The following is a 48,846-nucleotide window of genomic DNA, read 5'->3' as shown; positions in this document are numbered from 1 at the left end:
TGCTGTAAGTTTCTGAATTAGAAGTTTTCAGTGAATTCGAAGGCATACTGAGTTGGTATGTCGAGGATTTAATGGACATCTTCTAATGAGAAAGATGCAGTATAGTATTTAATTTTCTATGAATAATCTGGGTTTAATATAATTAGATGAAATAACTATATAATTGATTAAATTTAGATGGGAGAGAATACTTATGGAGGTAAGAAGGCTTAATATAGGTGATGCTGAAAAAGTTATTGATATGCTAGAAAATTTTAGGTCAGAAAAAATAACAGGTGACAATGCTATTAAATTCTTAAATGATAAAAAGAACTATTTAGTTGCATGTTTAAATGATGACAAAATCGTAGGATTTATTTTAGGATATGAATTACAGAGATATGATAATCAAAATAATATGATGTATGTACATGAAGTGGATGTATTATCTGAATATAGAAGACAGGGTATTGGGAAAAAAATAATGTATGAATTAAAACAAATATGCAAGAGAAAAAATTTGTGCAAGATGTTTCTTATTACAAGAAAATCAAATATACCAGCTATAAATCTTTATAAGACAACTAAAGGAAAATCAAGTAATGATGATGATATAGTTTTTTGGTATGAGAGTGAATCATTCTAGTAAATATATAAAATTAAAGCTATTAAATTACTCATTTGATAATCAATGTTATATAAATGCATAAATGTGATAAAAATATAATAGAAAGCATAAATTTTTTACTGCTAAAAATTGAAATAGACGTTATTATATGATACCATTAAATAATGAGTATTAACTAGGAAGGAAGGATAATTATATGGAAAATAATAATGATAAATCTAAAATTCCATCTAACTTTATTAAAAATATTATAAATAAAGATTTAGAAGGATACTTATTAGACAAAAAAATTCATACAAGATTTCCGCCTGAACCAAATGGATATTTACATATAGGACATGCTAAGTCAATATGCTTAAATTTTGGTTTAGCTAAGGAATATGATGCTCCTTGTAATTTGAGATTTGATGATACTAATCCAGTAAAGGAAGATACGGAGTATGTAGATTCTATACAAGAGGATATAAAATGGTTAGGTTTTGATTGGGAAGATAGAAAGTATTATGCTTCTGATTACTTTGAAAAGCTATATGAGTATGCGGTCAAGCTTATAAAAAAGGGGAAAGCATTTGTTTGTGATTTAAGTGCAGATGAAATTAGAGAATTCAGAGGAAATTATGAAAAGCCAGGCAAGGAAAGTCCATATAGGAAAAGAACTATAGAAGAAAATTTAAAATTGTTTGAAGAGATGAAGAATGGTGTTTATGGTGATGGTGAGAAAGTTTTAAGAGCTAAAATAGATATGGCTGCTCCAAACATAAACATGAGAGACCCTGTAATATATCGTATAGCTAAAGTAGAACATCATCGTACAGGTGAAGAATGGTGTATATATCCAATGTATGATTTTGCACATCCATTGTCAGATGCACTTGAAAATATAACACATTCTATTTGTACTTTAGAATTTGAAGATCATAGACCATTATATGATTGGTTTTTAAAAGAGCTTGAAATAGAAAATCCTCCAAAACAAATAGAATTTGCTAGACTAAATTTAACAAATACAATAATGAGTAAAAGACATTTAAGAAATTTGGTTGAGCAGGAAGTGGTAGAAGGATGGGATGATCCTAGAATGCCTACTATTTCTGGATTAAGAAGAAGAGGATATACTCCTGAAGCTATAAAAAATTTCTGTGAAAAAATTGGAGTTGCTAAAAGCAATAGCCTTGTAGATATATCAATATTAGAACATTGTATTAGAGAAGATTTAAAAGATACTACAAGGACTACAATGGCAGTTTTAAACCCCCTAAAGATAATAATAACAAATTATCCTGAAGGAGAGGTTGAATACTTAGATGCAGATAATAGTAGAACTAATTCTGAACTAGGAAAGAGAAAAATACCTTTTGCTAGAGAAATATATATTGATAGAGAAGATTTTATGGAGAAGCCGCCAAAGAAATTTTTTAGGCTTTATCCAGGAAATGAAGTTAGACTGAAACATGCATATTTTATAAAATGTGAAGAAGTGATCAAAGATGAAAATGGAAATGTCATAGAGCTACGATGTACTTATGACCCAGAAACTAAAAGTGGTACTGGATTTACTGGTAGAAAAGTTAAAGGGACACTCCATTGGGTATCAGCAAAGCATAGTCTTAAATCTGAAGTTAGGTTATATGATCATCTTATGTTAGAAGATGAAGCAGGAGAAAATATAATAAATGAAAATTCGCTTAAAATATTAAAAAATTGCTATATAGAAGAATCAATGAAAGATGTAAAAGCTGGTGAAAGGTATCAGTTTATGAGACATGGTTTCTTCATTTGTGATAAAGCTGGAGAAAAAGCAGTTTATAACAGGATAGTATCATTAAAAGATAAATGGAAAAAAATAAAGAATAAGAAATAAATATATTAGGGGTATATTAAAACACAACGTTTTTATATACCCCTTTTTAGAATTTTTAGTTCTAATAATAACAATTACAAAAAATAATAACTAATAATAAGAAGAAAAATAATAATGAACTACCATTACAACAATCCGACAATCCACTAAAAAGACCTTTTATATCAGACATTCTTTAACCTCCTCAGATATTCAAAATATATAATATATTATATGCTAATATACTATTAATGTGAATTTATTGGAGAATAGAACATAAGGTACATGAAAAAAATAAATTAGTCAGATTATGACTAGTTCATTTTTTTATGTACCTTAATTCTAAATAGTATACTTTGATAATGGTAGAGATATACATTCAAATAAAAGTGTATAAATAGCAGTACTAGAAAGTATACTTGGCAAAAATAATGCTATTACAAATAGTGTTGGAAACACAACTAATGATAAATACTTCATATTTCTCCTTCTTTTATTGCTGATAATTGGTTTATTTGGGTGATCAGCAGGAGAATATATATATAATAAAACTATGCATAGTATAAAAATTATTATTTTATAAATATTGTTAGGAACAATATTTATTGCCAAAACTATGGCAGTAGAATATATAGCTAGAGTTAAAAAGAAACATCGCCAATATGTACTTGCGTGTAAACCACCTGCAAAAATTCTTAAACTACCAAAGAATAACATTACAACTATTAAATTTTGTGTCAAATGAAAAAAATAGAAGATAAATAAATACATAATGGTTTTAGAAAGTTCATTAAATAGACATTCAAAACCAAACTGTATTTTTAAGACTTCTATCTCACTTAAATTTGGATTTTGTTTTTTAATATGCCTTGTCAAGTATTGAGCGAATCTGTCCAAGTTTTTCCTCCTTTAGTTCAAATTTAATCATAAACTCAGTTTCAAATTCATTACTTAGTACATCAATAGTACCTCGGTACTTTTCGACAAGTTGTTTAACTATATATAAACCATAACCGTGGTCACTTTGTTTGTGAGTCTTAGTACTAAAACCTCTTTGAAAAATATTCTTTTTAGTTTCATCATCTATAACTGGACCATTGTTTGCAATAGATAGGTGATAGATGTCATCTTCTATATAGGTAGCTATAGATATTACCTTATTATCTTCCATATCAGTAGATAATAACGCTTCAAGTCCATTATCTACTATATTACTTACAATACTTATTAAATCAGTATCATCAATATCTAATACGTCAATAGAAACTTCAATAGAAACTTCAAAGTTAATGTCTTTTTCAAAAGCTACATTACTTTTAACAGCAAGTAAGCCATCTAAATAATCATTACCTGTATCATTTATCTGATAACCGACCTTTAAGTCTGAACCAATTTTACTTAAATAAGCTTGAATTCTGTCAACGCTATTAGGTTTATTTAGCAAGCATATAGCATAAACAGTATTTATGTGATTTGCAAAATCATGCTTTTCTTTTCTAACAATGCTTATTAATGATTCTAAATTATGTACATGCTCTTGTTGAAGAACATATTTTGATTTAACTTTTTCTAGATTCACTATCTTCTTAAAATTTATACAGATAATTATAACAAAGCCTAAAAACAATGTTAGTAAAAGAATTTCATATATAATAATATAATTTTCCTGCTTATTCATAATGCTGTTTATTGTAACAAGTAAAACCTCTAATATAAATAAACAAGATAAAAGATAGGTATCTACTAAAGACAAATTCTTTATGAAATCTGCAAGTTTAAATTTTTGATTATAAACATGTGTAAAAATAAGAATTAAAAATTTCGCTAATATGGAAACAAAATAGTAAAATTCGCTTAATGAAGCATCTAGGAAAGGTTTAATAGTAATAATTAAAAATATCTCAAAGCATATGTAAGAAGTAAAAATAAGCAAAACCGTTCTAAATATTGGTAAAAAAAAGTGTTTTCTATCTAATATAGATATAAGAAATACAATAAAAAGCGTAACTGCAAATGTATGATATCCAAAAGGTATATTATAAGTAGACCAAAAAGTGAAAATTGAACTCAAAATAGAAAAAAGAAAAATTTTAATAATAATTTCTATATTTACTTTTTTATTATACAGAGTAGCATAATAAGTACTTATTAATAATACATTTTCAGTTAAACAACTAATATATTCAAAATATGAATCCATAAATATCACCTACCATTAATATTAAACCTTACCCTAAATTATTTAAGTAATTCTTTTGGGCATTCTTTTTGCTCAGAATGAATCAAAGATATAGAGTTTACTGTAAATGTACCAACAAGTAAGCCTACCTTAGCTAATAAACTTTTTTTCATAATTTCTCCTCCTTTTTAAGAAATATTTTATAATTGCAATTGCTATGGATGTTAAAAACAAAAATAAATCCATAATTAATTATAGCATATAATAGTAATATGTAAAATAAATATAATATATTATATATTTTAACAAAATTCTTCATAAAATGATATAGTATTAAAAAAATATATATGTAAGTTTACTACTTTAAGATAAAAGACAACATGCCAAGACATAGTTCAATTCATTATCCATTATGTGTAAATTACATATCAATATATTAAATTATATCATGTTTTCCTTAAAAAGAAAATAGTACGAACAAAAGAATGGTTTTTTGCATCAAGTTACTTTATATATATTTTATCTTAGATGTTTAATCACAAGTACGTAAATAGATATCTAAAACTAGCTACATTAAAACTAAATAAGTTTTAATCTTTTTGTATTGATTTTTTAAAACGTATGATATATACTGCTACTAGCATATTTATTGAATTAAATATTTTGCTTTTTTATATCGTTATTTTTTATTAAATTGTGAGGTAAATATTTATGCAATGACACTATTCTGCTATTTCCAACAAAATTATTTGTTAATGATTTGACATTCTTTAATAATTATTACTTTCTCTAATTTATAAATTAGAGCAGGATTGTTATGTTGTTTATAGAATAAAAATAAATAACGAGAAATATTTAAGATTAGTAGGTGATTAGTATTATAAGAAAAAAATTAGGTGACTTGTTAGTTGATGTTGGTAAAATTTCTAAAGAACAGTTAATAGAGGCTTTAGATGAACAAAAGAAGTCAGAAAATAAATTAGGAGAAATACTAGTTAGGGATGGCTATGTTTCTGAAAAAGATATAATACAGGTTTTAGAATATCAGTATGGTATACCGTATGTAGATTTAGACAAATATTTTATTGATCCTAACACAACTTCATTAATAAGTGAAAAATTAGCAAAAAAACATACTTTAATACCCATAAAAAAAACTGGAAATACTATATTGGTATCTATGCTAGATCCTTTAAATTTGTTTGCTATAGATGATGTTGAAATTGCTACTGGTTTAAAGGTACAACCAGCTATATCTACTAAATCTGACATTCTTAGACTAATTGATAATTATTATGGAAAGCAAAGTGCAGAGAAGGCTGTTGAAGATTTTAAGAAACAATATAATGTAAAAGATTTTGATAACATAGATGAACAAGTTTTGAATGATATAAACAATGCACCAGTAGTAAGATTAGTGAACTCAATAATAAGACAAGCAATAAAGGCTAGAGCTAGTGATATACATATAGAACCATTTGAATCAAGAGTAAGAATAAGATTTAGAATTGATGGTAACTTGCAAGAAATAATGACACCTTCAAAATCTACACATTCAGCGATTATAACAAGAATTAAAATAATGGCTAATATGGATATAGCTGAAAAAAGATTGCCTCAAGATGGAAGAGTAGAGATAAAACAAGGTGATACAGATGTGGATTTGCGAATTTCAATACTTCCTACAGTCTTTGGAGAAAAAATTGTTATAAGATTATTAGATAGAAATAATTTTATAAAAAGCAAATATGATTTAGGCCTATCTCATAATAATATTATCAAATTTAGTGATATGCTAAAAAATCCACATGGAATAATATTGATTTCAGGCCCTACAGGTAGTGGTAAAACAACCACTTTATACACAATATTAAAAGAGTTAAATACTATTAATAAAAATCTTATAACTGTAGAAGATCCTGTAGAATACAGCTTGGATGGTATAAACCAAGTTCAAGTAAACAGCAAGATTGGTTTAAATTTTGCTGATGGATTAAGGTCAATATTAAGACAAGATCCTGATATTATTATGATTGGTGAAATAAGAGATACAGAGACTGCTCAGATAGCTGTAAGGGCAGCAATTACAGGACATTTAGTTATTAGTACTATTCATACTAATGATGCGCCGTCAACTATTACTAGATTAATAGATATGGGTATAAAACCATATTTGATATCTGGTTCAGTCGTTAGTATTGTAGCACAGAGATTAGTTCGAAAGATATGTCCTGTGTGCAAAGTAAAATATAAGCCTGATGAATATGAAATGAAAACATTAGATATAGATAAAAATACCTTTCTTTATAAAGGGAAAGGATGTAGTAAGTGTTATAATACTGGCTATATAGGTAGAACTGGAATTCATGAAATTATGTACATTGATAATGAAATACGTAATTTAATAGATAATAAATCTTCGATAACTACAGTAAGGTTAAAGGCAAAAGAAAAGGGAATGATATCATTAATTGAAAATTGCAAGGAACTTGTGTTAAAAGGCATTACAACTATAGATGAATTAAGTAGAATTACATATATGATGGAGTAGGTGAATAGATGGAACTAATAAGTTTACTTAAAACAGCAATTGATAAAGGAGCTTCAGATATACATATAACTGTAGGTAGTGCTCCAGTGATGAGAATAAACGGACAGATGTATTTTATTAATGACAATAAACTAACACCTGATGATACTTTAAATTTTGTAAAAGAAGCTTTAGATGCTGATTGTTTAGAGAAGTTGATAAATATAGGTGAAATTGACACATCTTTATCTATTGCTAAGCTTGGGAGATTTAGAATTAATGCATATAAACAAAGAGGTACATATTCATTAGCTATGAGATCTGTTGGAGCAGATGTTCCTACTATAGAAGACTTGGGACTGCCAAATATTATTAGCGAATTATCCAGAAAAAAACGTGGTTTGATTCTTGTAACTGGTCCAACAGGTAGTGGAAAATCTACAACTTTAGCTACAATGATAAATCAGATAAATGAAGAAGAAAGATGTCATATACTAACACTTGAAGATCCTATTGAATATTTACATAAACATAAAAAAAGCATTGTTAATCAAAGAGAGATAGGAAGTGATTCGAGAAATTTTGCTAATGCTTTAAGGTCATCACTAAGACAGGATCCGGATGTAATACTAGTTGGTGAGATGAGAGATTTGGAAACTATATCAATAGCTTTAACAGCAGCTGAAACAGGTCATTTGGTATTATCTACACTTCATACTATAGGTGCTGCTAAAACAATTGATAGAATTATAGATGTATTTCCAGTCCATCAGCAACAGCAAATCAAAGTGCAGTTATCTGCTGTATTGGAAGGTGTAATTTCTCAACAACTTGTTCCTAGAGTTGATGATAATGGTAGAGTAGCAGCTTTTGAAATAATGACTATAAATAGTGCTATTAGAAATTTGATTAGAGAAGGAAAAACACATCAAATACAAACTGTGATACAGACAGGACATAAATTTGGAATGATTACTATGGACAATTCACTACTCAACCTGTATAGACATGGGAATATTTCAAGACAAGATGTTTTAAACTTTGCAATGGATAAGGATATGGTTAGCAGGTACATTTAAGTATAAAGAGGTGTGTTAATGCCGGAATATAAATATATTGCTATAAACAGAAATGGTGAGAGAATAAATGCAACTTGTAATAAAAAAGATGAAAATGAAGTACTTTCTTTAATTAGAGAAAATGGATACAAGCCTATAAAAATTGATAGAATTGTTCAAAGCAAAAACATTGAGTTTAGTCTTTTTCAAAAAATAAAAACAAGGGATATAGCTTTGTTTTGCAGACAATTTCACGCTATGCTCGATGCAGGACTAACTATTATGGATTGCTTACATATACTAAGATATCAAACACAAAATAAAAAACTCTGTTCGGTTATTAATGATATGTGTGATGATGTACAAAAAGGTACTACTTTTTCTGAAACTATTAATAAACATCCAGATGTTTTTCCAGAGCTTTTATCTAGCATGGTACAAGCTGGTGAAGTCAGCGGAAAGTTGGATCTTATAATGAAAAGAATGGCAGTCCATTACGAAAAAGAAAATAAAATTAACAACAAGATAAAAAGTGCTATGATATATCCAATTGTTTTAAGTGTTATTGCTGTTTGTATAGTTATATTTTTATTAGTATTTGTAATGCCTACTTTTGTGGGCATGTTTGAGGATAGTGGTGTTGAACTACCTGCCGTTACTAGAGCATTGTTAGGCTTTAGTAATATAATAAAAGATTATTGGTACATAATATTTTCTTTGTTGATAATATCTATTATATTTATTAGGAGATATTTTAATAGTGATTCAGGAAAGATGATTTTAGACAGTGTAAAATTAAGGGTTCCTATAGTGAAAAATATGTTGAAGAAGATAATAACGAGTAGATTTACTAGAACTTTAGCAACTTTACTATCTAGTGGTGTACCACTCATAGAAGCTATAGACATTGTTTCTAGAGTAGTAGGTAATAAAGTAGTTGCTAAGGGATTACAAAAAACTAAAGAAGATATAAGCAAAGGTTCTGACTTAGCAAATCCTATAAAAGCAATTGGGGTGTTTCCTCCAATGGTTTTTTCAATGATAAGTATTGGAGAAGAATCTGGTTTATTAGATGATATGCTAGACAAAACCGCTGACTTTTTTGATGATGAAGTAGAAAACACAATGCAAAAGGCAGTAACTTTATTAGAACCCATAATGATTGTAATAATGGCTTTAATCATAGGTTTCATTGTACTAGCAATGGTTATGCCTATGTTTGATATGATTAATACTATTAAGATGTAATACGTTGTTTTGGAAGGAGGTGAAAACATGAAAAAATTAAAGCGTAGGAAAGGTTTTACTTTAATAGAACTTATAGTTGTTATTGCTGTTTTAGGTATATTAACTGCTATTGCTGTACCTAAATATTCTACTATGAAAGATAAGGCAAGAGAAGCAGTTGATATGGAAAATATTATGAATATGCAAAAAGCCGTTGATTTATATTATGCAGAATATGACAAATATCCAAAAGATTCCACAGATTTAAAAGCTGCTATTCTAGATGTATTAGATACAGTTCCTGAACCAAAAGCTTGCACTGTTTTTTATATGGATAAATCGACTGGTAAAGTTAAATCTGGGGCGTCACTTCCAGATTCTGGGGCAGTTGAAATAAAAGAATAATTTATTTTTCTATAGTTATAATAATAAATTAATATTATGATGTTTACATTTTTTGTACTTTAACATAGTTGTATTTGAGAATAACATTGTAAATTTAATCAGGAGGTACACTATGAATTCATTAATAATTATAATATCATTAGTATTTGGTTCTTTTTTAAACGTGTGTATATACCGCATTCCTAGGAATGAATCAATAGTGTACCCCCCATCACACTGCACAAAATGTGGTTCAAGGTTAAAAGTACTTGATTTAATACCAATATTTAGCTACTTGTTTTGTAGAGGAAGGTGCAGGTACTGTGGGGAAAAAATATCTATGCAGTATCCTATAGTTGAACTTCTTAATTGTGCATTGGTATTCTTTGTTTATTTGAAGTACAACCTTTCAATAAGCTTTATAATATATACAGCATTGACTAGTGTATTGATTGTTATAAGCTTCATTGATTACTATCATCAAATTATACCTGATGAACTAGTGATATTTTGTTTGATTTTAGGAATTATTTTTAATTATATTTTTCATAATTTCCTGGGCGGTTTTTTAGGCTTAATAATTGGTGGTGGGTTGTTTTTATTAATTTCATTAGTAAGTAAAGGTAATATGGGCGGTGGTGATATATTACTTATTGGAGCATTAGGTTTTATATTTGGATGGAAAGAAATTTTACTAATTAGTTTATTTTCTTTTGTTATAGGTGCTGTAATATCTGTCGTATTAATATTAGTGGGTATTAAAACAAGAAAGGACTATATACCATTTGGACCTTTTATAGCAATTTCTACATATATTGTCTTATTGTTTGGAAACGAAATGTTAGTATGGTATATACAAAACTACATAAATTTTTAAGAGGTGAATTTTCATATGTTTGGTAAAAAAGTTCTTTCGATAGATTTTGGAAGTAAAAATTTAAAGCTTGTTCAAGCTAAAATTGCAAACAAAAATATTACTATAGAAAAGACAGAAAAGATAGAGTTACCTGATGGGTATATCACAAATGGAGCAATTATAAATCATGCTGAGGTATGTGAACTTATAAAACAAACTATCTTAGATAAGAATTTGAAGGCGGAATATTGTAATGTTACTTTAAACAGCTCTGATATTTTAACTAGAGAAATTATAGTACCTTCTGTAAACAGTGAAGAGTTAAATTCTATGCTGAGATATGAACTAGAAGAATATTTGCCTGTAAATTTAGACAATTACTTTATCGAATGTAAGCAAATTGAAAATATAGATGATAATGATTTAAAAAAACAAAGAGTATTTGTTGCAGTAGCTCCGAAGGTTTTAGTAAATAAGTATATTGAATTGGTTAAAGACATAAAGCTAAAGCCTCTAGTAATGGATATTAACACCAATGCTGTATCTAAGTTATTCATAAAAGAAAATAAGTGTAATAAAACAAAAAAAGCAAATATAGATGAAACATGTGCAATTATAGATATAGGTTATAGTAATATGTGTGTTACAGTAATTACTAATGAAGCAATACAACTAAGCAGATTATTTGAATACGGGGGCAATGATTTAGATGTAAACATAGCTAATGCTTTTAATTTTACGATAAAACAAGCAGAAGAATTAAAACATGAGGGATTAATTAATCTCTTAAATGAAGCAGATAGAAAGATTGTAGATGATATTAATAATAATTTTATTAACAAAATTATAGAAGATATAAACAGAATTTTCAGATACTATACAAACAAAAATCGTGGAAATCAAATAGACAAGCTTTATATTTGTGGGGGGATATCTAATTTAAAAGGATTAGCTGCGTATATATCAAATAGTTTAGAATTACCTGTTTTGAAGTTTGATAAATTAAACAGTATAAGGTTTAATAAAAAAGAGAGTTTTAGCTCGTTAGAATGTTTTGTAAATGCGATTGGTACCTTATATAGAATGGAGTAAAATATGAAGGATATAAATTTTTTTTCATACCATATAAATTCAAAGAAAAAAAATACAAAAAAGAACATGAATGTTTTTGTTTTTATAATTGTATCGATAATAGTTTTTGGGGGTTTTACTGGTTGGGCTAAATGGAAAATTAAAAGTCTTGAACAAGCTATAGATGATACAAATAAAACATTAGAATCTAAGGATTTAATAGATAAAATTACTGAATTGAATGACGATAAACAAAAGAAACGTATAATGATTAAATACTATGATGCTGTAAATGATATCAATGATAAATTTACAAGTATACAAAATATAGAAAGTAATGTAATTTGTAAAATAGCTGAATGTATGCCTAAAAAAATGTCGTTACAGATATTAAGTATTGATGAAAAAGGAATTGTCATGCAAGGTTCATGTAATAACAGAACCTCTATAGCTGAATTTGAGCATAATCTGAAGTTAGTGAATGAATTTAAGCAAGTACATGTAAAAAGTATTGACAATTTGAATGACGAAGAAGATACATATATTTTTACTGTGAATAGTATAATAAACCCAGATTAATCATAGAAAAACAAATAATATGAATAATCAGGGCTGCAAAGGATGGTCAAAATGAATATTAGCAAAAGAGAGAAGATATTACTAGCAATACTAGTAATACTTTTAGGATCTTATTCTTTCTATAATTTCATAGCTTCTCCATATTTAGATGAAATAAATCTACTAAAGCAAGATTTAAATAATAAAACTACGGAATTAAAGAATGTAAATATTAGCAAATCAGAGATAGAAGATATACAAAAAGAGATTAAAGCTTTACATGCCAAGATTTGGACTGTAACAGAAAGATTTTTCCCTTCTTATGAACAAGAAAAAATAATAACTCTACTTGACAAAATGCTTAAGGATTCAAACCTAGACGGTTATTCAATGAGTTTTATACCTGTAGAGATTATAGATATATATGAAGAAAAAGATAATAACAGTAATAATGAAGGTGAAACACTTTTAAATGAAATAGCCGACATTTATTTTTCTCCTGATGACAAAAAACAAAATAAAGAAAATAAAGAAAATAACGAGAAAAATAATGGTGAGCAAAAGCCTATAAAGTTGAAAAAAGCTTCAGTTTCAATTTATTTTAGAGGTAGTTATAATGGTATTATTAATTTTTTAAAAAAGATTGAGCATTATAATAAAAAAATCATAGTGAGTTCATTGAACATTAATGTTTCAAATGACGAAAAAGATTATCTAAATGGAAGTATTATTTTAGATTTATATTCTATTAAAAAGCTTCATAAGCAAGACACTGAGTATTTAGCTTGGGATTATGATAATGATTATGGCAAAAACAATCCATTTTACTACCAAGATAATAGTGTTAGATTTGACGAATTGTATATTGAGGATTTTGTTATGACAGTCAAGCCTGAAAGTTCTGTAATGCCTACTGTAACTATTAAACAAAATAGTGATTATAAAAATGAGACATTTATTTATGCAGATAATAAAGGAATAGAAAATATTGAAATAGAAGTAATATCTAAAGATGATAAGTATTATTATAAATATAAAACAGAAGATATGTCTTATCCAAATGATTATAACAATAGTATTGAATTCATGCCAAATAATGACTTTATTTATATGACTATTTACACTCATGAACGTAATTCTAGAGAAGATATTTCAGGATGCAATATCAAGGCTTCGAATTTAACTGATAAGAGCATGATTATCAGAGTTATAAATGATGATAAAAATAGACCAAGAGTTACAGTGATTAAAAAAGGTAATATAATAATAAAAGATTAATAAGATTATTTTATTATAAAGAATAAAAATAGAATCAAAAAAAGGATTAATAGGTGAAAAGCATGTTTAAGGATAATAGAGGTATTACCTTAATAGAAATTGTAGTTACCATTGCAATATTAGGAATTGTTATAGTTCCAATATATACTATGTTTTTAGCAGGTTTAAAAACGAATGCAAAATCAACTAAATTGATGACAGCAACGGATTTAGCACAAGAATATATGGAAGATATAAAATGTTCAAATTCTGTTATTGTTGGAAAACAAACTATACAAAAAGATGGATACACGATTGATATTAATATACAACCAACTGAATATAGTTTTGGTAGTAATGAAAACACATCAGTAAGTTATGATATGAAAATTATAGTTGATAAAAACGACAAAAACAATGTTTCTGTAAATAATGAGGATGTCTATATTTCATCTGAAGAAGCTGTTTTTGATATTAGTTGTGATGAAACTAGCTTACAACTTAATTTATATGATAATGATATGAAAAAGAAAACAGAAGTAGTTTCAAAAGAACCTAATAAAGCAGGTCATATTTCGGTTGAAGCATATGAAAATATGAATTTTGTTATTAGTGCAAAAAACAACTCAAATAAAGATTTCAAAATAGATTTGTACCAGTCAAAAGATGCTGTAAGTGAATATGAATTAAAATACACAAGCAACAATATTATATTTAAACCAAAGGTTAGTATAGATGATTATAATTATGATAAAGATTTTAGGCTTTATTTAGTAACTATAGATATAAAAAGATTAGATCCGAAAACTAATACTTATACAGTTTTAGATAGTATTAAAAGTTATAAATCCTTTTTTGAATAGGGTGTGGTATTTATGTCTTTATCAGGTAAATTTAAGAAAAGAAGAGGTTCTACATTAATATTACTTTTAAGTATAGTTTCTGTATTGTCTATACTTGGAATAACTATTATGACTATAACTATTTCAGAGTATAAAATGAAGAAATTAGATAGTAAAGCCAAACTTAACTTTTATATGTCAGAAGCAGGTTTGGATGAAGCATATGGTATTATAGGAGAAGTTGTAGAAGAAGCAGTTAATTACGGAAAAGAAAAAGTTAATAATTATATGAATTCATTGGATTTAGAAGCTGAAATGGAAAAAGAAGACAGTCCATACATATTAGAAGACGGCAGTATTAATCATGAACTAATTAAACAAGAACAAAGATTAGTGTTTGAAAACGGATATAAGAAATATATTACTGAGCCTGTTGGTGGAAAATCAAGGGTAATCGATAGTATAGAGAGAGCTTCATATAATATTAATCACAATGGTATAAGACCAGTAGTGGATGTTGAACAAAATATTATTAATTTTGATGATGATAGTTTAATAACTTTAAACGTAAAGTCAACATTTAATAATGACAACATAAAGAAGGTCCTATCAGTACAATATGATATTAATTTAGCAAAGTATAATAAGGATTATAGTATACCTACTGAGATTAGTAAGGTGTTTTATAATACAGGATGGTCCAAGGCTATTACTATAGGTGGCGATTTTGTTTTCAAAAAACAAGGTAATATAAACGGTGGTGAAAATATAGTCAACGGCGATATATATGTTAATGGTAGTTCTTCGAATGCTGGAGGAATTGTTGTTTTGGCTGATGATTCTGACATAAATTTCTATGGGAAATTAATAACAAAAAAAGATACTTTAATTAATTCTTCTGATACTAAGTTTAATATCAATGGAAATCTATACACAAGGAATCTTAAAATAAGCAAGAATACAAATAATGTTGATGTAAACATTGAAAAGCTTGTTGATTTAAAAGGCAGTGTTTATGCTATGGATGATTTAGAGATAAATGGCAGCAAAGCAAATGTTAAGATAAGTGGAGGTTATTATGGACTAGCTGATAATACTGAGTCTAGTATGCATGATAAATCGAGTTGTATTAATATAAATTCAAGTGATTTAGGTAAAGAAGACGGGACTTCTTTAGAAATTGATGGAGAGACATATATTCTAGGAACAGCTTTTATTGATGTTGGTCCTGGTTATGAAACTGGAGAATCTATAGCTGTTAGAGGAAATTATAAAGCATATACATATCCACTAAACGATTTAGGAGACAGAGAAGGAAAGCAAAGTTTAAACAAGGAAAATGTATATTTTGATAGAGAAAACTATATTATACCATTAGTGACAAAATTCAAGAATGGTAAAGATTTAGTTTTATTTGATAAGGATGATTATTTAAAGTTTTATCATCAAGAATATCAAGATTCAAGTAAATTAAATTTAGGTGAAGGTATTAAATTAAGCGACAGTTCTAAAGCATACCATATGGGAGCTATTGTTCATAATGGTACAAGCTTAATAGGTTCAAATTTAAGTAAACAAAGCGGGGATATTTGGAGTTATATTAATGATTTAAAAGAAATATATCATCTGTATGTTGAAAAAATGGGCGACAAGGAAACAAGCAAAGAACAAATGACTTTAAAAGATTATGTAGATTTTGATTCTATGAATCAGGAATATTTGAATATTAAAGATGGGATAAGTAGTGAAATTGTTTTACTTGAAAATACTAATGATGATTATGTTATAATAGGTAAAAATGGAAATCTGACTGATATTCCAGATAGTGCAAAGCATGTTAAATTAGATGATAACAAAAAGGTTAAGGGTATCATTATAACTAATGGGAATTTATATATTACAGGAGAGGTAGATTTTAGAGGAACAATTATATGTAATAAAAATTTATATATGATGGGGAATTCCAAAAAGAAGATTACTTATGACGAGTCCTATATAACCAACGTAATATCTAAGAAAAGTAAAATATTTGATGGCTTATTTAATAATAATTCTAAAGACAATTATATAACTTATAAAGAATATCACAGTAGCACTGAAGGTAGTTTTACTCAAAATAAATTAATTAGCTTCAAGAATTGGAAAATAGATTATTAAAAAAAGGATGATGATTATGTATTGTATTAGAAAAAAAAGAATTATAAGCATGATTCTATCCGTTATATTCACCTTAGGTATATTAACTATCAATAACCCTGCTTTAGCAGTTAACAATGTAAAATTATCTCAAAAAAATGCAGGTGATGAAATTGAATTTGCTGGTATGAAGTGGATATTGCTAGAACCTGATTCTGGTTTTATGATAAGTAAAGATGTTGTAGGTCAAAGCAGGAAATTTGCACAAGATTTTAAAAGTGATATAAGATTTGATACATCAGATATTGAAAATATCGGCTATTGGTTAAATAATGATTTTTTTGAGAATTATTTTACTAATTTGCAAAGAGATTTCATTTTAAATACTAATTGGACAAATGATACAAAAAACAATTCTAATAGTTTTTCGCAAGGAAAGGTAGGGTTAATATCCTATGATGAATACAATAAATATAAGAATATAATCCCAAATTGTAAAAAGCATTTTTGGACTAGAAATAGTAAATCAGATAAAAGGGTTTGGTGTGTTAAAGCAAATGAAAGTATGTATTTAAAAAATGCAACTAGTGATAGCTATGTTAGACCAGTTATATATGTAAACCCAGATTGTTTTGTCAAAGATAATAAAATTATTATAGATATGGATGATCAAGACAAGAAAAAAGCACCTATTAAACTTATAAAAATGACTGATAAGGCGCAGGTAAAGGTAGAAGAGGAAGTAAATATAAAATATACTATACAACCTGAAAGCATACCAGTTTCAGATGTTATACCTGAAATATATTTAAAAGACAAACAAGTTGTTTTGGTAATGGATGTGTCAGGTAGTATGGAAGAATTAATAGAATTTAGTGATAATGAAGATGATGCTAGTAATGAAGATGATTATACAAGTATATTTGATAGTAATCTATGTCCTCAAAATGTAAAATTACACAAAACAGGTAGATATAAATGGTTGAATAATTATTTTGTAACATTTGATAAGCCAAGTGGGTGTGGAAATAATAGAATCTATTATCAAATTTTTTATTCTACTAGAGAGCAAAAAGAAATTGAAAATATGATAAAAAATTATTCATATACAGATTTTTTTAATTTATCAGAAATATATGGTAGAGCTAATTGGGCATCTGCAAATAGAAAAAACCATTTTTATCATTGGCAAAAGAATTTAGAAGGTACTTATTATAATACATCTACTAGATATAATGCATATGTTTTAGCATTTGATTATTTTAATAATAAGGTTGTTGGTTTGAAAAAGGCTGATAAATTAATAAATGAAGTATATAAAAATAAAAGAATAGATGTAATGAAAAATGTTGCTAAAGATTTTGTTTCAAAATTTAAAGGTGAAGCTTCAATAAACTTTGCTTTAGTGCCATATGATAGCATTTCACATGATTATACTTATAATGGAGAGTCTTTTGTTAATATGAAAGATTTATCAAAGTTTGATAAATTATTAGATGATATTGATAAGCTATCTATAAATAATAACAAAAATATGAGGGGCACAAATATAGGAGATGGTCTTCGAAACGCTTATTATAAACTAAGCAAATTTGATAATAACTCAAGCAAAAAATATATAATTTTGATGACTGATGGAGAGCCCACAATCTATAGTTATTACATTAAAAAAGGTAAAAGATATTATTTTGATAGTGAAGGCAAAGCTTATAATGTAGGACCTAAAAAAAATAATGACTATGAACATGGATATGAATATGCATACAAAATCACAAATGAACTTATTGCTAATGGTAGTCAAGATATTGCTCCATTTTTTATAGGGTTTAGTAACGGTGCTAATAAAGAAAAGTTAAAATCATTAAAAGATGCTTGTGGTGGCTATTATAAGGAAGCTTATGACGGCAATGTATTGGAAGATGTTTATAATGAAATAGAAAATCAAATAAAGAGTGATCTACCGATACATGGAGTGTTTTTCAAAGAAACATTTTCTGAAGGCTTTGATATAGTGAATTGTTCAGATAATTTAGTCATTGATGATAATACTGTTACAGGTAACATAGGTAGTATTCTATACAAATTAAATGATGATAAAACTGAATTTGAAGCTGAGCCTATAAATTTTTGGATTAAATTAAAAGCTTTAGAAGCAAATAAAGATTCATTTGGAAAAACAATACCATACTCTGTAAGTTTGGATTCTGCTGGTAATAATATGTCATATATTACTTATCAAGATATTGATGGAGTGCAAAATAAAAAAGAATTTAATCAACTTAATATTACTGTTTATGATACTGAGCTACCACAGTTGAAAGCAGAGTTAATTCAAATAGATGATGATAATTTTAAATTAACTACTACAATAAACAAACCTTGTGATATCTATGTCGGCAAAAAGCTTTCAGAGCAAACTGCTTCTATTGCATACATAGATGCTAAGGATGAATTCAATTTAGGACAAGAAAGTGTTTCTATAGACACATATATCAAAAAAAATGATTTACCAAATGATAGTTTTAATATAACTATTGTTGACGTACCTGAATTTGGTGAAGAAGCCAATTCAGTATCGGAAGTTGTATCAAACTTTGATTTAGATGATGTAAAGTTAAATGAATATGAACATCAAGATGATACTAGACCGGTGATATTAAGTTTTAAAGCACAGTCTAATACTAGTATTTATGAGATTAAAAGAGTGTTTAATATAGATGTTATAGATGAATTTTGGGCTACAAAAACTGATGAATTTTATACAATGAATTTCAAGCTAAACCATCCTCAGGTAATTAACGTAATAAATGAAAATGAAGTAGTTTTCACCAAAGAATTATCTGATGGAAATGTTTCTTTTGATATTAATGAATATTTATTAGAAAGTGGAAACTGTAGAATTGATTTATACGATGAGAATGAAGATATACTAAATACACAACTACTTTTATTAAACTCACTTACTAACCAAGATAATAGTTTAAATAACCTTAATATCATAGCTAGAGATGGCAATAATAATTTTGTGGTTTCGTTAATGAATGAATATGGAAATATAACAAGAAAAATATTTAATATTGATATAGATGCTATTTCACCAAATATTGATGTTCAAGAAATTGAGGGTAATAGGTTTTTAAAACTAACATTTGATGAAATAGTCGATAAAGTAAAGCTATATGTTGACGTGGATGAAAATGAGAATTATACAGAAAACGAATTATATACAAATGATGATGAAGAAATTATTATACAAGAAGATGGACTATCTGCTATTGTAAAACTTGAGAATGATTGGTATAAAAAGAAAGCAATTATAAAAGCTAGAGATGTAGCTAAAAATGTTCGATCTAAAGAATATAGTTTGCCTAATAGAAGAATTTTAGTAGAGAATGGCGTTTATGAGGAAATGACGAATCTTATACAGAATGATGACTTTAGTTTGAATGTAATTAATACCTATAATAACAAGATAGGTATGATTTTATATACTGAAAATAGTAATGTTACATTTGACTTGATATTTAACTATAAAGATGATGTTGGAAGCAATGAAGAAGATATTTTAAATATAAAGCTTATCCAGAGCAATCCAATAGAGATTTATTCATTAGATGAAGATGATAATATTAACATTTTAGATATTAATCAAATAAACATAATTAATAATAACAACACCAACAAGAATAATGAATATTCTATAAGTTTTACTAATAGTGAAAATTTGTCTCATAAAGGTTATTTGATATTTTATAACTTCTTTGTCCAAATAAAAGATAATAGTAAAACACCATTTGATAAAGTAATAAGGGCTAATTTTGATGGAGACTATGATGATGCTGTTATAAGGATACACCAACTTCCTTATACTGAGTAGAAAGGGAGCATGGAATGAATAAGCAGAGAACAGGATTTACATTAATCGAGCTATTGGTAACTCTTGGAATACTTGGACTAATGATAACCGCTTTATTTTCATTTTTTATTGGAAATGTAGATTTTTTCAAAATTACGAGTGATAACATAGATATTCAACAACATGGACAATTTTGTATGAACTATATTGTTGATGAAATAATTGTTACAAGAGATATTAAAAGCAATATACCTCTTAATGAGAGTAATTATTCTGTAGATAAAAAAAATATAAAAAGCATATTATTTAAAATAACTTCAGATGAACAATTATTAGAGTTAGAAGAAGGGGTATTCTATAATTATACTGGATTTAAATATGATAATGATTGCGTATATCAAATTTTCTACTTGGATAATAAAAAAATAGATAAAGAATTTTCTATTGCTAATTACGTTAATAATATTAATTATGAGTTTATATTTATAGAAAGTAAAATAACTGGTGTTAGAATTAATTTAACTTTAATCAAAGGTGATAAGCAAAAAAATATAGAAAATCAAGTTAAGTTTAGAAATATTAATTGTAAGGATTGATATTGTATGAGATTTAATAATAAAGGATTAACCTTAATTGAACTATTGTTAGTCATAGCATTAATTGGTATAATTAGTATTATAGCTATTCCCCAAATTAAGAGCTATGATTATGATTTAGATAGTGATAGTAAAAAGTTATATATGGATATATGTTATATTAGAACTATGGCAATGACTGAGGGTGAAGATTATAAGATTAAGTTATCTGATGGTTTTTATGAGGTTTTAAATGGCAATAAATTGATAAGGAAAGAATTATTTTCAAAGATTTGCGATATAGAAAGTGATATAGGTAATAAAACTATTAAATTCAGACATACGGGATTATTAGATACAAAATTGAACACTAAAAATATAGTAATTAAGTTAGTAAATAAAAAGAATAATAAATACAAGAAAATAGTTATAGTTTCGTATACTGGGAAAATATTATTAGAAAATGAAGTTTAATATTAGCAGAGTACCTATATTTGATATAGTCAGTTAAAAGTATTCTAAGAATTGTTTAGGATACTAATTTTAATAAAGGATTGGGTGATTTATGGAGCAAAATATTATTCTTATAGGATTTATGGGAAGTGGGAAAACGACAAATGGTAGAAGATTAGCAAGAAAACTAAATATGGATTTTATTGATACTGATAGTTTAATAGAAGAAAAAAATAAAATTAGTATTGAAGAAATTTTTAAGAGATATGGAGAAAAATATTTTAGAAAGCTTGAAAATGAGACAATATTAAGTTTATCAAATTGCAAAAATAAAGTAATATCTACAGGTGGTGGAATTATATTAAATAATAGAAATATAGATATTTTAAAAGAAAATGGTATTGTTATATTGTTAGAAAGCTCTGTAGATAATATATGTAATAACTTAAAAAATTCATACAAAAAGAGACCACTAATACAAAAGAAAAACTGGAAGGAAGATGTAAGAATCCTTATGAAAGAAAGAAAAGAAATATATGAAAATAGTGCAGATATTATTGTGAATGTAGATGGAAAAAAACATAATCAAATAGTTAATGAGATATGTTGTATTATTAAGGAGAGAGCATAAATTATTATTTATGGTTAATGTTTGATTAATTGAAGAATAAATTTAATCAATAAAGCATTCATCTTATATGCATAATCTGCAAATATATATGATAAACTTTAGATTTTCTTTGATTATATCTATTCAAGGAAATAAAAATATGTTAGTATAGAATAGTACGTAAAAGGGGAATATATGTTGAATAAAAAGAGAATACTTATAATAAATGGTCCAAATATTAATATGTTGAAAAGCAGAGATTCAATACATTATGGTATTAAGAGCTTAGAAGACATACAAGATATATGTTTAAATAAAGCTAAAGAATTAAGTGTAGATGTAGATTTTTTTCAATCAAATTCAGAAGGTGATATTGTTTCAAAGATTCAAAGTGCTATCAATAAGTACAATGGAGTCATCATAAATCCAGCTGCATATACTCATTATAGTATAGCAATAAGAGATGCACTAGAAATTTTAGATATACCTATAATAGAAGTTCATTTATCTAATATACATAAAAGAGAAGAGTTTAGGCATAAATCTGTTACAGTACCTGTATGTAATGGACAAATCTGCGGTTTGGGTTATATAGGATATGTTTTGGCTATTGAAGCCTTATGTAATGGAATAATGGAATAATAGAAATATCTAAACATTACAAGTTACATTAATGAAATTTAATTAGGATTATATTTTGCTATTAAAGCATTTATATATTTAATATTAGTAGGAGGTTGAATAATGATTTCAGCAGGTAGTTTTAAAAAAGGACTTACTTTAGAAATGAATGGAGATATTTATCAAATAATTGATTTCCAGCATGTTAAACCAGGAAAAGGAGCAGCTTTTGTAAGAGCTAAAATAAAAAACCTTAAAACTGGTGCTATAAAAGAGGATACTTTTAATCCAAATGATAAATATCCGAAAGCTCATATAGAAACAAAAGAAATGCAATATTTATATAATGATGGTGAATTATATTATTTCATGGATAACGAAACATATGAACAAATTGCATTAAATTTTGATCAAGTTGAAGAAGCAATTAAATTCTTAAAAGAAAATGACAATGCTATGATGAAGTTCTATGAAGGAAAGCCTTTCCAAATAGATGCACCTAATTTTGTGGAATTAGAAATAACTCATACTGAACCTGGGGTTAAAGGAGATACTGCTACAGGTGCTAATAAGCCTGCAACAGTTGAAACAGGAGCAGTTGTGAATGTGCCTTTATTTGTTAATATAGGTGATGTAATAAAAATTGATACTCGAACAAGTGAGTATCTATCAAGAGTTTAGGTTATAATAATAAGAAGACTTGAGAGGAGGATTATAATGGATTATTTATACGAAAAAATAAGTTATTTACAAGGTTTAGCAGAGGGTTTAGGAGTAGATGATTCTACTAAAGAAGGTAAATTACTAGTTAAAATTATTGATACTTTAGAAGATTTCGCTGATGCTATAGATGATTTACAAGATCAACAAGATGAAATGGCTGAATATGTAGAGTTCATGGATGAAGATTTATCTGATGTTGAAGAAGACATGTATGGTGAAGAAGACTTCGACGATGAAGAAGATTATTATGATGAAATATGTGATTGTGAAGAAGATCATATTTGCAGATGTGATGAATAATCAGGATTAATTTCCTGATTTTAATCAGAGAACTAAAATCTCTTTCATCTAAAATAAATAAAGATATGTAAAACTAGACTTTTTAAAAGGTCTAGTTTTTTTAAGCAGAGAACCCAAATCTATGATTTGGTGTGAGTCGCTTACTGCTAGGAACGAAGTGAGTAGGAGTTACAGCTTGAAAGATTAATAAAAGAGAAATAAAAAAGTAAAAATTAGAAAATAAAAAAACATAAAAACTGTGTAAGGCAAAGATTAAGAAAGCAGGGAACAAAATCTACGATTTTTGTGAGTCGCTTACTCATATGAATATGAGGTACAACTCCGCTTACTGCTAGGAACGAAGTGAGTAGGAGTTTCATCTATTACTGATGTATTATAAAAATCATATACAATTATATGGTTGTATAGTTTCAAAATGGAAACTGTGATATAATATGTGATGCAATATATTTTGGTCTTATGTTTTAGAACTATTTATAATAAATAAGAGGGGGTTTTTATTATGTATAAGGTTTATGAAACTGAAAGACTTATTTTAAAGGTAATAGATGAATCATATGCTCAATTGGTATTGGATTATTTTACTAGAAATAAGGAGCATTTAAGAAAATTTGACCCTTTGAGAAAAGAAAGCTTTTATAAATTAGTGAATTTTCATAATTTTTTGATTAAGGAACTAAAGGAAATAGATGAAAAAAAACAAATAAGGCTTTGGATATTTAAAAAAGAAGATAGAAATTTTGAGAAAATAATTGGAACAATTTGTTTTAGTCATATTGTAAGAGGTTTCTTTTTATCGTGTTATGTAGGTTATAGTATTGATAATGAAGAAACTAATAAAGGATATATTACAGAAGTATTAAAAAAAGGAATAGATATAATGTTTAATGAATACAAACTTCATAGAATTGAAGCTGCTGTAATGCCTAATAACTTACCTTCATTAAAGGTACTAGAGAAACTTAACTTTAGTAATGAAGGTTTATCGAAAAAATATCAAAAGATTAACGGTAAGTGGGAAGACCATATACATATGGTTTTATTGAATTCAGAAATTGAGTAAATAAAAAGTCGCTAATATAGTGGCTTTTTTTAATGCTTTCATTTGTATAAAATAATGAAACCTTTTGAATTATAAATGATTTTTTATGAAATAAACAAGCATAAAATTTTATTTATCTTAATACTATTATATAAAGGAGAGACAAGTTATGAACAATGAAAATAATTTTAATTTCAAAAAAAAATTAAATGAAAATACTAGATTTGATGATATTTTGAAGTATGTTGATATTGAAATAAGAAATATTTTGAGCAAAATATCATCAAAACATAAAAAAGTAATCGAAGAAATTAGACTTAGGGTTAATCAACCCTTAATGTTGAGTTTAAATGGACTAGATTATTTTATTGATAATTTCAGCCAGCTTTATACTAATCCGAAAACTGATTTCTATATAGTAGAGAAAAAATTTATAGATAAAACCTTTCAGTTATGTTGTAATCATTCAATCTACGCCTATGAAGAAGATATTAAAAGAGGTTTTATAACTTTAAAGGGTGGACATAGAATTGGTATTGTAGGTAGTGCTATTCATGGAAATAAAGGTATTGAAACAATAAAAGATATTACTTCTTTAAATTTGAGAATATCAAAAGAAATAATTGGTACATCAGATAAGATACTGCCTTACGTTATAAAAAATGAAGATACAATATATCATACTTTAATAGTATCACCGCCGCAATGTGGTAAGACAACCCTATTAAGAGATCTTATAAGAAATATTAGCAATGGTACAAAATTGAAGGATTTTAAGGGACTAAAGGTTGGAGTTTTAGATGAAAGATTAGAAATATCAGGTATGTATAATGGTATACCTCAAATGAATTTAGGTATTAGAACTGATGTATTGACATCTTGTCCCAAATATGAAGGAATAATGTTGCTTATCAGATCAATGTCACCTCAAGTTATAGCTACAGATGAATTAGGTGGGAAAAATGATATTGTAGCAATTCATGAAGCTTTAAAAGCTGGTATTAAGCTAATAGCCACAGTACATGGAGAAAATTTAAATGATATAATGAGAAAACCATATTTAGATGAAATTATGAAAGAAAATATTTTTGAAAAGATTATAATATTAGACAATTCAAATGGTATTGGAACCATAAAAGATGTTATTAATTGTGATAAAAAACTCTATAGAAAAAAGGAGAATTATAATGCTTATAATAAAAATTCTAGGCAGCCTGATGGTAGTTATATCTTGTAGCATCTTTGGTTTTAATATAGGTACTAAATATAGAATAAGGGTTAACAATCTTAATTATCTTTTAAACTGTATTAGGATTTTAGAAACAGAAATAGTATATATGTCAAATCCAGTTAATGAAGCACTACATAATATTTATTCAAAATGTAATAAGAGTTATTCGTATATTTTTAGAGATATTGCAATAATGCTCGAGGATGAAGATTGTATAAATGTAGCAAATTGTTTTAAAATAGTTGGATATAAAAATTTCAAAAAGCTTGCTTTTAATAGTGAAGATATAGAAATATTCTTGTCTATTGGTTCAATCTTGGGTACATCTGATAGACAGGATCAAAAGAAACATTTGAATGCAATATCAGTTCAAATTATCAATCAATTAAAAGAAGCAAAGGAAGAAATGAAAAAAAATGAAAAGCTGTACAACAAATTAGGAATATTAACAGGTTTGAGTATAGCTATAATACTATTTTAATTAATTATTATCAAATGTTTACGGAGAGGGGAACCCTCTAATAATCTTTGATGGTTCCGACAAGAGTCCGTTCCTATTGATTTAAGTAGGAGTGATGAAGAAACGAACTCTTGAAGTCACCTTTCAAAGAAACATTAGAGTTTTCCTTATAGGGCTGTGTGTTGGTAATTATTTTAATAATACTATTTAGAAAAGAGGGGTGCTTATAGTGGAAATAGATATAATATTTAAAATTGCGGGAATAGGTATTTTAATAGCAGTATTAAATCAAGTACTAAAAAAAGCAGGGAGTGAAGATCACGCTATGGTTACAACTATAGCTGGCATAGTTGTGGTTTTAACAATGGTTATAGGTATGATAAGCAGGTTATTTAACGAAGTGAAAACAGTATTTAAATTATATTGAAGAGGTAGAAATATGGAGATATTTCAAATCGTAGGTATTGGTATAGTAGCTACTATTTTAGCAGTACTTTTAAAGGAGCAAAAGAGTGAAATGTCCTTGTATATAAGCATAGCTACAGGACTTTTGATTTTTTTTATAATAATAAGTAAATTAGAGTATGTTATAGAGACATTGGAAGATTTAGCAAACAAAGTTGACATAAATTTTGTATACACAACGGTTGTTTTAAAGATTGTTGGAATTTCGTATGTTGCTGAGTTTGGTGCTCAAATTGCTAAAGACGCAAAGCAAAATACAATAGGTCAAAAAATTGAATTAGCAGGTAAGGTAATAATAATGGTTATTTCAATACCAATTTTTATAGGGGTTATGGATTTAATAGTAAATATAATGCCGTAAGGGGATAAAAATGAAAAGAAAAATAGCTATTTTAATAAGTATTTTGTTGTTTTTATTAACAATAAATACAGGATATTGTAATGATAACGAAGACTCTGGTTTCATAGAAAAAACTGCTGAAGGTATTATTAATGACCAAATAAATAATTTGGATTTAAATGAACTATTAAAACAAATACAGGATGTTAATAGTTCATCTGGTGAATATTTACCAAAGATTAATTTTAAAGAATTTTTAACTGCTCTTATTAAAGGAGAAAAGATACTAGATTCAGGAGAAATATTAAATGGTATGTTAAAAATGATTTTTAGCGAGGTAAGAAATAATATATCAATATTAGCCAAGCTATTAATTTTATCCATCATATGTGGAGTGCTTATGAATCTTAGAAATGCATTTAACAATGATTCAATAAGTGAAGTTGCATACTTAGCTTGTTATATAGTTATTATGTCTATTGTTATAAAGAGTTGTTTGACAGGTATACGGATAGGTAAAGAAGCAATAGATCAAATGGTTTCTTTTATGCAAGCACTTTTTCCAACTATGATGATATTGTTAGCTGCAATGGGTGGAATAACTAGCTCTGCAATATTCCAACCTATTATATTAGGTACTATGACTACTGTAAGTGTAATTATTAAAGAGATAATAATACCTTTAATATATTTTTCTTCTATTATTGGCTTAATTAATAACATTTCTAACAAAGTTCAAATATCAAAGTTAGCACAATTAATGAGACAGGTAAGTGTAGTTATAATTGGAGTATGTTTTACTATTTTCATGGGAATATTATCGATTCAAGGTATGACAGCAGCAAATGTAGATGGAGTTACCATAAGAACTGCCAAATTTGCAATAGATAGCTTTATTCCAATAGTTGGAGGATATTTGTCAGAAGCAGTAGATACAGTTATAGGTTGTTCAATGTTATTAAAAAATGCTATTGGAGTAGTAGGTTTAATCACTTTATTTATTATTTGTATTATACCTTGTATCAAGATAATGTCTCTTATTATTATATACAAATTCACAGCTGCTCTAATACAACCTATTGCTGATAAAAAGTTAGTAGAGAGTATTTCAGAGATAAGTAAAGCTTTTGTTTTAGTATTAGCTGCTGTAATATCTGTTGCATTAATGTTTTTTATTACAATAACAATAATAATTACAGCTGGAAAAATGACTATTATGCTAAGGTAGGTGAGTGAATGGCAATAGCTTTAAAATCATGGGTTTCTAATATAGTTTTTATAAGCTTTTTTCTGATAATATTAGAGAATATTTTACCTAATAGCAGTATAAAGAGATATGTAAAAATGATAGTGGGACTTTTGCTTATAATTGTTATTATTAAACCAATAACAACTGTTATAGAAGGAGATTTAACCTTTGATAGTAATTGTTATAAACAATTAAATATGTATGCCGAGTATAATGAAAAAAATAATGAAGAATATGCTCAATCTCAAAAAAAGTATATAAAAGAAGTGTATGTTAACAGGATCAAAGATGACATAACTAAATACGTAGAAGTTAATAGTAATTATTATATTAATGATATAAAACTAGAAATTGAAGATGAAAATACTGATACAGTCGGTTCTATTAAATCTTTAAATTTAAAAGTATCTAATAGAGAAGTTGAAAAAAATAAGGATAATAAAATAAATATTGAAAAAGTGAATATTACATCAGTACAAAATAAAAAAAATATAGTTGACAAAAAAATAAAAAATGATGCTTTAGTAAAAGGATTATCGGAAAATTATGGTATTAAACAAAGTGATATATGTATATACATGAATAATAAGGATGAATAGGAGGTAACGAAGCTAAAATGAGTTTTAAAGAAACTATAAATAAATTTATAGGTAGTAATGATAAAAAAGCAAATAATTTAATTTTCTTATTAATTATTGGAATATTATTATTGATAGGTTCAACCTATTTTTCGGATGATAGCAAAAAAAATGAAGATTTGAGTGATGACCAACCTGTTCAAAGCTCATCCATTTTCACTAATCAAAATTCAAAAGATATAATTGATAATTATGCCAATAATATTGAAAACAAGCTTGAAGATATTCTGAGTAAAATTAGAGGAGTTGGCAGTGTAGAGGTTATGGTTACATTAGAAGATACTGCTGAAAGAATACCAGCAATTAATACTACTACTATAATAGAAAAAACTGATGAAAAGGACTATCAAGGTGGTACGCGAGCTACTAATAAAGAGAATGAAATAAATGAAATTGTAACGAAATCAAGTGATGAAGAGGGGCTTGTGATTCTCAAAGAAATAAAACCAAAAGTAAAGGGTGTAATCGTTGTTGCGCAAGGGGTAGATAATATTAAAGTAAAGGAAGACCTATATTCAGCTGTCAAAACAGTGTTAGGTCTATCTGGTAATAAAGTAGAAGTATTTTTAAGTGATTAATATATAATAGGTAGTTGCAAAACTAAAATAAAAAAATGTGCATAATTTTAATGTTTTAGCTCATAAGTTTTGGGCGAAGGGACGCATCTCATAATCTTTGACGGCTGGGCAAGAGCCCATTTAAAGTAAATAAGAAACTCACTACTCACTGCGTTCCTAGCAGTAAGTGATTCACTCAAAATTTTAGATTTTGGTTCTCTACTTAGGAGCGATGAAGAAACGAACTCTTGAAGTCACGCTTTCAAAGAAACATGAGATGGTTCCCTAGTAACTCTATTGGTATTTTTAGAACTGTTTTATGGGGGAAACTCAATTACATCATAGCATATAAACATTGAATTTATGTATAGTGTAGAGTTTTGCAATTAACTATAATATTTAAGTTAAGGGGGTTTTGAACTTGGATGTAAAGAAAAGGATAGCTTATTTAATTTCATTAGTTTTACTACTAATAGTGGTTGGTTTTATTAATCATAGGCTTACAAGACAAAGAGCACAATTTTCATCAAATGAATATCAAGAATATGAAGATGAAATGGTTAGAAAAATGAATTTAGCAAAAGCGAATGAAGACATACAAAGTACTATGAAAATTAAAAATGATAATAATGATTCAATGCAAATAATTGATAGTGAAGAAAGTGAATTAGAAGATATTAGTGATAAAGTGAATTCTCAAATCAATAAAAATATAAGCGATAAAGATAATCAGAAAAATACAAATTATTTTGTAGAATTTAGACTATCTAGAGATAAGCTTAGAGCTAATCTGATAGAAAAGTTAAATGAAATAATTAATAATGATAATACTATTGAAGATATTAGGTCTAAGGCTCAAGAGCAGATATTGAGTATTGGTAAGATATCGCAGCAGGAACTGTATATAGAAGGTTTGATAAAAGCTAAAGGTTATGAAGATGCACTATTATTTATTAATGATGCAAGTGTAAGTGTAGTTGTATCAATAGATGAATTAAATAAACAAGATGTAGCTAAAATATTAAGTATTGTTAAAGAAGAAACAAAATTACAAGCTGCAAACATAAAGATAATGAAAAAACAGTAGAATTATTTGAAAAAATATAGTTGATTTGGTATAATTACTTTGAATAAATGTTATAATAGCAATAATATACTATACTGGCATTATATATTATTGTTATATGATTGGATGGAGGTGCAAAATGGATAATAACTTATTAAATGATGAAATAAAAAGTAATGGAGAAATAAAAATAGCAGATGATGTTGTAGGAGTAATTGCTGGTTTGGCTGCTACAGAAGTTGAAGGTATTGCTGGTATGAGTGGTGGTTTTACTGGTGATATAGCAGAAATATTGGGTAGAAAGAATCTTTCTAAAGGTGTTAAGGTATCAGTTGAAAAAAATACAACTAAAATAGATTTACATGTAATTGTAAATTACGGCTCTAAAATACCTGAAGTATCATGGAAAGTTCAAGAAAGTGTTAAAAATGCAATAGAAACTATGACTGGATTAGAAGTTATAGAAGTTAACATACATGTTCAAGGAGTACAAATTCAAAAAGTAGAACCTAAAGAAATTGAAGAATTAGAAGATTAAGAGGATAATATTGATAAAATAGTCCTTTCGGGGTGTTTAAAATGTAAGAAGCATTATTAGTAATGAAATTGCTATTTTAAACATCCTTTAATAATGTTAATAGACAAATAAATGATGTATATAATAACTTTTTAAACCTTCAAGGAGGAAATAGATGAGTAGAAAAGCTGCAAGAGAAAAAGCTATGCAATTGATGTATCAAATGCAAGTTAATGATGATTTTGACAAAAGTAATAAAGACATTTTTTATGAAGAAAATAAGATAACAGGTGATGAAATTAAGTATATAGACAATTGTATTGATACTATTAGTGAAAATAAAGATGATATAGATAATATTGTAAAGAATTATGCAAAAGGTTGGAAATTAGAACGTATATCTACTGTAGATTTGTCAATTCTAAGAATAGCTATTTATGAAATTATGTTTAGAGAAGATATTCCTATAGAAGTAAGCATTAATGAAGCTGTAGAAATAGCAAAAACATATAGTTCTTTGGAAGCTGGTAAATTTATTAATGGAATATTAGGTACGTTTGTTAGGGATAAATATAATCATGAGTCAAAATAAACTGTATTTAGGAATAGATACGAGTGCATATAAGACTTCAATAGCAATTATCGATGATGTAGGAAAAGTTGTATGCGATTTAAGAAAATTATTAGATGTAAAAAAGGGCAGTCGGGGATTAAGACAACAAGAAGCTGTTTTTCAGCATTTAAATAATTTACCTGATTTATTTGAAAAGGCGAGAGAGATTATAGATTATTCTAATATAATAAATGTAGTCGCAAGCACAAGACCAAGAAATGTAGAAGGTTCATATATGCCGGTTTTTAATGTATCAAAAGTACAAGCTCAAATAATATCAAGTTTACTAGATGTACCTATTATTAACTGTAGTCATCAAGATGGTCATATAGGAGCAGCTTTATTAGGTTGTAATAAATTAGCGGTTAAAGATTTTTTATTATTTCATATTTCTGGTGGAACAACTGAACTATTAAATGTACATAGAGTAAAACCTTTTGAATTCAAAGTAAAAGTTATTGGAGGAACCAAGGATATAAGTTGTGGGCAATTAATAGATCGAATTGGTGTAAAAATGGGTTTAGAATTTCCAAGTGGAATTGAGTTAGAAAAGTTGGCAATGGATGGAGTTATTATTCCAGAAAAATTGCCCCAAAATATTGATAAAACATGGATAAATTATTCAGGTGCGGAGACATATTTTTATAAATTAATAGATAAAAGTTATAAAGCCTCTAATATTGCTAGAAGTGTATTATATGTTGTTGCTAAAACATTAAGTAGTTCAGTATTAAATGCTATTAAAGATAATAGTGGTATTAAAAGTATTATTTTCGCTGGGGGTGTAGCATCAAACATATATATTAGAGATTTAATAAAAGAAGACTTATCGGATAAACTAGAAGTTTATTTTCCAGATATTAAATATTGTTCTGATAATGCAGTAGGAAATGCATATTTAGGCTATATGAGAGATTTATATTAAACGGGGATGTTAAAAAATGACCGAATTTCAATGTTTTGAACTTTATTCATTTTGAGACAACCCAGTTTTTTTAAGCTTTAGAAGTGGGACTTATATTTATTATTTTGAATAATTAAGAATTAAAATAATTAAATAATAACCTAGGTTACACTAATTTATATGATATAATTGTATTTATAAAGTTGCAATTTTAGATCCTGAATATTTATATAAAATTTATAAAAAACATAACATTTTCTAAATAATCTCAGTCACATTAAGATTATACGAATATTTAAGGATAACTAAAATAAGCTGAAATTTAGATTAACATAATTCTAGAGAAGCAAAAATCAGTAAAGAGAATAGGATGAAAAATATATTTTCCTACTAATTATGTAAAACTAGGGAGGATATGAATGAACATTAAACCTTTAAAGGTAAGTGATTTAAATAAATATATCAAAAGGTTACTAAATACTGATCCAATATTATATTCAATAGTAGTTGAAGGAGAAGTATCTAACTTTAAGAGCCATTATAGCGGAAATTTGTATTTTACGCTTAAAGATGAAAAAAGCAAACTTAAATGTGTAATGTTTAGTTCAGAAGCAGAAATGCTTGATATTACTATTAAAGATGGAGACAATTTAATAGTAAAAGGAAATATTTCAGTATATGAAAGAGATGGCATTTTTCAATTATATGTTAAAGAAGTAAAGACTAAAGGTTTAGGTCAGTTACATATTGCTTTTGAAACATTGAAAAAAAATTTAGAAATAGAAGGGTTATTTGATAAAGAAACGAAAAAAGAAATACCATTTATACCAAATAAGATAGGGGTTGTTACATCTGCTACAGGTGCAGCGGTTAAAGATATAATAACAGTTATAAGAAGAAGATTCCCCAAAATGGATATTTTAATATATCCTGTATTAGTACAGGGAAAAACTGCGCACATGGATATATGTAAAGCTCTTAAATATTTAGACAATAGAGAAGATGTAGATGTTATTATTACTGGCAGAGGTGGAGGGTCTATAGAGGAGCTATGGGCATTTAATGAAGAAGAGACTGCTAGGACAATTCATAGTTTAAAAACTCCAATTATTTCAGCTGTAGGACATGAAACAGATTTTACTATAGCAGATTTCGTTTCAGATTATAGAGCACCTACACCTTCAGCTGCTGGAGAAATTGTAGTGCCTGAATATTATGAACTTAACTACAAGTTAGATGATATATTTAATACTATGAAATATCTGTTTGAAAAAAAACTAGAAAAAAATAGATATGAAATAAATTCTTTAAGTGATAAACTAAGACTAAATAATCCAATCAATAATATAAATTATAATAAAGATAAAATAGATGAATATATGAAAAGAATGCTTGTTAAAATGAAACATATTCAAGAAAGAAAACTTAACTATTTAGAACAAGAAGGCATTAGATTACATTCTTTTAGTCCGTTAGCTGTTATGGAAAGAGGATATTCAATTATTAAAAATGAAGATGGAGATTGTGTTAATACTATTAGTAAATTAGGTATTGATGACAAGCTTTCCATATATATGAAAGATGGAATTATTGAAGCTAAAGTTACTAATATGTATAAGGAGTAAAGTGTATATATGAATAATAAAGAGATTAAATTTGAAGAAGCACTTAATAGGCTAAAAGAAATCACTAAAAAATTAGAAGACAATAATTTGGAAATCGATGATTCTTTGAAATACTTTGAAGAAGGAGTACGGTTATATAAATATTGTAGAGAAAAACTTAATAATGTTGATGGAAAAGTTAAACTAATATTAGAGCAAAACGATGATGTTATAAAAGAAATGGACTTTACGGATGGTGAATAAACGTGAATTTTACAGAAGAATTAAAAAAATATAGAGAAATAATAAATAATGAATTGGATAAAAAATTACCTAATTTCGATTCTTTACAAAAGAGTGTATTTGACTCCATGAGATACAGTGTATTTGCAGGAGGAAAGAGAATTAGACCAATATTAAATCTTAAGGCATGTGAACTTGTTGGAGGGAACATAAATGATTCTTTACCTTTTGCAGTAGCTCTTGAAATGATCCATACCTATTCTTTAATACATGATGATTTACCCGCTATGGACAATGATGATTATAGAAGAGGTAGATTGACTAATCATAAGGTTTTTGGAGAAGCTGTTGCTATTTTAGCTGGAGATGGTTTACTTAATTATGCATTTGAAAGTATTTTAGGATTCATGATAGATAATAATAAAAATGATATTAGGTATTTAAATGCAATGAATAATATTGCTAAGGCATCAGGAGTACAAGGTATGATAGGTGGCCAAATAGTGGATATTCTAGCAGAAGACAAAGAGATTAATAAAGACGAACTAGAATTTATTCATAAACTTAAAACTTCAGCACTTATAGAAGCTTCAATTATTAGCGGGGCTATTGTTGGAGGAGCTGATAACGAAGAAATAAATAAATTGAGAACTTATAGTAAAGCTTTAGGTTTAAGTTTTCAAATAAGAGATGATATTTTAGATAAAGTAGGCGACAAAGAAAAACTTGGTAAAAAAGTGGGTAGTGATGAAGATAATAATAAAGCTACGTTTGTAAGTGTATATGGAATAGAAAAATCTATAGAAATGACTAAAAAATTATGTAATGAAGCAATAAAAAGCTTAGAAGGATTCAAAAATAAAGAGGTAGTTGATTTTTTTAAAGAAATGGCAGATTTTTTTGTGCATAGAGAATATTAAAATTTTGTAAAATGGTGATGCAAGTCACTTGTTATTGAGTAGAGAACAAAATCTATGATTTCTTGCGAATTAGCTTACTCTTAGAATGAAAATGAGTAGTGTGTTAAAATGAATAAGAGGACAGCTTTTCGTTTTATTTTATGAAGAATGAATAGAATATTCATATATAAAATAAGTTTATAGAATGTTATCAAAAAATGAAGACAATAAATTAATATTGCAACTTGTTAACCAATGTGTTTGAAATATTATAGTTACTGTGTTATAATTTTAAAACAGAATGGTTCAGTATCCTAGTCGGTACAGCTAGTTCTGAAGACGGGGCTAAAAATCCGTTAAAGGGCATATCGATGAAGTTCCTGGTTTCGGCTGCTGACGCCCAGTCGGGGGTCGATTCTGGGAGTAAGGAGGATGGGGCGATCCGCAATGGCATGCGGGCGTTGACCCTACCTTCGTGGAGACTCATGTATTATACATGTGATAACCTGTAATGTAGCGTAAGCTCTTGCAGCGTAGCCTGCCTTGAGTGAAATAGGTAGATAATGGTCGTGACTACAGCTTTTTTAAGGCCAAAAAGGGGGTAGTTTTGCTGTTGAAACCTATTTTGCAAAAGAGGATAGGGATTAGTGTGTACTGTTGAGGAAAACTCCTAGGCTGATCAAATGAAATATATTGAGGATTACAGTGCGGTCTAAGTGGCAATCTAGCCCTATCTATGGCGACAGGATAGAAACAAATTAAAGGGAAACCGCTGTGTTGGCGACAGACAGTTTTTGTTTATTGGGAAACCCAGCTAGACCTAAGCCGTAAAATTTACTCAATAGTATTACCATTCTGATAGCTGGTAGCTTTATTGCTATCAGCTTTTATTCATGTTTGTTGACAGTTGCTTATTTTTAGTAACAAAATCGAATAGGAGTTAAAGATTTAAGATAAAATTATGAAAATTCTAAAGAAAATGAAAAAGATAGTATAAACAATATGAAAGATTTAAAATACAGTTATATCAAAATATAAAATCATGCAAATAATGTTTCGGGTTAATCGATTACTCATACAGGGAATGAATATGGAATTTATTAATTATAATAATAATTAGGTTTAAAAACTGTTTGGAGGGTTTATACCTTGGTAAATAATAAAAAAAATGATCTGGGAAGGAATAACAAAGAGAAAAATAGAAAAAAGTATAATAAAAAGTGGATTTGTTTAATATCAATATGGACTTTTATTTTAACTATTTTCTTTAGTTTAGTATCAGAAAATATGATGAGAGGTTTTAATATTGCATTAGCTACTATTGCATTACTTATATTGATAACTCTAGGAGTATTTTTTGATTTGATTGGAATCGCTGTTGCTGCAGCTGATGAAAAACCGTTTCACTCTATGGCTGCTAATGGAGTAAAAGAAGCTAAGTATGCTGTTAGACTTGTTAGAAATGCTGCTAGAGTTTCAAGTTTCTGTAATGATGTTATTGGAGATATATGTGGTATATTAAGTGGTGCGGCAGGAGCAATAATTGTGGTGAAGATTATTACTTTGTATGAGGTTAAAACTGCTACTATAGTAAGTATTCTTGTAAGTGCTATAATCGCTTCTTTGACAGTTGGTGGAAAGGCTTTTGGTAAAGAAATGGGTATAAGAAATTCTGAAAAAATTATATTTCATACGTCTAAGGTTTTGTTTGTAATTAATACAAAATTGGGTATAGATTTTTTACCAGAATTAAAAAGAAAAAGGTGATTAAATGGTCGAAAATTATAAATATATTAGTAGCATAAACAGTTTAGATGACTTTAGAAAACTAAATTTAGAAGAGTTAGATATATTATCATTAGAATTAAGAGATTTTATTATTAATGTTATGTCAAAAAACGGTGGACATTTAGCATCTAATCTTGGAGTAGTAGAGTTAACATTAGCTTTACATAAAGTATTTAATAGTCCTGAGGATAAGATAGTATGGGATGTTGGACATCAATCTTATGTTCATAAAATAATTACAGGTAGGAAAAATGAATTTCATACAATTAGAAAATATAAAGGTTTAAGTGGGTATCCAAAGAGAAAAGAAAGTGTACATGATATATTTGAAACAGGTCATAGCTCAACTTCTGTATCAGCAGGCTTAGGAATTGCTTTGGCTAGGGATATTAAAAAGGAAGATTATAATGTAATTTCCGTAATAGGGGATGGAGCAATGACTGCTGGGATGGTCTATGAAGCAATGAACCATGCTGGTGAGGTAAAAACTAAATTTATTGTCGTATTAAACGATAATGAAATGTCAATTTCTAAAAATATAGGCGGTTTATCAAACTATCTTACAAAGCTTAGAACTGCACCTTCTTATTTAAATACCAAGAAAGATATAAAAAAATTATTGAATAGTATACCTAAAATCGGTGGAAAGCTTTGTAGAACTACTGAAAATATCAAAAATAGTTTGAAATACTTAGTTGTACCGGGAGTGTTTTTTGAAGAATTAGGATTTAAATATCTTGGACCAATAGATGGACATAATATAAATGAATTGATTAAAACTATGAAAATAGCGAAGAAATATAATGGACCGGTTTTAATACATGCTGTTACTAAAAAAGGTAAAGGCTATTACCCAGCTGAAAAAAACCCAGATAAATTCCATGGGACTCCACCATTTGACATTAGTACAGGATGTCAGGTTAAGAAAAAATCGGGGCAAAGTTACTCAAGCGTATTAGGTGATACTTTAGTTAAGCTAGCTAAGGAAGATAACAGTATTACTGCTATTACAGCTGCTATGCCATTAGGCACAGGGCTTACTAAATTCAAGCAAGAACATCCTGATAGATTCTTTGATGTAGGTATAGCCGAGCAACATGGAGTTACATTATCAGCAGGTTTAGCTAGTAGAAATCTAAAACCTTTTTATGCAGTTTATTCTAGTTTTCTACAAAGGGGATATGATCAAGTATTACATGATGTATGTATTCAAAATTTACCAGTTGTTTTTGCTTTAGATAGAGCTGGTATTGTTGGTAGTGATGGAGAAACTCATCATGGAGTTTTTGATTTTTCGTATTTGTCACATATTCCAAATATGACTATTATGGCGCCAAAGGGTAAACAAGAATTTATTAGTATGATAGAATTTGCTGCTAAATATAAAGATGGTCCTATTGCACTTAGATACCCAAGAGGTAACTGTATAGAATATGAAGGTTATGATAGTAAACAGATTGAAATAGGCAAAGGCGAGGTATTGCATCATGGTAAGGATATTGCTTTAATAGCAATTGGACACATGGTTAATGAAGCTGTGAAAGCTTACAATATGCTTTTAGAAGACGGTATAGAAGTTACTGTTTTTAATGCAAGGTTTTTAAAACCATTAGATGAAGAAGCAATAGATAGTATTGTAAAAAAACATAACGTTATCATTACTATAGAAGATAATGTTCTTGTTGGTGGTTTTGGAAGTTATATTAATGATTATTTGATAAAAAAGCAGTATAATAATATAGTATATAATATAGGTTACGAAGATAAGTTTATAGAACATGGAAATGTCGAACAGCTGTACGCTGATTATGGAGTGAATTGTAATAAAATAATAGGAATAATTAAAGAAAGGATCTTAGGAAGAGTTGATGAAAAGGAGTAAAGAACGAATAGATATCTTAATAGTAAAAAAAGGGTTAATAGAAAGTAGAGAGAAAGCAAAAAGAAATATTATGGCAGGATTAGTTTTTGTAAATAATGAAAGAGTTGATAAACCTGGAACTAAGGTATATGAAGATAGTGATATTTATATAAAAGGTAAAGCGATACCATATGTTAGTCGTGGTGGATTAAAGCTTGAGAAAGCACTAAAAGAATTTGATGTGCATGTCCAAGATAAAATAGCTTTAGATATTGGAGCTTCTACTGGAGGATTTACCGATTGTATGCTACAAAATGAAGCTAAGAAGGTTTATGCTATAGATGTTGGCTATGGGCAGTTAGATTGGAAGATTAGAAATGATCCAAGAGTTGTAGTAATGGAAAAAACAAATGTAAGGTATACGACTGAAGAAGATATTGAAGATAAAGCAAATTTTGTATCAATAGATGTGTCATTTATTTCTTTGAAATTAATTTTACCAGTTGCTAAAAAGTTAACTACAGATGATGTAGATATTGTTGCATTAATTAAACCCCAATTTGAAGCTGGTAGAGAAAAAGTAGGCAAAAAAGGTGTTGTTAGAGATAAATCAGTTCATATTGAAGTTATAGAAAACATTATGGAATTTTGTTCTAACAATGATTTAAATATTGTTCAGTTGACATTTTCTCCTATAAAAGGCGCAGAAGGAAATATAGAGTATCTTGCACATATTAAAAAAGGAAAGATGGATACAGATAATATGAAAGAATATATAAGGTTGATAGTTGATAAATCTCACGATTTTTAAACCTAGAATTAATCCTAGGTTATGTATATATTAGTTTTTCTACTTAATCTGGGTTGATCATTATATTTATATTTTGATATATTTTTTTCCTGTTATATTAAATTAGATTATTTATAGAAAATTAATGCTATACAACGTGTTACAAATAATTATAGAATAACAGGCTAAATAAAATAACTCAAATAGTTGGGGGGATAAAATGAAAAAATTTACTAGACAAGGTAAAATATTAGAACTAATAAAAAAATATGATATTGAGACACAAGAAGAGCTTGCTGAACATTTGAAGAATATTGGAATTACTGTAACTCAAGCAACTGTATCAAGAGATATTAAAGAACTAAGGCTAGTAAAAGTTCTAACTAAAAATGGGAAATACAAATATTCTGTAACTAAAAATAACCATGAAGGCACAACAGATAGGCTAATAAGCATCTTTAGAAATTCTATTATATCTATAGAACCTGCAGGGAATATTGTTGTTATAAAAACGTTACCTGGGGCTGCTCAAATATCTGCATCTGCAGTAGATGTTTTGAATTTTACAGAAGTAGTTGGAACTATTGCTGGAGATGATTGTATTTTTATTGCTGTTAAAGATATAGAAACTGCCCAAAATGTTATTGATAGGTTTCATGAATTGACTAAGTAAATATGGAGGTAATTTAAATGCTTCTGGATATAAATATTTGTAATTACGCTATAATAGATAAAGTTAGTATAAAATTTAATAAGGGATTTAATGTAATTACTGGTGAAACTGGAGCAGGAAAATCCATAATAGTTGGAGCACTGAATTTAGTTCTAGGAGGAAGGTTTAGTAAAGAAAGTGTTAGGACAGGCTGTAAAAGGGCTACAGTAGAAGCATTGTTTAGCATAAAAGATTGTGATGACATAAAGGATATAATGCAAGATTACGGCATAGATATTGAAGAAGATTATACTATATTAATTACAAGAGAGTTGTATAATACAGGCAGGAGTTTATCACGAATAAATGGAAGAACAGTTACTATATCGATGTTAAAAAATATAGCTAGTAAGCTTGTTGATATGCACAGTCAGAATGAGCATCAGTCTTTAACTAACAAAGATAAACATATTGATTTTGTAGATATGCTTGGTGATAAAAAGTTAAAAACTCTTTTACAAGACGTTAAAAATGAATATACTATTTATAACAAATATAAACAAAAATACAAAAATACGTCTATTGACGATATGGAAAAAGAACGGAAAATAGAATTGTTAAATTATCAAATTAATGAAATAGACAGTGCTAATATCAATAAAAATGAGGATGAACTTTTAAATACTGAATATAATAAATTAGCTAATATGCAAAACATCATAAAAAATATAAATAGTGCTTTTAATGAAATAGATACTGATAGTTATGATTATTCAATATTAAATAGTTTAAATAATATATTGGAAAAAGTTAATAATTCTGCTAATTTTGATGAGACGCTTTTTGGAATAAGGGATACTATACAATCTGTTATATACGATGTGCAAGATGTTCATATGGAATTGAGAAAATATTTATCAGAAATAGATTTTGATGCTATGAAATTTGAGGAAATAAAGAACAGATTGGATTATTTAAATACCTTAAAAAGAAAATATGGAAAAAATATTGAAGATATATTTAGTTTTAGAACATCTATACAAAAACAGCTTGATGAAATACTTAATTTGGATAAAGAATTAAAGGATATTAAAAACAATATAGAAATATGCAAACGAAACTTAGATAATTTATGTACTAAACTAACTGAAAAGAGAAAAGATATATCTTCTAAATTAGTAAAAGACATCAATGAAGAGCTAAAAGAAATTAACATGGTAAAAGCTGATTTCAGAGTAAGCATAAAACAGGAGAAAAATTACAATATAAAAGGAATAGACAATGTAGAATTTCTTATATCAACTAATTCTGGCGAAAAACATAAATCTCTAAGTAAAATAGCTTCAGGTGGTGAAATGTCTAGAATTATGCTAGCATTTAAATCAATACTAGCAGAGTTAGATAATATAGATTGTTTGATATTTGATGAAATAGATATTGGTATTAGTGGAAAAACAGCTCATATGGTTGGAAAGAAAATAAAAAGAATATCTAAGTGTAGACAGATAATTTGTATTACGCATTTGCCACAAATAGCTGCACTTGGAGATGTACATTTTAAAATCGAAAAAAATGATAATGATAAAACAACATATACACGTGTTATTAAACTCGACGAAAATCAAAGAATTAATGAAATATCAAGATTAATTGGTGGCGAAAATTTAACAGAAGTAACAAAAAATACTGCAAGAGAATTACTAAACCAAGATTATTCATAATTTAACATTAAAATATATGCTGTAAAAACTAAGGAAGTAACCCAAAATTATCTAAGAAAACATATAGAAAACCACGATATAGAAAGTTAAGTTTAAAAAGCAACCATTTGTTAGGTTGTTTTTTTATAAATAATTATACTATTAACGATTGTTTTATAGATTAATAGTATTTTTTTTATTTTTTGAATTATATATACCATGTATTAATCGGAAAATTATATTTTTGTTGGATTAATGATAAAAATTTGTTCGGAATAAATAATTGCTAAAAAGGCTAAATTAAATTTACAAATAAAATTTAAATTTCATTTTCAGGAGGTGTTTCAAAACAACTAAAGACATAGGAGTGTGATTTCATTTGAAGAAATACTCTATAAAAAAAAGAGTAATCTTTATATCTATTATTTCAATAATGATAATATATATGTTTCAAATATACAGTATAGTATCTATACCACCACAGCTAAATATTGTAAAAGGTCAATCAGAAAAGTTTAAAACTGTATTTCCCTTTACTTTAAATGTGTTTGAGAATAATAAGATTATAGAGAGTAATAATAAAAAAAATTTTAATAAAATGAATGCAACTAAAACATATGATTTTAAATTTTTACAAAATGGAATAGCTACTATTGAATATAAATTATTTAATTTTATTCCCATTAAAGACGTAAAATTAAATGTTATTGATAGAATAAAGTTAATTCCAGGTGGTCATTCTATAGGTGTTAAGCTTAATACAAAAGGAGTATTAGTTGTTGCTCTATCAGAAATAACTGGTTTAGATGGAAAAAAATATTGTCCAGCTAGAGAAGCTGGAATAAAGGTAGGAGACATAATTCTAGAAATAGATAAAGTTTCAGTCAATGATTCTAACCATGTAGTAGAAATTTTAAATAACATAAAATCGAATACTAATTTAATATTAGAAAGAAATGGTCATAAGTTTGAAACTCAAATTGAACCGATTAAATGTAATGAAGATAATTGTTATAGAATAGGTCTTTGGGTTAGAGATAAAACAGCTGGAATAGGGACACTTACTTTTTATCATCAAGAATCCAATAAGTTTGGTGCTTTAGGGCATGGTATACAAGATATAGATACAGGAAAATTAATGCCTGTTAAGAAAGGTGAAATACTACATTCTAAAGTATCTTCTATAGATCAAGGCAAAAAAGGTACTCCAGGTGAAATAAAAGGTGTTTTTTATGACTGTGAAAAACCTTTGGGAAATATTAAAAAGAATACTCTATTTGGTATATACGGTGACGGTATAGAAAAAATAGAAAATCCAGTAATTCCTGAAGCGATACCAGCAGCAACCATGAATGAAGTTAAACTTGGAAAAGCCTTTATTCTTACAACAACTAAAGATAATCAAATAAAAAGTTATGAAATTGAAATAATAAAAAAAGAATTTCAAGCAAAAAAGAAACCAAAAAGTATGGTAATAAAAGTGATAGATAGTGAGCTCTTAAGTGAGTCTGGAGGAATAGTTCAAGGAATGAGTGGTAGTCCAATCATACAAAATGGAAAACTAATAGGTGCTGTAACACATGTATTTGTAAATGATCCTACAAAAGGCTACGGTATATATATAGATTGGATGTTAGATGAATGTGGTATCAAGGAAAAGGAAGTAGGTAAATTTTTTAGATATAAATAAGTTTAAGTCGTATTTGACTGATTTGATGTGAATCGCTTACTTAGGACTCATTCTTCCTCTGAGTAAGCGATTCATTTTTTTTTTATATTAAAGAGAAGCTACATTTTAATGGTAAATGCTGCACACAATGGGTTTATGTAAATAGATTAAAATATGCCTAAAATTGATAAAAATAACAAAAAATAAAGATTTATTTAAATATAAGAAGGAAACCATTTATTATTGTCGAATATGATTATATGATATATATTTTACTTTCTTAGGGGGTTATCTAATGGATAAAAAAATCAAAATTTTAGTAGCAGACGACAACAAAGATTTTTGTAGTATCTTAAATGAATATCTTTCTACCCAAACAGACGTTGAAGTAATAGGACTTGCCAAAGATGGTTTAGAAGCTTTAGAGATTATATCGAAACAAATACCTGATGTACTTATATTAGATATAATCATGCCTCATATTGATGGTTTAGGGGTACTTGAAAAATTAAATTCAATGAAGCTTGAAAAATTCCCTAAAGTAGTTGTTTTATCAGCTGTTGGACAAGATAAAATAACTCAAAGAGCTATAAATCTAGGTGCTGATTATTATGTAATTAAACCATTTGATTTCGAAATATTAATGAAGAGGGTTCGAGAATTAGCAGGAGTAGCTCCTACTAATGTAGAAAGAAAAAGCACTCGTGATATGGCTAATACAGCAATGTTTGACAACAAAAAACCTAAGAGCTTAGAAGCTAGGATAACTAATATAATACATGAAATTGGTGTGCCTGCTCATATAAAAGGTTATCTATATCTAAGAGAGGCAATAAGCATGGTAGTAGATAGAGTAGAATTATTAAGTGCTGTTACAAAAGAATTATATCCATCAATAGCTAAAAAATATAATACAACTCCAAGTAGAGTTGAAAGAGCTATAAGACATGCTATAGAAGTTGCCTGGAGCAGAGGAAAAATAGACACTATAAACAGTTTGTTTGGATATACAGTTCATACAAACAAAGGCAAGCCTACAAACAGTGAATTTATAGCAATGGTAGCGGACAAACTTAGAATAGAGGACTTATGTTCGTAAAATGGAGTTTGAGGGTAATCGCAAAGACCTAAATTTGTTATAAATTAAAAAACACTAATAGATTTTCCTTATTTATTGAATAATAAGGGAGGTCTATTTTTTATGCAAAATAATGAAGTTTTATTACTGTAATAGGAGTTCAAAGAATTGTTAAAATGCTAGAATAAGTCTTGAGGAAAATGCGGCTCAAGGTTTTTGTGTTGAAGCCATATAAGACTTTTTTTACTTTAAGATGCCTACATTTTACTTATTATATAAATTCAGACTAGCAAGCACGCTAGTCTTTTATGCAACAGTTGCCAAATACCATCTAACTTACAAAACAAGTTGACACACGAAGCGTCAACTGAGATATTATCTACGCATAGGAATTGTATATTGGTCACTATCAATGGATACCCAACACAACATACATGATGTTCTAAACCTCATAATAGTATTAGTACTAATTTTCTTTTTAAGTTTTTTCATACTAACCCTCCTTTCTTTAAAAATATCAAGTAATTCTTTCATCTATATATTTAATAATCCTATATGTAAATATATTCAATTTGCAAAAAGTTTATGACTATATTAAATAGCAATAGATTTTCCATATTTATTTATAACAATGGAGGTACATTTTTTATCGGCATTGGTTTTAACATGCTCCTCACTTTGATCTTGTGTTTATGGAGAAAGTAATTTGATAGAAATAACAACAATTGAGAAACCTTTTTCTCTACCAGTAGAAGAAGAAATAAACAAACAAGTTAGAGAAAAAATAGCCGAACAATACGACTATGCGCAAGAAATACAAATGCTAAACAAAGGAATGCTAGAAGCAAATGATACTGAATACATGACTTATAAAGTATATAGGCAAGATTGCAAAGATTGGGCTTAGCAGAAAAACAGAAATGCAGATATATTAACGTTAACTAACGCTTTAACCAAACACCAGTATAAGTGTTATTTTATGTTCTTCATATTTTTATATTAGCATATAATTAAAAATGAACATAAATATAGAAGGAAAATTTGAACTGTTCTCCTTCTACAACCTTGTCAAAATCAATAGATTCGACATCTCAATTATACTACAATATAAAGATATATGTAAATAAATAGTAATATGAACAATTAACTTATTATACTATGTAATTTTATACATATAAATTATATTATATGTATAGTATTGTTATATATTGCATTGCATTACCTAAATAGTTATGATATTCTTTAATAGGAAATTATACTAAATTAGGAGTGTGATAATATGGAAACAGTAACAAGTAATAATATTAATATTAACATAGCTCAAGGTGTCTCAGAAAGTCAATTTGACGGTGGTTTATTAGGACTTTTAGGTGTTCATTTAGTAGGAGCAATAATAATAATTTGTACATTAGGCATATGTTCTCCTTGGGCTATATGCAGATGCGAAAGATGGTATATAGAACATACCATTATAAATGGTCATAGATTGAAGTTTACAGGTACTGCAATGGGTTTATTTGGAATATGGATAAAAATATTTTTATTAAGTATTATAACGTTAGGTATATACAGTTTTTGGGCTAGATTAACAGTGAAAAAATGGATTGTGAAACATACTGTATTTGCTTAGAAAATATATCTAATTAATTATAAAGTTCCTATACTAATTTTTTCAAGATTATTAATGTGATGCTCTTCATTTATTGAGGGCATCATCTCACTATTATGATTCAAATTCAAACTAGCAAAAGCTAGTTTTTTTTAGTACGAAGATACCTAGACTCAAACCTTGAAGTATTTGGGTTTGAGCCTAATATGATTACAAGTTATTAGTAACAGTAGTAGTTTTATGGTAACAATCGTGTAATTATCAGGGTATTCTATACATCCACAACGAAATAATTCTTTAAATGCAACAATAGTACTTGTACTAATTTTCTTTTTAACATATTAACCCTCCTTCCCTATGAATTTTAAGTAATTTTATTTAAATTATATGTAAGATGGTTCTATATATTTAAATATATTCAATTATTAAAAAGGTTTGCATGATTAAACATGTAAAATCATAAATGATTTTATTAATATACTTTTGTGATAATTAGGCCTAGTTAATAGGATACTTTTTTGTTTGCAAAATTTCATATAAGTTTTTAGAAATTCATCTTGTAGATTTTATAATAGCTATACTATAAACAAATTGAAAATAAGAGCTTATGCAACATTAATAACAGCAGGTAAGTATATATTAAATGAAGAAGATAGGGAAATTGAGTATCAAATAATAGTTCTAAAAGAGTATCAAAATTTATAGTTTGTAGTTATAAATTAAAAATATAGTAAGAGAAACTACAGGGTTAAGTGGAAAATTATCCTTCTATACAGTAGAACAAAGTTAGTAGGGGACACAATTATTATTTAAAAAAATAAAAAATTGAATTATGAAGTCTGTAAATACATAAAAAAAAGCTAGTATATCATAATAGATATTATCATATATGATAAACAAACTTCTATATTTATCCTTAATAATTTTTTACTCCATTCCAAACAATATTACCAAACCCACATTATTATAAATTAAATAAAACTATCAATATAAATATCTTATACTACAAAAATAATGATGTGAGTAATAAACCATTACGAGGTGACTTTTTTGAATAAAATTCCAATGAAATCAAATTTTAAAGAAGAATTTGGTAGAGAAATCAACCCTACATCCCGATTAATTGGTAGTTATGCTGGCAGAGTAGGAGGTCAGATGACTAGAAAATTAGTTGAAATGGGTGAAAAGCAGCTCATGAAAAATGATGGTTTAAAGTAATATCAAAGCACCCTATCTAGGGTGCTTTAAATAATAACTAAATTTTATTGAACATATACATTACCATTAGAATATTGTATGAGCTTTATTTTATTTTTTCCTAATATATTTCCTGTTGTTTTATCTATTAATGTTGCATATATCTCAAAATATATATTTTTTTGAGCATTTTGATTATTGTGGTTTGGTATCCAATAAACTTTATCATCTAACATTTCTTCTGTTTTTTTTCCTAACGAAATAGCTGATAAATTTTTGGGGCTATATTTAACAAATTGACCATAGTTAGTACTCCATTTTGCTTTATAATTATTACTGTCTGTTAAATCATTTGTATTAGCTGTTAAACCTATACCTATACCAGACCTTCTGTATGGATTATATGAGTTAACATCAGATATAATATTAATTTTTTCAGAATAATAACAGCTCTGTGACATTTTATTTACTACTAAATCTGATCTTTGACTAAAAATAATTAATAGAGCCAACAATATAGATATTACATATTTTAGATATTTTCTCATAAAAAATCACCACTTTTTTAAATTTGTTAAAAATATTATTTGCATTATATATAAAAATATCCTAAAATACATACAATTACTTTTCTTTATTATACTATAGTTTTATAATAGTAATATATACCTAGATTATTCATATAAAATTATGAGCAGTGAACTAAAATCTATGATTTTATGTGAATCGCTTACTCTTATGAAAAAGTGGAATAGGAGATTCATTAATAAGTATCTTTCTGAATAGAATATGTCCATTAAATGGCAGGCATTCCAACTCAGTATGCCTTCGATTTCACTGGAATCTTCTAATTCAGAAACTTACAGCATATTATTCAAAGTTATATGAATAATCAGGCTTAAAAGTTATTTTTTTGGTGTTACTACCATATGACAGCAACATTCTCCTTTAGCTAATAACTTTTTAAATTCTAAGTTTAATTCTGGGAAAC

At 27.3% G+C, this 48,846-nt stretch carries 48 protein-coding genes; 44 read left to right on the top strand and 4 right to left on the bottom strand.

Annotated elements, in window-relative coordinates:
• Positions 1–193: 193 nt before the first annotated feature.
• Together AYC61_RS09135 and AYC61_RS09130 are read left to right on the top strand one after the other, a co-directional pair.
• On the top strand, positions 194–625 hold the full coding sequence (locus AYC61_RS09135; RefSeq protein WP_066500350.1) for a GNAT family N-acetyltransferase: 432 nt from the start codon (positions 194–196) through the stop codon (positions 623–625).
• Positions 626–803: 178 nt separating this feature from the next.
• Positions 804–2,468, top strand: coding sequence for a glutamine--tRNA ligase/YqeY domain fusion protein (locus AYC61_RS09130; protein ID WP_066500346.1), 1,665 nt, complete (start codon positions 804–806; stop codon positions 2,466–2,468).
• Between the two features lie 321 nt (positions 2,469–2,789).
• On the opposite strand, the gene AYC61_RS09125 is transcribed toward AYC61_RS09130, so the two are convergent.
• Genes AYC61_RS09125 through AYC61_RS20680 form a run of 3 tightly spaced genes read right to left on the bottom strand, consistent with a single transcriptional unit; the run spans position 2,790 to position 4,799 of the window.
• Positions 2,790–3,344, bottom strand: a complete 555-nt coding sequence (locus AYC61_RS09125) for an accessory gene regulator ArgB-like protein (protein WP_082759880.1) — start codon at positions 3,342–3,344, stop codon at positions 2,790–2,792.
• Positions 3,307–4,647 (bottom strand): sensor histidine kinase, encoded by a 1,341-nt coding sequence (locus tag AYC61_RS09120; RefSeq protein ID WP_066500340.1) that lies wholly within the window; start codon positions 4,645–4,647, stop codon positions 3,307–3,309. Before AYC61_RS09120 ends, AYC61_RS09125 begins: the two co-directional genes overlap by 38 nt.
• A 38-nt stretch (positions 4,648–4,685) precedes the next feature.
• A complete protein-coding gene (locus tag AYC61_RS20680) occupies positions 4,686–4,799 on the bottom strand; it encodes an AgrD family cyclic lactone autoinducer peptide (protein WP_082759879.1) in 114 nt (37 codons plus the stop codon).
• 695 nt (positions 4,800–5,494) lie between these two features.
• Here AYC61_RS20680 and AYC61_RS09115 point away from each other — a divergent pair.
• The 42 genes from AYC61_RS09115 to AYC61_RS20675 all read left to right on the top strand — a co-directional run bounded on the left by AYC61_RS09115 (position 5,495) and on the right by AYC61_RS20675 (position 47,876).
• Positions 5,495–7,177, top strand: coding sequence for a GspE/PulE family protein (locus tag AYC61_RS09115; protein WP_202906821.1), 1,683 nt, complete (start codon positions 5,495–5,497; stop codon positions 7,175–7,177).
• Between the two features lie 8 nt (positions 7,178–7,185).
• Positions 7,186–8,235: a type IV pilus twitching motility protein PilT gene (locus tag AYC61_RS09110; RefSeq protein ID WP_066500337.1), complete on the top strand. Its 1,050-nt coding sequence runs from the start codon at positions 7,186–7,188 to the stop codon at positions 8,233–8,235.
• Between the two features lie 18 nt (positions 8,236–8,253).
• Positions 8,254–9,462: a type II secretion system F family protein gene (locus AYC61_RS09105; RefSeq protein ID WP_066500334.1), complete on the top strand. Its 1,209-nt coding sequence runs from the start codon at positions 8,254–8,256 to the stop codon at positions 9,460–9,462.
• Positions 9,463–9,489: 27 nt separating this feature from the next.
• Positions 9,490–9,846 (top strand): type II secretion system protein, encoded by a 357-nt coding sequence (locus AYC61_RS09100; protein ID WP_066500332.1) that lies wholly within the window; start codon positions 9,490–9,492, stop codon positions 9,844–9,846.
• Positions 9,847–9,958: 112 nt separating this feature from the next.
• The gene (locus AYC61_RS09095; RefSeq protein WP_066500329.1) at positions 9,959–10,702 is read left to right on the top strand and encodes a prepilin peptidase; all 744 of its coding nucleotides are present in this window, start codon (positions 9,959–9,961) and stop codon (positions 10,700–10,702) included.
• Positions 10,703–10,717: 15 nt separating this feature from the next.
• Positions 10,718–11,773: a type IV pilus assembly protein PilM gene (gene pilM, locus AYC61_RS09090; RefSeq protein ID WP_066500326.1), complete on the top strand. Its 1,056-nt coding sequence runs from the start codon at positions 10,718–10,720 to the stop codon at positions 11,771–11,773.
• 3 nt (positions 11,774–11,776) lie between these two features.
• Positions 11,777–12,331 carry a PilN domain-containing protein gene (locus tag AYC61_RS09085; RefSeq protein WP_066500323.1) on the top strand — a complete coding sequence of 185 codons (555 nt, stop codon included), beginning with the start codon at positions 11,777–11,779 and terminating at the stop codon, positions 12,329–12,331.
• A gap of 51 nt (positions 12,332–12,382) precedes the next feature.
• On the top strand, positions 12,383–13,588 hold the full coding sequence (locus tag AYC61_RS09080; RefSeq protein WP_066500320.1) for a hypothetical protein: 1,206 nt from the start codon (positions 12,383–12,385) through the stop codon (positions 13,586–13,588).
• 62 nt (positions 13,589–13,650) lie between these two features.
• On the top strand, positions 13,651–14,430 hold the full coding sequence (locus AYC61_RS09075; RefSeq protein ID WP_066500316.1) for a type IV pilus modification PilV family protein: 780 nt from the start codon (positions 13,651–13,653) through the stop codon (positions 14,428–14,430).
• A 12-nt stretch (positions 14,431–14,442) separates the two neighbouring features.
• Positions 14,443–16,566 (top strand): pilus assembly PilX N-terminal domain-containing protein, encoded by a 2,124-nt coding sequence (locus AYC61_RS09070; RefSeq protein WP_066500315.1) that lies wholly within the window; start codon positions 14,443–14,445, stop codon positions 16,564–16,566.
• A gap of 16 nt (positions 16,567–16,582) precedes the next feature.
• Entirely contained in the window at positions 16,583–20,422 is a 3,840-nt protein-coding gene (locus AYC61_RS09065) for a vWA domain-containing protein (RefSeq protein ID WP_066500310.1), read from the top strand.
• Positions 20,423–20,436: 14 nt separating this feature from the next.
• Positions 20,437–20,997 carry a PilW family protein gene (locus AYC61_RS09060; RefSeq protein WP_066500305.1) on the top strand — a complete coding sequence of 187 codons (561 nt, stop codon included), beginning with the start codon at positions 20,437–20,439 and terminating at the stop codon, positions 20,995–20,997.
• Between the two features lie 6 nt (positions 20,998–21,003).
• Complete coding sequence (locus tag AYC61_RS09055) at positions 21,004–21,450, top strand: prepilin-type N-terminal cleavage/methylation domain-containing protein (RefSeq protein ID WP_066500299.1); 447 nt, start codon at positions 21,004–21,006, stop codon at positions 21,448–21,450.
• A gap of 91 nt (positions 21,451–21,541) precedes the next feature.
• Positions 21,542–22,060, top strand: a complete 519-nt coding sequence (locus AYC61_RS09050) for a shikimate kinase (protein WP_066500295.1) — start codon at positions 21,542–21,544, stop codon at positions 22,058–22,060.
• 174 nt (positions 22,061–22,234) lie between these two features.
• Positions 22,235–22,681: a type II 3-dehydroquinate dehydratase gene (gene aroQ / locus AYC61_RS09045; protein WP_066500287.1), complete on the top strand. Its 447-nt coding sequence runs from the start codon at positions 22,235–22,237 to the stop codon at positions 22,679–22,681.
• Positions 22,682–22,783: 102 nt separating this feature from the next.
• The gene (gene efp, locus AYC61_RS09040) at positions 22,784–23,341 is read left to right on the top strand and encodes an elongation factor P (protein WP_066500281.1); all 558 of its coding nucleotides are present in this window, start codon (positions 22,784–22,786) and stop codon (positions 23,339–23,341) included.
• A gap of 36 nt (positions 23,342–23,377) precedes the next feature.
• Complete coding sequence (locus AYC61_RS09035) at positions 23,378–23,683, top strand: CD1247 N-terminal domain-containing protein (protein ID WP_066500277.1); 306 nt, start codon at positions 23,378–23,380, stop codon at positions 23,681–23,683.
• A 502-nt stretch (positions 23,684–24,185) separates the two neighbouring features.
• Positions 24,186–24,746: a GNAT family N-acetyltransferase gene (locus AYC61_RS09030; RefSeq protein ID WP_066500272.1), complete on the top strand. Its 561-nt coding sequence runs from the start codon at positions 24,186–24,188 to the stop codon at positions 24,744–24,746.
• 148 nt (positions 24,747–24,894) lie between these two features.
• On the top strand, positions 24,895–25,962 hold the full coding sequence (gene spoIIIAA, locus AYC61_RS09025) for a stage III sporulation protein AA (protein WP_082759877.1): 1,068 nt from the start codon (positions 24,895–24,897) through the stop codon (positions 25,960–25,962).
• Positions 25,913–26,437, top strand: coding sequence for a stage III sporulation protein AB (locus tag AYC61_RS09020; RefSeq protein WP_066500270.1), 525 nt, complete (start codon positions 25,913–25,915; stop codon positions 26,435–26,437). The genes spoIIIAA and AYC61_RS09020 overlap by 50 nt, the downstream gene beginning before the upstream one ends.
• A 208-nt stretch (positions 26,438–26,645) precedes the next feature.
• Complete coding sequence (spoIIIAC, locus tag AYC61_RS09015; RefSeq protein ID WP_066500264.1) at positions 26,646–26,843, top strand: stage III sporulation protein AC; 198 nt, start codon at positions 26,646–26,648, stop codon at positions 26,841–26,843.
• Positions 26,844–26,855: 12 nt separating this feature from the next.
• Positions 26,856–27,242 (top strand): stage III sporulation protein AD, encoded by a 387-nt coding sequence (gene spoIIIAD / locus AYC61_RS09010; RefSeq protein WP_066500260.1) that lies wholly within the window; start codon positions 26,856–26,858, stop codon positions 27,240–27,242.
• Positions 27,243–27,252: 10 nt separating this feature from the next.
• The gene (gene spoIIIAE, locus AYC61_RS09005) at positions 27,253–28,449 is read left to right on the top strand and encodes a stage III sporulation protein AE (RefSeq protein ID WP_066500256.1); all 1,197 of its coding nucleotides are present in this window, start codon (positions 27,253–27,255) and stop codon (positions 28,447–28,449) included.
• A gap of 8 nt (positions 28,450–28,457) precedes the next feature.
• Positions 28,458–29,069, top strand: a complete 612-nt coding sequence (gene spoIIIAF, locus AYC61_RS09000; RefSeq protein WP_066500254.1) for a stage III sporulation protein AF — start codon at positions 28,458–28,460, stop codon at positions 29,067–29,069.
• Positions 29,070–29,086: 17 nt separating this feature from the next.
• Positions 29,087–29,686: a stage III sporulation protein AG gene (gene spoIIIAG, locus AYC61_RS08995; protein WP_066500252.1), complete on the top strand. Its 600-nt coding sequence runs from the start codon at positions 29,087–29,089 to the stop codon at positions 29,684–29,686.
• Between the two features lie 400 nt (positions 29,687–30,086).
• Entirely contained in the window at positions 30,087–30,752 is a 666-nt protein-coding gene (locus tag AYC61_RS08990) for a SpoIIIAH-like family protein (protein WP_066500242.1), read from the top strand.
• A 118-nt stretch (positions 30,753–30,870) separates the two neighbouring features.
• On the top strand, positions 30,871–31,269 hold the full coding sequence (locus AYC61_RS08985; RefSeq protein WP_066500238.1) for an Asp23/Gls24 family envelope stress response protein: 399 nt from the start codon (positions 30,871–30,873) through the stop codon (positions 31,267–31,269).
• A gap of 154 nt (positions 31,270–31,423) precedes the next feature.
• Positions 31,424–31,840 (top strand): transcription antitermination factor NusB, encoded by a 417-nt coding sequence (gene nusB, locus AYC61_RS08980; RefSeq protein WP_066500236.1) that lies wholly within the window; start codon positions 31,424–31,426, stop codon positions 31,838–31,840.
• Positions 31,827–32,786 (top strand): Kae1-like domain-containing protein, encoded by a 960-nt coding sequence (locus AYC61_RS08975; RefSeq protein WP_066500226.1) that lies wholly within the window; start codon positions 31,827–31,829, stop codon positions 32,784–32,786. The genes nusB and AYC61_RS08975 overlap by 14 nt, the downstream gene beginning before the upstream one ends.
• A gap of 398 nt (positions 32,787–33,184) precedes the next feature.
• Positions 33,185–34,390 (top strand): exodeoxyribonuclease VII large subunit, encoded by a 1,206-nt coding sequence (gene xseA / locus AYC61_RS08970; protein WP_066500224.1) that lies wholly within the window; start codon positions 33,185–33,187, stop codon positions 34,388–34,390.
• A 9-nt stretch (positions 34,391–34,399) separates the two neighbouring features.
• Positions 34,400–34,633 (top strand): exodeoxyribonuclease VII small subunit, encoded by a 234-nt coding sequence (gene xseB, locus AYC61_RS08965; RefSeq protein WP_066500218.1) that lies wholly within the window; start codon positions 34,400–34,402, stop codon positions 34,631–34,633.
• 2 nt (positions 34,634–34,635) lie between these two features.
• Positions 34,636–35,532 carry a polyprenyl synthetase family protein gene (locus tag AYC61_RS08960; protein ID WP_066500216.1) on the top strand — a complete coding sequence of 299 codons (897 nt, stop codon included), beginning with the start codon at positions 34,636–34,638 and terminating at the stop codon, positions 35,530–35,532.
• Positions 35,533–36,660: 1,128 nt separating this feature from the next.
• Entirely contained in the window at positions 36,661–37,278 is a 618-nt protein-coding gene (locus tag AYC61_RS08955) for a hypothetical protein (RefSeq protein ID WP_066500212.1), read from the top strand.
• A gap of 4 nt (positions 37,279–37,282) precedes the next feature.
• Positions 37,283–39,181 (top strand): 1-deoxy-D-xylulose-5-phosphate synthase, encoded by a 1,899-nt coding sequence (gene dxs, locus AYC61_RS08950; RefSeq protein WP_066500210.1) that lies wholly within the window; start codon positions 37,283–37,285, stop codon positions 39,179–39,181.
• A complete protein-coding gene (locus AYC61_RS08945) occupies positions 39,168–39,971 on the top strand; it encodes a TlyA family RNA methyltransferase (RefSeq protein ID WP_066500208.1) in 804 nt (267 codons plus the stop codon). The genes dxs and AYC61_RS08945 overlap by 14 nt, the downstream gene beginning before the upstream one ends.
• Positions 39,972–40,170: 199 nt before the next feature.
• Positions 40,171–40,623: an arginine repressor gene (locus AYC61_RS08940; RefSeq protein ID WP_066500204.1), complete on the top strand. Its 453-nt coding sequence runs from the start codon at positions 40,171–40,173 to the stop codon at positions 40,621–40,623.
• Positions 40,624–40,640: 17 nt separating this feature from the next.
• The gene (recN, locus tag AYC61_RS08935; protein ID WP_066500197.1) at positions 40,641–42,323 is read left to right on the top strand and encodes a DNA repair protein RecN; all 1,683 of its coding nucleotides are present in this window, start codon (positions 40,641–40,643) and stop codon (positions 42,321–42,323) included.
• Positions 42,324–42,681: 358 nt separating this feature from the next.
• Entirely contained in the window at positions 42,682–43,992 is a 1,311-nt protein-coding gene (gene spoIVB / locus AYC61_RS08930) for a SpoIVB peptidase (RefSeq protein ID WP_242866772.1), read from the top strand.
• A 274-nt stretch (positions 43,993–44,266) separates the two neighbouring features.
• Positions 44,267–45,070 carry a sporulation transcription factor Spo0A gene (gene spo0A / locus AYC61_RS08925; RefSeq protein ID WP_066500196.1) on the top strand — a complete coding sequence of 268 codons (804 nt, stop codon included), beginning with the start codon at positions 44,267–44,269 and terminating at the stop codon, positions 45,068–45,070.
• 685 nt (positions 45,071–45,755) lie between these two features.
• Positions 45,756–45,956 (top strand): hypothetical protein, encoded by a 201-nt coding sequence (locus tag AYC61_RS08920; RefSeq protein ID WP_066500193.1) that lies wholly within the window; start codon positions 45,756–45,758, stop codon positions 45,954–45,956.
• A 372-nt stretch (positions 45,957–46,328) separates the two neighbouring features.
• The gene (locus tag AYC61_RS08915) at positions 46,329–46,679 is read left to right on the top strand and encodes a DUF898 family protein (RefSeq protein WP_066500187.1); all 351 of its coding nucleotides are present in this window, start codon (positions 46,329–46,331) and stop codon (positions 46,677–46,679) included.
• Between the two features lie 1,029 nt (positions 46,680–47,708).
• Positions 47,709–47,876, top strand: a complete 168-nt coding sequence (locus AYC61_RS20675) for a small, acid-soluble spore protein, alpha/beta type (RefSeq protein WP_082759876.1) — start codon at positions 47,709–47,711, stop codon at positions 47,874–47,876.
• Between the two features lie 44 nt (positions 47,877–47,920).
• Here AYC61_RS20675 and AYC61_RS08910 read toward each other — a convergent pair whose 3' ends face one another.
• A complete protein-coding gene (locus tag AYC61_RS08910; protein ID WP_066500185.1) occupies positions 47,921–48,403 on the bottom strand; it encodes a hypothetical protein in 483 nt (160 codons plus the stop codon).
• Between the last annotated feature and the right edge of the window lie 443 nt (positions 48,404–48,846).

Source organism: Abyssisolibacter fermentans (genome assembly GCF_001559865.1).
Lineage (GTDB): Bacteria > Bacillota > Clostridia > Tissierellales > MCWD3 > Abyssisolibacter > Abyssisolibacter fermentans.
The sequence above is the reverse complement of the archived record's forward strand: the minus strand, read 5'-3'. Positions and strand labels throughout refer to the sequence as shown.

What these genes read in the sequence shown, in the direction of transcription:
- AYC61_RS09105 (WP_066500334.1), top strand. Translation starts at nt 8,254, where the DNA reads ATGCCGGAATATAAATATATTGCTATAAACAGAAATGGTGAGAGAATA.
- AYC61_RS09130 (WP_066500346.1), top strand. Translation starts at nt 804, where the DNA reads ATGGAAAATAATAATGATAAATCTAAAATTCCATCTAACTTTATTAAA.
- AYC61_RS09070 (WP_066500315.1), top strand. Translation starts at nt 14,443, where the DNA reads ATGTCTTTATCAGGTAAATTTAAGAAAAGAAGAGGTTCTACATTAATA.
- AYC61_RS08915 (WP_066500187.1), top strand. Translation starts at nt 46,329, where the DNA reads ATGGAAACAGTAACAAGTAATAATATTAATATTAACATAGCTCAAGGT.
- spoIIIAD (WP_066500260.1), top strand. Translation starts at nt 26,856, where the DNA reads ATGGAGATATTTCAAATCGTAGGTATTGGTATAGTAGCTACTATTTTA.
- AYC61_RS09085 (WP_066500323.1), top strand. Translation starts at nt 11,777, where the DNA reads ATGAAGGATATAAATTTTTTTTCATACCATATAAATTCAAAGAAAAAA.
- AYC61_RS09030 (WP_066500272.1), top strand. Translation starts at nt 24,186, where the DNA reads ATGTATAAGGTTTATGAAACTGAAAGACTTATTTTAAAGGTAATAGAT.
- xseB (WP_066500218.1), top strand. Translation starts at nt 34,400, where the DNA reads ATGAATAATAAAGAGATTAAATTTGAAGAAGCACTTAATAGGCTAAAA.
- AYC61_RS09055 (WP_066500299.1), top strand. Translation starts at nt 21,004, where the DNA reads ATGAGATTTAATAATAAAGGATTAACCTTAATTGAACTATTGTTAGTC.
- pilM (WP_066500326.1), top strand. Translation starts at nt 10,718, where the DNA reads ATGTTTGGTAAAAAAGTTCTTTCGATAGATTTTGGAAGTAAAAATTTA.
- AYC61_RS09075 (WP_066500316.1), top strand. Translation starts at nt 13,651, where the DNA reads ATGTTTAAGGATAATAGAGGTATTACCTTAATAGAAATTGTAGTTACC.
- spoIIIAG (WP_066500252.1), top strand. Translation starts at nt 29,087, where the DNA reads ATGAGTTTTAAAGAAACTATAAATAAATTTATAGGTAGTAATGATAAA.
- spoIIIAA (WP_082759877.1), top strand. Translation starts at nt 24,895, where the DNA reads ATGAACAATGAAAATAATTTTAATTTCAAAAAAAAATTAAATGAAAAT.
- AYC61_RS08945 (WP_066500208.1), top strand. Translation starts at nt 39,168, where the DNA reads ATGAAAAGGAGTAAAGAACGAATAGATATCTTAATAGTAAAAAAAGGG.
- AYC61_RS09120 (WP_066500340.1), bottom strand. Translation starts at nt 4,647, where the DNA reads ATGGATTCATATTTTGAATATATTAGTTGTTTAACTGAAAATGTATTA.
- nusB (WP_066500236.1), top strand. Translation starts at nt 31,424, where the DNA reads ATGAGTAGAAAAGCTGCAAGAGAAAAAGCTATGCAATTGATGTATCAA.
- AYC61_RS09065 (WP_066500310.1), top strand. Translation starts at nt 16,583, where the DNA reads ATGTATTGTATTAGAAAAAAAAGAATTATAAGCATGATTCTATCCGTT.
- AYC61_RS09035 (WP_066500277.1), top strand. Translation starts at nt 23,378, where the DNA reads ATGGATTATTTATACGAAAAAATAAGTTATTTACAAGGTTTAGCAGAG.
- AYC61_RS09050 (WP_066500295.1), top strand. Translation starts at nt 21,542, where the DNA reads ATGGAGCAAAATATTATTCTTATAGGATTTATGGGAAGTGGGAAAACG.
- AYC61_RS09110 (WP_066500337.1), top strand. Translation starts at nt 7,186, where the DNA reads ATGGAACTAATAAGTTTACTTAAAACAGCAATTGATAAAGGAGCTTCA.
- AYC61_RS08985 (WP_066500238.1), top strand. Translation starts at nt 30,871, where the DNA reads ATGGATAATAACTTATTAAATGATGAAATAAAAAGTAATGGAGAAATA.
- AYC61_RS09135 (WP_066500350.1), top strand. Translation starts at nt 194, where the DNA reads ATGGAGGTAAGAAGGCTTAATATAGGTGATGCTGAAAAAGTTATTGAT.
- AYC61_RS08910 (WP_066500185.1), bottom strand. Translation starts at nt 48,403, where the DNA reads ATGAGAAAATATCTAAAATATGTAATATCTATATTGTTGGCTCTATTA.
- aroQ (WP_066500287.1), top strand. Translation starts at nt 22,235, where the DNA reads ATGTTGAATAAAAAGAGAATACTTATAATAAATGGTCCAAATATTAAT.
- efp (WP_066500281.1), top strand. Translation starts at nt 22,784, where the DNA reads ATGATTTCAGCAGGTAGTTTTAAAAAAGGACTTACTTTAGAAATGAAT.
- AYC61_RS09060 (WP_066500305.1), top strand. Translation starts at nt 20,437, where the DNA reads ATGAATAAGCAGAGAACAGGATTTACATTAATCGAGCTATTGGTAACT.
- AYC61_RS09095 (WP_066500329.1), top strand. Translation starts at nt 9,959, where the DNA reads ATGAATTCATTAATAATTATAATATCATTAGTATTTGGTTCTTTTTTA.
- AYC61_RS09100 (WP_066500332.1), top strand. Translation starts at nt 9,490, where the DNA reads ATGAAAAAATTAAAGCGTAGGAAAGGTTTTACTTTAATAGAACTTATA.
- spo0A (WP_066500196.1), top strand. Translation starts at nt 44,267, where the DNA reads ATGGATAAAAAAATCAAAATTTTAGTAGCAGACGACAACAAAGATTTT.
- recN (WP_066500197.1), top strand. Translation starts at nt 40,641, where the DNA reads ATGCTTCTGGATATAAATATTTGTAATTACGCTATAATAGATAAAGTT.
- AYC61_RS09080 (WP_066500320.1), top strand. Translation starts at nt 12,383, where the DNA reads ATGAATATTAGCAAAAGAGAGAAGATATTACTAGCAATACTAGTAATA.
- AYC61_RS08975 (WP_066500226.1), top strand. Translation starts at nt 31,827, where the DNA reads ATGAGTCAAAATAAACTGTATTTAGGAATAGATACGAGTGCATATAAG.
- spoIIIAE (WP_066500256.1), top strand. Translation starts at nt 27,253, where the DNA reads ATGAAAAGAAAAATAGCTATTTTAATAAGTATTTTGTTGTTTTTATTA.
- AYC61_RS08940 (WP_066500204.1), top strand. Translation starts at nt 40,171, where the DNA reads ATGAAAAAATTTACTAGACAAGGTAAAATATTAGAACTAATAAAAAAA.
- spoIIIAF (WP_066500254.1), top strand. Translation starts at nt 28,458, where the DNA reads ATGGCAATAGCTTTAAAATCATGGGTTTCTAATATAGTTTTTATAAGC.
- AYC61_RS09020 (WP_066500270.1), top strand. Translation starts at nt 25,913, where the DNA reads ATGCTTATAATAAAAATTCTAGGCAGCCTGATGGTAGTTATATCTTGT.
- xseA (WP_066500224.1), top strand. Translation starts at nt 33,185, where the DNA reads ATGAACATTAAACCTTTAAAGGTAAGTGATTTAAATAAATATATCAAA.
- AYC61_RS20680 (WP_082759879.1), bottom strand. Translation starts at nt 4,799, where the DNA reads ATGAAAAAAAGTTTATTAGCTAAGGTAGGCTTACTTGTTGGTACATTT.
- dxs (WP_066500210.1), top strand. Translation starts at nt 37,283, where the DNA reads ATGGTCGAAAATTATAAATATATTAGTAGCATAAACAGTTTAGATGAC.